The organism is Micromonospora sp. NPDC049801, from assembly GCF_040656575.1.
GTDB lineage: Bacteria > Actinomycetota > Actinomycetes > Mycobacteriales > Micromonosporaceae > Micromonospora.
Window position 1 is genome coordinate 57,044 of sequence record NZ_JBFAMS010000013.1, and the last position, 43,668, is coordinate 100,711.

General features: G+C 72.4%; 37 protein-coding genes and 1 tRNA gene (1 of these 38 running past the window's edge). 16 read left to right on the forward strand and 22 right to left on the reverse strand.

Annotation, left to right across the window (positions count from 1 at the left end; all coding sequences use genetic code 11):
- Both AB0I89_RS22605 and AB0I89_RS22610 read right to left on the reverse strand, forming a co-directional pair.
- Window positions 1–160, reverse strand: partial view of a hypothetical protein gene (locus tag AB0I89_RS22605; RefSeq protein ID WP_357130005.1) — the start only. Its footprint begins 290 nt before the window's first position; 160 of the gene's 450 nt are visible here — the first part of the coding sequence; it begins with the start codon at window positions 158–160; its stop codon lies beyond the left edge, outside the window.
- Between the two features lie 160 nt (window positions 161–320).
- On the reverse strand, window positions 321–449 hold the full coding sequence (locus AB0I89_RS22610; protein WP_357130008.1) for an acyl-CoA dehydrogenase family protein: 129 nt from the start codon (window positions 447–449) through the stop codon (window positions 321–323).
- A gap of 314 nt (window positions 450–763) precedes the next feature.
- Here AB0I89_RS22610 and AB0I89_RS22615 point away from each other — a divergent pair, with 314 nt between their 5' ends.
- Genes AB0I89_RS22615 through AB0I89_RS22625 form a run of 3 tightly spaced genes read left to right on the forward strand, consistent with a single transcriptional unit; the run spans window position 764 to window position 3,485 of the window.
- On the forward strand, window positions 764–1,003 hold the full coding sequence (locus AB0I89_RS22615) for a hypothetical protein (RefSeq protein ID WP_357130011.1): 240 nt from the start codon (window positions 764–766) through the stop codon (window positions 1,001–1,003).
- The gene (locus AB0I89_RS22620; RefSeq protein ID WP_357130014.1) at window positions 1,000–1,578 is read left to right on the forward strand and encodes an RNA polymerase sigma factor; all 579 of its coding nucleotides are present in this window, start codon (window positions 1,000–1,002) and stop codon (window positions 1,576–1,578) included. The genes AB0I89_RS22615 and AB0I89_RS22620 overlap by 4 nt, the downstream gene beginning before the upstream one ends.
- A complete protein-coding gene (locus AB0I89_RS22625) occupies window positions 1,575–3,485 on the forward strand; it encodes an EAL domain-containing protein (protein ID WP_357130016.1) in 1,911 nt (636 codons plus the stop codon). The genes AB0I89_RS22620 and AB0I89_RS22625 overlap by 4 nt, the downstream gene beginning before the upstream one ends.
- Window positions 3,486–3,656: 171 nt before the next feature.
- On the opposite strand, the gene AB0I89_RS22630 is transcribed toward AB0I89_RS22625, so the two are convergent.
- On the reverse strand, window positions 3,657–4,826 hold the full coding sequence (locus AB0I89_RS22630; protein WP_357130019.1) for an acyl-CoA dehydrogenase family protein: 1,170 nt from the start codon (window positions 4,824–4,826) through the stop codon (window positions 3,657–3,659).
- A gap of 250 nt (window positions 4,827–5,076) precedes the next feature.
- Here AB0I89_RS22630 and AB0I89_RS22635 point away from each other — a divergent pair, with 250 nt between their 5' ends.
- Window positions 5,077–6,504: a UDP-glucose/GDP-mannose dehydrogenase family protein gene (locus AB0I89_RS22635; RefSeq protein ID WP_357130022.1), complete on the forward strand. Its 1,428-nt coding sequence runs from the start codon at window positions 5,077–5,079 to the stop codon at window positions 6,502–6,504.
- A 149-nt stretch (window positions 6,505–6,653) separates the two neighbouring features.
- Entirely contained in the window at window positions 6,654–11,564 is a 4,911-nt protein-coding gene (locus AB0I89_RS22640; RefSeq protein WP_357130025.1) for a permease, read from the forward strand.
- 198 nt (window positions 11,565–11,762) lie between these two features.
- Here AB0I89_RS22640 and purE read toward each other — a convergent pair whose 3' ends face one another.
- The 3 genes from purE to AB0I89_RS22655 are packed head-to-tail and all read right to left on the reverse strand — an operon-like array spanning window position 11,763 to window position 15,525.
- On the reverse strand, window positions 11,763–12,254 hold the full coding sequence (gene purE, locus AB0I89_RS22645; RefSeq protein ID WP_357130028.1) for a 5-(carboxyamino)imidazole ribonucleotide mutase: 492 nt from the start codon (window positions 12,252–12,254) through the stop codon (window positions 11,763–11,765).
- Between the two features lie 31 nt (window positions 12,255–12,285).
- A complete protein-coding gene (locus tag AB0I89_RS22650; protein WP_357130032.1) occupies window positions 12,286–13,461 on the reverse strand; it encodes a 5-(carboxyamino)imidazole ribonucleotide synthase in 1,176 nt (391 codons plus the stop codon).
- A 27-nt stretch (window positions 13,462–13,488) separates the two neighbouring features.
- Window positions 13,489–15,525: a thioredoxin domain-containing protein gene (locus AB0I89_RS22655; RefSeq protein ID WP_357130035.1), complete on the reverse strand. Its 2,037-nt coding sequence runs from the start codon at window positions 15,523–15,525 to the stop codon at window positions 13,489–13,491.
- A gap of 62 nt (window positions 15,526–15,587) precedes the next feature.
- Here AB0I89_RS22655 and AB0I89_RS22660 point away from each other — a divergent pair, with 62 nt between their 5' ends.
- On the forward strand, window positions 15,588–17,180 hold the full coding sequence (locus AB0I89_RS22660; RefSeq protein ID WP_357130038.1) for a hypothetical protein: 1,593 nt from the start codon (window positions 15,588–15,590) through the stop codon (window positions 17,178–17,180).
- 16 nt (window positions 17,181–17,196) lie between these two features.
- Here the strand turns inward: AB0I89_RS22660 and AB0I89_RS22665 are convergent, their stop codons facing one another.
- The 3 genes from AB0I89_RS22665 to mca all read right to left on the reverse strand — a co-directional run bounded on the left by AB0I89_RS22665 (window position 17,197) and on the right by mca (window position 21,130).
- Window positions 17,197–19,677, reverse strand: coding sequence for a bifunctional diguanylate cyclase/phosphodiesterase (locus tag AB0I89_RS22665; RefSeq protein WP_357130404.1), 2,481 nt, complete (start codon window positions 19,675–19,677; stop codon window positions 17,197–17,199).
- A gap of 229 nt (window positions 19,678–19,906) precedes the next feature.
- Window positions 19,907–20,200 carry a hypothetical protein gene (locus AB0I89_RS22670; RefSeq protein WP_357130041.1) on the reverse strand — a complete coding sequence of 98 codons (294 nt, stop codon included), beginning with the start codon at window positions 20,198–20,200 and terminating at the stop codon, window positions 19,907–19,909.
- Window positions 20,201–20,248: 48 nt separating this feature from the next.
- Entirely contained in the window at window positions 20,249–21,130 is an 882-nt protein-coding gene (gene mca, locus AB0I89_RS22675) for a mycothiol conjugate amidase Mca (protein WP_357130044.1), read from the reverse strand.
- A 201-nt stretch (window positions 21,131–21,331) separates the two neighbouring features.
- On the opposite strand from mca, the gene AB0I89_RS22680 reads away from it, so the two are divergent.
- Together AB0I89_RS22680 and greA are read left to right on the forward strand one after the other, a co-directional pair.
- Window positions 21,332–21,772 (forward strand): DUF4307 domain-containing protein, encoded by a 441-nt coding sequence (locus AB0I89_RS22680; RefSeq protein WP_357130047.1) that lies wholly within the window; start codon window positions 21,332–21,334, stop codon window positions 21,770–21,772.
- A 157-nt stretch (window positions 21,773–21,929) separates the two neighbouring features.
- Window positions 21,930–22,427 carry a transcription elongation factor GreA gene (gene greA, locus AB0I89_RS22685; protein WP_355048818.1) on the forward strand — a complete coding sequence of 166 codons (498 nt, stop codon included), beginning with the start codon at window positions 21,930–21,932 and terminating at the stop codon, window positions 22,425–22,427.
- Between the two features lie 48 nt (window positions 22,428–22,475).
- On the opposite strand, the gene ilvA is transcribed toward greA, so the two are convergent.
- The 5 genes from ilvA to AB0I89_RS22710 form a co-directional block, all read right to left on the reverse strand.
- Window positions 22,476–23,696, reverse strand: coding sequence for a threonine ammonia-lyase (gene ilvA, locus AB0I89_RS22690; protein WP_357130050.1), 1,221 nt, complete (start codon window positions 23,694–23,696; stop codon window positions 22,476–22,478).
- Between the two features lie 194 nt (window positions 23,697–23,890).
- Window positions 23,891–24,823 carry a DUF4328 domain-containing protein gene (locus tag AB0I89_RS22695; protein WP_357130053.1) on the reverse strand — a complete coding sequence of 311 codons (933 nt, stop codon included), beginning with the start codon at window positions 24,821–24,823 and terminating at the stop codon, window positions 23,891–23,893.
- A 47-nt stretch (window positions 24,824–24,870) separates the two neighbouring features.
- Window positions 24,871–26,262, reverse strand: coding sequence for an amidase family protein (locus AB0I89_RS22700; RefSeq protein WP_357130407.1), 1,392 nt, complete (start codon window positions 26,260–26,262; stop codon window positions 24,871–24,873).
- A 30-nt stretch (window positions 26,263–26,292) separates the two neighbouring features.
- On the reverse strand, window positions 26,293–27,435 hold the full coding sequence (locus AB0I89_RS22705; protein WP_357130057.1) for a cystathionine gamma-synthase: 1,143 nt from the start codon (window positions 27,433–27,435) through the stop codon (window positions 26,293–26,295).
- Window positions 27,436–27,548: 113 nt separating this feature from the next.
- Window positions 27,549–28,598 carry a hypothetical protein gene (locus AB0I89_RS22710; RefSeq protein WP_357130060.1) on the reverse strand — a complete coding sequence of 350 codons (1,050 nt, stop codon included), beginning with the start codon at window positions 28,596–28,598 and terminating at the stop codon, window positions 27,549–27,551.
- 103 nt (window positions 28,599–28,701) lie between these two features.
- On the opposite strand from AB0I89_RS22710, the gene AB0I89_RS22715 reads away from it, so the two are divergent.
- The 4 genes from AB0I89_RS22715 to AB0I89_RS22730 all read left to right on the forward strand — a co-directional run bounded on the left by AB0I89_RS22715 (window position 28,702) and on the right by AB0I89_RS22730 (window position 31,660).
- Window positions 28,702–29,124, forward strand: coding sequence for an HIT family protein (locus AB0I89_RS22715; RefSeq protein ID WP_357130063.1), 423 nt, complete (start codon window positions 28,702–28,704; stop codon window positions 29,122–29,124).
- A 74-nt stretch (window positions 29,125–29,198) separates the two neighbouring features.
- The gene (msrA, locus tag AB0I89_RS22720) at window positions 29,199–29,861 is read left to right on the forward strand and encodes a peptide-methionine (S)-S-oxide reductase MsrA (RefSeq protein ID WP_357130066.1); all 663 of its coding nucleotides are present in this window, start codon (window positions 29,199–29,201) and stop codon (window positions 29,859–29,861) included.
- 363 nt (window positions 29,862–30,224) lie between these two features.
- Window positions 30,225–31,154, forward strand: coding sequence for a ribonuclease Z (locus tag AB0I89_RS22725; RefSeq protein WP_357130069.1), 930 nt, complete (start codon window positions 30,225–30,227; stop codon window positions 31,152–31,154).
- Window positions 31,151–31,660: a GNAT family N-acetyltransferase gene (locus AB0I89_RS22730; protein WP_357130072.1), complete on the forward strand. Its 510-nt coding sequence runs from the start codon at window positions 31,151–31,153 to the stop codon at window positions 31,658–31,660. Before AB0I89_RS22725 ends, AB0I89_RS22730 begins: the two co-directional genes overlap by 4 nt.
- A gap of 191 nt (window positions 31,661–31,851) precedes the next feature.
- On the opposite strand, the gene AB0I89_RS22735 is transcribed toward AB0I89_RS22730, so the two are convergent.
- Window positions 31,852–33,222: a cystathionine beta-synthase gene (locus AB0I89_RS22735; RefSeq protein ID WP_357130075.1), complete on the reverse strand. Its 1,371-nt coding sequence runs from the start codon at window positions 33,220–33,222 to the stop codon at window positions 31,852–31,854.
- 72 nt (window positions 33,223–33,294) lie between these two features.
- Window positions 33,295–33,651, reverse strand: coding sequence for a YkvA family protein (locus tag AB0I89_RS22740; protein WP_355048830.1), 357 nt, complete (start codon window positions 33,649–33,651; stop codon window positions 33,295–33,297).
- Window positions 33,652–33,801: 150 nt separating this feature from the next.
- Between AB0I89_RS22740 and AB0I89_RS22745 the strand changes: the two genes are divergently transcribed.
- The 3 genes from AB0I89_RS22745 to AB0I89_RS22755 all read left to right on the forward strand — a co-directional run bounded on the left by AB0I89_RS22745 (window position 33,802) and on the right by AB0I89_RS22755 (window position 37,001).
- Window positions 33,802–34,851, forward strand: coding sequence for an SGNH/GDSL hydrolase family protein (locus AB0I89_RS22745; RefSeq protein ID WP_357130078.1), 1,050 nt, complete (start codon window positions 33,802–33,804; stop codon window positions 34,849–34,851).
- Window positions 34,848–35,660, forward strand: coding sequence for an SGNH/GDSL hydrolase family protein (locus AB0I89_RS22750; RefSeq protein WP_357130081.1), 813 nt, complete (start codon window positions 34,848–34,850; stop codon window positions 35,658–35,660). Before AB0I89_RS22745 ends, AB0I89_RS22750 begins: the two co-directional genes overlap by 4 nt.
- 78 nt (window positions 35,661–35,738) lie before the next feature.
- Complete coding sequence (locus AB0I89_RS22755) at window positions 35,739–37,001, forward strand: acetyl-CoA C-acetyltransferase (RefSeq protein ID WP_357130084.1); 1,263 nt, start codon at window positions 35,739–35,741, stop codon at window positions 36,999–37,001.
- Window positions 37,002–37,098: 97 nt separating this feature from the next.
- Here the strand turns inward: AB0I89_RS22755 and AB0I89_RS22760 are convergent, their stop codons facing one another.
- From AB0I89_RS22760 to AB0I89_RS22775, 4 genes are all read right to left on the reverse strand, one after another.
- Window positions 37,099–37,419, reverse strand: a complete 321-nt coding sequence (locus tag AB0I89_RS22760; protein ID WP_357130087.1) for a hypothetical protein — start codon at window positions 37,417–37,419, stop codon at window positions 37,099–37,101.
- A gap of 140 nt (window positions 37,420–37,559) precedes the next feature.
- Complete coding sequence (locus AB0I89_RS22765; RefSeq protein ID WP_357130090.1) at window positions 37,560–38,318, reverse strand: Bax inhibitor-1/YccA family protein; 759 nt, start codon at window positions 38,316–38,318, stop codon at window positions 37,560–37,562.
- A gap of 136 nt (window positions 38,319–38,454) precedes the next feature.
- Window positions 38,455–39,270: a Bax inhibitor-1/YccA family protein gene (locus tag AB0I89_RS22770; protein WP_357130093.1), complete on the reverse strand. Its 816-nt coding sequence runs from the start codon at window positions 39,268–39,270 to the stop codon at window positions 38,455–38,457.
- Window positions 39,271–39,377: 107 nt separating this feature from the next.
- A tRNA-Leu gene (locus AB0I89_RS22775) sits at window positions 39,378–39,461 on the reverse strand.
- Window positions 39,462–39,562: 101 nt separating this feature from the next.
- On the opposite strand from AB0I89_RS22775, the gene AB0I89_RS22780 reads away from it, so the two are divergent.
- Window positions 39,563–41,404 (forward strand): hypothetical protein, encoded by a 1,842-nt coding sequence (locus AB0I89_RS22780; RefSeq protein WP_357130096.1) that lies wholly within the window; start codon window positions 39,563–39,565, stop codon window positions 41,402–41,404.
- Window positions 41,405–41,515: 111 nt separating this feature from the next.
- Here the strand turns inward: AB0I89_RS22780 and AB0I89_RS22785 are convergent, their stop codons facing one another.
- A complete protein-coding gene (locus AB0I89_RS22785) occupies window positions 41,516–42,847 on the reverse strand; it encodes an NAD(P)/FAD-dependent oxidoreductase (RefSeq protein ID WP_357130099.1) in 1,332 nt (443 codons plus the stop codon).
- Window positions 42,848–42,950: 103 nt separating this feature from the next.
- Complete coding sequence (locus AB0I89_RS22790) at window positions 42,951–43,511, reverse strand: hypothetical protein (RefSeq protein WP_357130410.1); 561 nt, start codon at window positions 43,509–43,511, stop codon at window positions 42,951–42,953.
- Window positions 43,512–43,668 lie beyond the last annotated feature (157 nt).

The following is a 43,668-nucleotide window of genomic DNA, read 5'->3' on the forward strand; positions in this document are numbered from 1 at the left end:
TGACCAGCTCGGCAACGGGCTTGCTCGGCGGGTACGCGTAGCTGTAGGTGACCGTGCCCGAGCAGGCCACCGCCGCCTGCGACGGGGCTGCCGTGACGACCAGCACCGTGCCGAAGGTCAGCAACGCCAGCAGCGCTCCGAACGCCTTGCGCAGCATCATGACTTCCACTCCTCCGGGACGGGGTTGGTTGAGAGCCGTCCCGCCGTCAACTTCTACGGAAGAGCGAAGTTGATCGCCTCTGACGACGGCACCGATCAATCAATCCCGCACAACGCCGAACAACCGCGTACCGCATCGCCGGGCCGGCTGATCGGCGCTGTCAGCCCTTCAGGAGGTGCCGCGCCATGACGACCCGCTGCACCTGGTTGGCGCTCTCGTAGCTCTGGGTGATCTTGGCGTCCCGCATCATCCGCTCGACCGGGTAGTCGCCCCGAGTCGGGGAAGGCATCGGGATTAACCGAGTCGCGATTTTCGCTTAATGCAATTCCCATTTCCGGTCGAGCACCATCAGCCGCAGCTCGACTACAGAGCGCTATATTCGCGTTTCCGCCGTCACGCGCCCGAACGGACCCTCTATTGTGGCCGAACGGTGGAATAGATACAGCTCAGAGCCATGAGTCGATCATGCGTACAGATTCCACGAGCATCCCCATCTACATTCCGCCCTTCCACAGAGAGTTATATGCGGAAAGGCCACTACGGATGCGTGAGGCGAGGATGATCGATCAATTGCGAGGGCTTGTTCCCGACAGCTCGACCGCAGTGGTTCTGGGACTGGTGGCCGGGGCGGTGATCGGGCTGGTCCGCGCCTACCTCCGGCACCGCACCCGGCTCCACGCGGAGCGGGAGCTGTCCGCACGGACAGCGGCCCGGGCGGCGGGCTTGATCACCCTGGTCAGCGGTCGCCACGAGAACATCACGGTCGACGAGCGCGACCGTGACGGGCACCGCGTCGTGGAGCTACGTGGACCTCGACAGACCAGCGACAAGGAGGCGGCGTGAACCGGAACAGTTCTGCCGCGGCCCGCGCCGCAACCCGCTCGCCCGAACCCACCCCGGCCGAGCTGGAGGCGTCCTTCACGGCCTTCTGCGACGACAACTTCCTGCGGGTCGAGCGCTTCCTGCGGGCCCGCTGCGCCAATCGGGACCTCGTCGACGAGGCGGTCCAGGAGACATTCATCACCACTCGGGCCAAGTGGGCGCAGATCCGCACCTTCGAGAAGCCCCTGGCCTGGGTGCTCAAGACGGCACGGCACAAGCTCCAGGGGCAGCAGAGCCGGCGAAGCCGGACCAGCACTACCACGACGAACCTGGACGAGGTGCCCCCCGAGTTCCTCACCCAGCCGACCGACCCTCGGGAGGCGGACGAGTTGCTCGTCGCGTGGCTGCAGCAACTGCCGCCCCGGCAGGCGGAGGTGTTCGTCCTCTTCTTCGACGGCTGGCGGGACCTCGACATCGCCAGGATGCTGGGTCTCGCCCACACCACCGTTCGCGCCTACAAGCAGCAGGCGCGTCAGCATCTGCAGCGCCTCGCGGAACAGGCCGGTTTCAACAAGCCCACGGGGAGGTCATCGTGAACCTCGACGACGTCCTGGCACTCGCGGCCGAACGTGCTCCCACTCCCCTCGAACGCGCGCGCGCCCGACGCGCCAGCCGGCAGATCCAGCAGGCCTACGCCCACGCCGTGACGGCCGGGCGGGATCTCGTCGTGGATGTCGACCCGCACGACCCGCTGAACGCCGACGCCGACGCCGACGAAGCCGCCCGGATCGCCCGCGCGGCACAGCTGGCGAAGTTGGGCACCATCACCTGGATCTCCGCCACCGGAGAGATCTCCTGGTCCGACGAGATGTCACTGATCCTCGGCTGTGCCCCCGGCACGATCCGACCCTCCGCCGATCTGCTGTTCGAGCTGGTCCATCCCGAGGACGCGCACGCCGTTCGTCGGACCATCCACCTGGCGTGGCGGGAGCAGACGGTCAAGGAGACGACGTATCGGGTGGTCCGACCGGACGGGGCGACCAGGTACGTGCACTGCTACATCGAGGTCCTGATCGACCGGTTCGACCGGCCGCACGGCATCATCGGCACCGGTCAGGACGTCACCGACCTGGAGCTGGCCCGCCAGGAGCGGGACCGGCTCGCCCGCCGGTGCGAGACCGCACGCACCGAACTGATCAGCCGCGACCCGGCCACCGGCCTGCTGACCCGCCCGCGCTTCGCCGACGAGGTTGACCGGACCCAACGCGGCGGGTCGGGGGCCCTGCTCGTGGTGGCCGCCGAGCCACTGAACCTACCGATCTCCGGGCACGACCACGCGACCCAGGATCGGCTCGCCGCCGCGATAGCCGGTGTGGTGAAGAACGTGGCCCGCCGGACCGCCGTGTGCGGGCTCGTCGGCCCGGGCGAGTTCGGCGTGCTGCTACAGAACACCACGATGCGGTCGGCCACGACCATCGCGGAGAGCATCATCGACAGCCTGCGCAGTCACGCGTTCGTCGTCGGCCAGGACCGGGAACGGGTACGCCTCGACGCCTGGGGCGGTCTCGTCCGGTACCAGGACGGCGACGACAGTAGCGGCTTCGACCTGCTGGTGGACGCGGAGAGCGCGTGGCGACAGGCCAAGCGAGAGCAGGTGCCACTGACCGTGCTGCGACAGCCGGCCCGTCCCGAGGACCGGCAGGAGACCTGCCGGAGCCGAATCCGGGCGGCGGTCGCCGGCAACAGTTTCACGCTCTACGCCCAGCCGATTCTCGACCTCAGCCTCAACCAGATCACCCGCCAGGAGATCCTGCTCCGCGTCCTCGACGGCACGGGCCAGCCGGTACCGCCGTCGGCGTTCCTGGACGTCGCCGAACGGGTCGACGAGATCTGGCCGATAGACCGCTGGGTCATCGACCACACCATGGAGCTGATCGCCCACGGACCACGAACCTCGCACTACCAGGTGAACGTCTCGGGCCGGTCGCTCGGCGATCCGCACCTGTTGGAGCATGTCCACGAGGTCATGAAGCGGCACGTCATCGACCCCTCCCAGGTCACCTTCGAGATCACCGAGACGGCGTTGATCGGTAACCTGACGCAGGCGATCGACTTCGCCTGCGGGATCCGGGACATCGGCTGTCGGCTGGCCCTGGACGACTTCGGCTCCGGATACGGCACATTCACGCACCTGAAGTACTTCCCGATCGACCTGGTAAAGATCGACGGCGACTTCATCAGCAAGATCGAGGAGTCCCGTCCCGACCAGGTGATCGTCCAGTCCTTCGTCGACATGTGCCGGGGGCTGGGGATCCGGACCGCCGCCGAGTTCGTCCAGAGCGAGGCCACCCTGCGCCTGCTGCGCGACTACGGGGTGGACTTCGCCCAGGGCTACGCCGTCGGCAAGCCGACCCCGGTCGGCAACCCGCACCGGGCCCTGCTGGACTCCGCCGAGATCGAGACGGCCGGGCTGGGCGCCGCGTTGCGAACGGCGATCGGATGACGGGCCGCACCGGCGACCGTCGCGGGACGGATCGGCAGCGCCACCGACCGCCGCGTCCGGGCACGGCGGTCGGGGCGCGGCGGTCGGGGCGCAGACAGGCCGGGGCGCGGACAGGCCGGCGCGCGGACAGGCCGGGGCGCGGACAGGCCGGCCAGGGACCCGAGGCAGGTCCTAGACGACGTTGGCGAGGAGTTGCCGCGCCATGACGATCCGCTGGACCTGGTTGGTGCCCTCGTAGATCTGGGTGATCTTGGCGTCCCGCATCATCCGCTCGACCGGGTAGTCCCGCGTGTAGCCGTAGCCGCCGAGCAACTGCACCGCGTCGGTGGTGATCTCCATGGCGGCATCGGAGGCGAAGCACTTCGCCGCCGCGCCGAAGTAGGTCAGGTCGGCGTCGCCCCGCTCGGACTTGCCGGCGGCGGCGTACGTGAGCTGCCGGGCCGCCTCCAGCTTCATGCCCATGTCGGCGAGCATGAACTGGATGCCCTGGAACTCGGCGACCGCCTTGCCGAACTGCCGGCGCTCGGCGACGTACCCCTTGGCGTAGTCGAGCGCGCCCTGCGCGATCCCGACGGCCTGCGCGGCGATGGTGACCCGGGTGTGGTCCAGGGTCTTCATGGCGGTGGCGAAGCCGGTGCCCTCCGCGCCGATCATCCGGTCGGCGGGGATCCGCACGTTGTCCAGGTAGACCTCGCGGGTCGGCGAGCCCTTGATGCCGAGCTTCTTCTCCGGCGCGCCGAAGCTCACCCCCAGATCGGACTTCTCGACCACAAACGCCGAAATGCCCCGGGAGCGGGCGGCGGGGTCGGTGACGGCGAAGACGGTGTAGAACTCGGAGACGCCGGCGTTGGTGATCCACCGCTTCACACCGTTGAGCACCCAGTGATCCCCGTCACGCACCGCGCGGGTGGTCATCGACGCGGCGTCGCTGCCGGCCTCCGGCTCGGAGAGGCAGTACGAGAACATGGCATCGCCCGCCGCGACCGGCGTCAGGTAGCGGCGCTTGATCTCGTCGGAGCCGGCCAGCAGCAGCGGCATCGTGCCGAGCTTGTTCACCGCCGGGATCAGTGAGGAGGACGCGCAGGCGCGCGCCACCTCCTCGATCACGATGGCGGTGGCCAGGGCGTCCGCGCCCGCGCCGCCGTACTCCTCGGGGATGTGCGGGGCGTGGAAGTCGGCGGCCCGCAGCGCGTCGTAGGACGCCTTCGGGAACTCCCCGGTCTCGTCGGCCTCGGCGGCGTGCGGCGCCACCTTGGCGGCGCAGACCTCCCGGACCGCCTCCCGGATCGCCTCGTGCTCCTCGGGCAACCGGTAGACGTCGAACGACTCCCCTGCGGCCATGTCGGCCCCTCCCCTTCACCGCTATCATGCGCAGTCTGTGGCCTCCCCTGACCGCCGACCGCGCAGACTGAAGGATAGCGACTGCAGTTCAGGTGATGTTACCGGCGCGTAGGTATGGGCATGACGGAGCACCCGCGCCGCTGGGCGATGATGGAAGGCAGACAGTGAGCCACCCCTCCGGTGCCCGCCCAGGCGCCGCAGCAGAATGCGACGCGACGACGCGCCGCCAGTGCGAGCGGAGAAGACAGGCGTGACGATCCCCTACCCCACCATCCAGCCGACCCCCGCCATCGCCGCGGTGACGCCGCCCTCGGGCGCGTCTCGGCCGCGGGTGACGTTCCTGGGGACCGGTTACCTCGGTGCGACGTACGCCATCTGCTACGCCGAGCTGGGCTACGAGGTGCTCGGCTTCGACGTCGACGCGGACAAGATCGCGATGCTGAACGCCGGCGAGGTGCCGATCCACGAGCCCGGCCTGGACGAGCTGCTCAAGCGCAACCTCGCCGCCGGCCGGCTGCGGTTCTCGACCGACATCGCGGAGACCGCCGACTTCGGTGACGTGCACTTCATCTGCGTCGGCACCCCGCAGCGGGCCGACGGGATGGGCGCCGACCTGTCGTACGTCGAGGCGTCGGTGACCGGTCTCGCCCAGCACCTGACCCGCAAGGCGCTGATCGTGGGCAAGTCGACCGTGCCGGTGGGCACCGCCGAGTGGGTCGAGCAGCTCGTCGGCAAGCACACCCCGGACGACCTGGGCGTCGAGGTGGCGTGGAGCCCCGAGTTCCTCCAGGAGGGCTTCGCCGTCGACGACGTGCTGCGACCCAACCGGATCGTGGTCGGCGTCAAGAGCGAGTGGGCCAACGGCATGCTCTACGCCGCGCACAAGGGCGTCTTCGACCTGGCCGCCACCGAGGACCGCGAGGTGCCCCTGGTGGTCACCGACTTCGCCACGGCCGAGCTGGTCAAGGTCGCGGCGAACGCCTTCCTGGCCACCAAGATCTCCTTCATCAACGCCATGGCCGAGGTCTGCGAGGCCAGCGGCGGCGATGTCACCCAGCTCGCTCGGGCCATCGGCTACGACCCCCGCATCGGCAACCGTTTCCTCCAGGCCGGCCTCGGCTTCGGCGGCGCCTGCCTGCCCAAGGACATCCGCGCCTTCCAGGCCCGCGCACAGGAGCTGGGCGCGGGCGAGGCACTGCGCTTCCTGCACGAGGTCGACCTGATCAACCTGCGTCGCCGGACCCGCGTGCTCCAGCTCGCGGCGGACCTGCTCGGCCGCCGCTCCGGGCCGGCCGGTCCGGACTTCTCCGGCACCCGGATCGCCGTGCTGGGCGCGACCTTCAAGCCCAACACCGACGACGTCCGCGACGCCCCGGCGCTCGCCGTCGCCGCACTGCTGCAGAAGGCCGGGGCCGACGTCCACGTGTACGACCCGCAGGGCACCGAGAACGCCCGCCGCGCGGTGCCCGAGCTGACCTACGAGCCCGGGATCAACGAGGCGGTCGCCGACGCCGACCTGGTCTGCGTCCTCACCGAGTGGGCGGACTTCCGCAACGCCGACCCGGTCGCCCTGGGCGAGCTGGTCCGCGGCCGCAAGGTCGTCGACGGGCGCAACTGCCTCGACTCGGCACTGTGGACCATGGCCGGCTGGGAGTACCGGGGCATGGGCCGTCCCTGACGATCCACCACTCACCGGCCGGCCGCGACGCACCCTTGGCGGCCGGCCGGTGATGTGTTTGCCCCGGACCCGCCGACAAGTGTCGAAATCCGCGCCAGCTTTGGGCATGCTGCGACAGTGGGAGTCCACAGTGCGGGTGGAGGGGTGTCGTGGCGACCTTTCAGTGCTCCTCGTGCGGCCGGGAGATCAAGCCGGCCGTGCACTGCCCCCATTGCGGGGCCGACCAGCCGCAGTGGGTCGAGCATCTGGCGGACATCGAGCGCTCGATCGCGGAGATGAAGAGGCGCGACGCCGCAATCGCCAGCGAGCAGCGGCAGATCGCCGCCAAGATGCAGGCCGCGCTCTTCCAGCGGGACATCCTCGCCCACGCCGGTGAGGAACGGATCAAGCAGGCGACCCGACCCCGCCGGGTGCTGCGCCGCCGCCCCGGTCGCCGTCCGCCGACGGCCAGCCCCGGCACCGGCACCGGCGCACCGCCGCCACGGGTTCCACGCCAGGGCACTCCGCCCGTTCCGGAGGACCCGCCGCCGCCCCCGCCCCGGCCGTCCTGGCTGGACGCCGACGATCCCGAACACCCGCCGGAGGCGTCCAGCCGGGAGGTGCAGAACATCCCGCTCGGGCTGGGCGCGCTGCTGCTCGCTGTGGCCGCGGTGGTCTTCGCCGCGGTGGCGACCAGCTCGATGGACGCGCTGGCCCGCCTCGGCGTCCTGCTGCTCGCCACCGCGCTGATGCTGCTCGCCCCGCCGGCGCTGGCGCGACGCGGGCTCACCTCCACCGCGGAGACGATCTCGGCGGTGGGTCTGCTGCTCGTGCCGCTGGCCGGCTATGCGCTCTGGGCGGTGGACCGGATCGGCAACGGCACCTCGGGCGCCGTCTTCGCCGGGTTGATCTTCGCGGCCACCGCCGCCGTGTCCGTCGGCTACGCCGCCTGGACGGGTCTGCGCGCACCCCGCTTCGCGACCGTGGTCGCCGCGCAGCCGGTCCTGCCGCTGCTCGCGTACGACCGGATCACCGGGCCGGGTGGCTGGGCGCTGGTGCTGACCCTGGTGGCCCTGCTCGACCTCTGGTTGGCCCGCTCGCCGATCGTGGTGGAGCGCGCCCCCGGGCAGGACCTGCCGCAGCCGGCTCGGCCGTCGACGACGCCGCACCAGCGCGACGCCGAGGCCCGACCGGAGGGCGACCCGGAGGAGGCCGGCGAGGTGGTCGACGTTGGCGCGGGCGCCGACGACACCCCCTCCGTCCGCCCGGTGCCCGGACTGCGCGAGCTGACCTGGTCGCTGCACGCGGTGGCCGTCGCGGTCGCCCTGGCGTACGCGGTCACCGCGCTGCTGCGGGCACAGGCCGTGCCGACAGCGACCGGCGCCGGGCTGGTGCTGCTGCTGGCCGCCGCCGTCGGGCTGGCCGGCGCGTTGGTGCTGCGCCGCCCACCGCTGCCCGACGTGGCGGCCGGCATCGTCACCCTGGCCGTGATCGGCGCGTTCGGCCGGGTCGCCTCCGTCGCCCTGCCCGGCCAGGCGTTGCTGCTGATCGCGGCGGTGATCACGGCGACCGGCCTCGCGGTACGCGCGATCCCCGAGGCCGCCCGCCGCGGCCCACAGATCGCCTCGGCGGTAGCGCTCACCGTCAGCGGGCTGATGGTCGCCGGAGGCGCCCTGCGGGCCGGCGTCGCCCCCGTCCGGGCAGCACTGCCCGCCTGGGACGCCGACCTGGACCGGCACGCCGCCGAGCTGGCCGCCGCCGTCGGCCCGACCACGTGGCAGCTCGCCGCCGCCGCGTTCCTGCTCACCATTGCCGCGATGCTGGCCCTGCCACCGGAGATCCGCCGCGAGTTCGCGGTCGCCGGAGCCGCGCTGACGGCGCTCGCCGTGCCGGCGTCGTTCGGCCTCGGTTGGGCGGCCGCCCCCTGGCCGATGGTGATCACCGCGATCGGCATCGGTGCCATCGGCCTCTCCGCGCGTACCCCCCGGGCCGCCCTGGCCCACGGAGTCGGCGCCGCCGTGGTGGGCCTGTTCGGCGCGGGCGCCGGCCTGTCCCGGCCCGCGCTCACGGCCGCGGTCCTGCTCGCCCTCTTCGCGGCCGGCGCGCTGGTCGCGTTGGCGCCCCGGGTCCGGATCGCCTCGGCCGCCGCCGAGACGGTCACCGCCTGGGCCGCCGGAGGCGCGGCCTTCGCGCTGCCCGGCGCGGTGGCCGCGTTCGTGGCCGCCACCGTCCCCGTCGACGACACTCCCACCCCGGCCAGCCTGCGCGAGGCGACCGTCCCGGTGCTCGCGGCGAGCTTCCTGGCCGTCTGCGTGACCCTCGGGTACGCCGCGATGGTGCAGGTCTCCCAGCGGCGCATCCCGGTGCCCCTGTCGGTCGGCACCGGGATGGGCGCGCTCGTCGTCACCGCCGCCGCCTTCGGCGCGCCCGGCGCCACCGTCGCCGACGCGTGGGTCGGGGCGCTCCTGCTGATCGCCGCGGTGCTGCTCTTCCTGGCCCCCTCGATCGACGCCGGCCGCCGCTCCGACCTCACCCTGGACGGCTCGGACCTGGCCGCCGCGGCGGTGACCACCGCACTGATCGCCACGATGGTGCGGATCGCGGCGGTCCTCGCCCCGGGTGGGCAGTTGGCGGTGGCCGCCGGCCTGGTCCTGGTCGTCGCCGTGGCCGCCCGCGCCATGCCCGAGGAGTGGCGACGCGGCCCGATCCTCGGCATCGCCGTCGGCGGCGTACTCATCGGGGTGCTCGCCGGTTGGACGGCGCTGCGCGGCGGCGTGGGCGTGCTGGCCACGCCCGGACCGATCTGGAACGGCGACCTGAGCAACTGGCCGGCGGCGCCGACCGGCGGCTCGACCTGGCAGGCGCCGATCGCGCTGCTGCTGCTGGCCGTCGCCGCCGGCGTCCTGCTGCCACCGCCCTGGCGCTGGGACGCGTCCGGCGTGGCCGTGGTGCTCGCCACCATCGGCGCGCCGGCCGCGTTCGATCTGCCCTGGTGGTCGCCGGTGCTGGTCGGGGCCATGGTCGCCACCGTCTTCGGGATGGCGGCGGTGGCCACCGAGGAGCCCCGGGCCGGGCTGTCCCGGGCCACCGTGGCCGGGGTGGTCGCGCTGCACGGGGCCGGCGCCGGTCTGGTCCGCCCGTGGACCACCGCGCTCGCGCTGGGCAGCATCGCGCTGATCGGTGTCGTCGTCGCCACGCTGGCCCGCGTCCTCGCCCGGCCCCAGGTGACCGACCTGGAGACCGAGGGCATGCCGCCGCACCTGGCGCAGATCGGCGGCGCGGCGGCCGGTGCCGCGCTGCTGGCGTTGCCGGGCGCGGTGGCGGCGCTGGCCGTCGAGTTCCAGCACTCGGCGCAGGTGGTGCTGACCGCCGCGCTGGCCGCGTCGAGCCTCGGTCTGGCCGGTGTGGCCGCCGTACGCCGGTACGTGCCGCAGTACCTGCCCTGGGTCAGTGTGGCCGTGGTCGGCGGGGCGAGCATCAGCGCCCTCGCCGCCATCCCGACCGGCCTGCCCGTCGGGGTCTACGCGGCCGCCGCCGCGCTGCTCGGTGTCCTCGCCGAGCTGATCCGTGCGGCGACCGTACCGCCCACCGCCGCCGCCCAGCCGGTCCGACGCTGGGCGGTGCTGCTCGACGGCGCGCTGCGCCGGCTGCCGGACGACCCGGATCGGCGGCGGTGGCGGGTCAGCCCCTCGGCCGGCGCGCTCGCGGCCGCCGCCCTGCCGACCGCCCTGGCCCTCGTCTCGATCGCGCCCGCGCTGGTCTTCGCCCTGGTCGAGCCGCAGCGCACGTTGAACCGGATCTGGCAGGGTCCGCCGCCGGAACTGCTCACCCCACCGCCGGACCTGGTCAATCCGACCCACGTGCTGACCGCGCTGCTGCTCACCGCGACGGCGGCCCTGGCCGCCACCGGTTTCAGCGGCGGACGGCGGTCCCGTGCCGTACCGGTGGTGCTCCCCGGCGCGGCCGTCACGCTGTTGATCGCGCCCATCGCGCTGGGCAGCAGGTGGCCGGCGAGCACGCTCGCCGCGCTGTCCGTGTTCACCATCTCCATGCTCGGTCTCGCCCTGACCCCGCCACCGCCGCTCGTCGAGCCGGCCCGTTCGTTGCGGCTGGCCCGGGTGCTCGTGTTCGTCATCGGTCTGGCCGCCGGTGGCGCCGGCCTGGCCGGCAGCCTGGCCGAGGAGCAACTGACCCTGTTCACCCTCGGCGGCGCGGTGGGCGTGGGCGTGGTGGCGGCCCTGTTCGGCACCACCCAGCGCGCCCGGATCCTCGGCTGGCTGTTCGCCTCGGTCATGGCTCAGCTCTTCGTGCTCACCGCCGGCCTGATCGCCGGGCTGGCCCCGGTCTGGTCCGCGTTCGGGGTGCTCGCCGTCGGCGCGGTCCTCCAGGTGCTCGCGGCGACCCTGCCCCAGCTGCGCCGCCCCGAGGCACAGCGCGAGGCGGCCACCGTGCAGTGGACCGGGTACGCCGCGGCCCTGATCGCGCTGGCGCTCGCCTTCGACTCGCCACGACACATCGCCGCCCTGCTGGCCGCCTGGGGCGCCGTCCTCGGAGTGGCGGCGACCCGGCCCGGCCGGCGGCCCGTGGAGCGCCGGATCCTCTTCTGGGCGGTGGTGTTCTGCGAGATAACCGCCTGGTGGATCCTCATGCGCGTCGCCGACGTGGCGCTGCCCGAGGCGTACACGCTGCCGTTCGCCGCGCTGGCCCTGCTGGTCGGCGTGCTGGAACTGCGCCACCGGCCGGACCTGAGCAGCTGGGTGGCGTACGGGCCGGCGCTGGTCGCCGCATTCCTGCCGACCCTGGCGATCGTGCTCGCCACCGAGTCCAGCACACTGCGGCAGATGCTGCTGCTGCTCGGTGCGGTGGCGGTGCTGATCTTCGGCTCGTCCAGCCGGCAGCAGGCACCGGTGATCGTCGGCGCGTCGGTCACCGCGATCGCCGCCATCCACGCGCTGTTCAGCCTCGGTCCGTGGCTGGTGCTGATCCCCGTGGGCATCCTGCTGCTCGTCCTCGGGGCCAGCAACGAACGCCGTCGTCGCGCCCAGGAACGCCTCCAGACCGCGCTACGCGGCATGAGGTGAAACCGGAGGGTCACGGCGGCGTGGGTGAGTGGGCACGGTGAGCGTGCCGAGCCCGCCGGGGCTTTCGGCGGGCTTCCGTCGGGGGCTTTCGGCGATCTTGCACTTTCTGTCGCCGTATAGTTGGACAAATGCCGCTTAGCGACCATCGAAGGTGCAAGATCGCGGGGGTGGGCGGGCCCGGGGTGCCCGGGGTGCGGGTTAGGGCAGGGTGGCTTGGAGGGCCGCGTCCTTGGTCTTGATGAGGTTCTCCAGGTCCTGCTGGTAGGTGGCCATCCGGGTGCGCAGCGTCTCGTCGGACGCGCCGAGGATCCGAACGGCCAGCAGGCCGGCGTTGCGGGCGTTGCCGATCGACACGGTGGCCACCGGAATCCCCGCCGGCATCTGCACGATGGACAGCAGCGAGTCCATGCCGTCGAGGTGCTTCAGCGGCACCGGCACGCCGATCACCGGCAACGGGGTCACCGAGGCGACCATGCCCGGCAGCGCGGCGGCGCCACCGGCACCGGCGATGATCACCTTCAGCCCTCGGTCGGCCGCCTCACGCCCGTAATCGATCATCGCGACCGGGGTCCGGTGTGCCGAGATGACCCGCACCTCGTACGACACCTCGAAGTCGTCGAGCACCTCGGCGGCGGCCCGCATGGTCGGCCAGTCCGAGTCGCTGCCCATGATCAGCCCAACCGTGGTCACCGGAGTCCTCCTTGGTTCGCGGCCACCCGGGTCACTCGTGCCCCACCTGGAGCCAACGCACGGCCCGCGCCGCCCGTGCCCGTACGTCGTCCAGGTCGTCACCGAGCACGGTGACGTGCCCGATCTTGCGACCGGGGCGTACCTGCTTGCCGTAGAGGTGCACCTTCGCCCCCGGCTCGGCGGCGAAGAGGTGGTGCAGCCGCTCGTCGACCGACATCCCGTCCGGTTCGCCGCCGAGGACGTTCGCCGACACGACGACCGGCGCGGTCAGCGCGGTGTCGCCCATCGGGTAGTCCAGCACCGCCCGCACGTGCTGCTCGAACTGCGAGGTCCGGGCACCCTCGATGGTCCAGTGCCCCGAGTTGTGCGGACGCATCGCCAGCTCGTTGACCACGATCGCGGGTCGACCGGCGTCGTCGCGCACCTCGAAGAGTTCCACGGCGAGCAGCCCGACCACACCGAGCGCGGTGGCCAGGTCGATGGCGAGCTGCTGGGCGGAGACTGCCAGCTCCTCGTCGAGACCGGGCGCCGGGGCCAGCACCTCGACGTTGATGCCGTCCCGCTGGACCGTCTCGACCACCGGGTACGCGGCCACCTGGCCGAACGGCGAGCGGGCCACCTGCACGGCGAGTTCGCGGCGCAGCGGCACCCGCTCCTCGACGATCAGCCGGGTGCCACCCGCGAGCAGTGTCGCGGCCAGCTCGGCGGCCTGGGTGGCGTCGTCCACCATCCAGACGCCCCGACCGTCGTAGCCGCCCCGAGCCGCCTTGAGCACCACCGGCCAGCCGACCTGCTCGCCGAACCCGACCAGGTCGGCGGGGTCGCCGACCGGCCGCCAGACCGGGTTGGGCGCACCCAGCTCGGTGAGGCGTTCCCGCATGACCTGCTTGTCCTGGGCGTGCAGCAGCGCGTCCGCCGGCGGGTACAGGGTCACCCCTTCGGCCGCCAGCGTGCGGATGTGCTCGTTGGGCACGTGCTCGTGGTCGAAGGTGACCACGTCGCAGCCCTTGGCGAAGGTGCGCAGGGCGGCCAGGTCGGTGTGGTCCCCGTACTGGACGTCGGCGGCGACCAGCGCCGCGCCGTCGTCGGGGGCGCTCGCGAGCACACGCAGTGACTGGCCGAGGGCGATCGCGGCCTGATGGGTCATCCGGGCCAACTGGCCGCCACCCACCATGCCGACAACAGGCAGACCGGTACGGGAATCCATAGCGCGGCCAGCCTACCGGTGCCCGACTCAGCCCAGCTCGGCGACCAGCTCGTCGACGGAGGTGACCGGCCGCTGGCAGACGAAACCCCGGCAGACGTAAGCGGCGGACCGCCCGTCGACCAACGGCCGGTCGGCGAGCAACGGCACTCCGGGCTGGTCCGGGAGGCCGGCGACCACCACCGCTCCGGGCGGGGCGTACCGGTGGGCGGCGGCCACCAGCGGATCGCCGGCCGGATCGTGGGTCACCACCGCGATCTCGTACGGACCGGACAGCAGCGCCTCGCCGACCGTGGCCGCGTACCCGGCGAAGCGGGCGTGCCGCCCGACGATCGGCGCAACGGTGGCGAGCGCGGCCTCGGCGGCCTCGCGGTAGCGGGTCTGTCCGGTCAGCGCGGCGTACGCGACCAGCCCGGCGACCAGCGCCGACCGCCCCGACGGGGTGGCGTTGTCGGTCGGATCGGCCGGCCGGGCGACCAACCGCTCCGCGTCGTCGGCCGTGTCGTAGTAGGCGCCGCCGGGAGCGGCGAAGCGTTCCAGGGCGGTGTCCAGCAGCTGGCCGGCCAGGGTCAGCCAGCGCCCCTCGCCGGTGAGCTGGTGCAGGGCGCAGAACGCCTCGGCCACGCAGCCGTAGTCCTCCAGCACCCCGGCCGGATCGCCGACCCTGCCGTCGCGGGAGACCCGGCGCAGCCGGCCGTCGACGACGTGCACGCTGGCCAGGTGCTCGGCGGCGTCCCGCATCGCGCCGTCGGCGACGATGGTGACGCCCTCCAACAGGTTGGCGCCCTCGTCCCGCTTCTCCAGGGCCAGCGCGGCTACCTGGAGGAACTCGACGATCGCGGTGATCGCCAGGCCGTTCCACGCGGCCACCACCTTGTCGTCGCGGGCCGGCTGGGGCCGGATGTCGCGGGCCGCGAGCAGTTGCCCGACCACCCCCTGCCAGCGGGTACGGACCTCGGGCGCGGCGTCGTCCACGTCCCGAGCGAGCTTGAGCACGCTCGTGCCGTGTTCAAAGGTGCCGTCCTCGGTGACCGCGAACAGGTCGGCGGCGAAGCGGCCATCGTCCTCGCCCAGCGCCTCGACGAGCTGCGCGGGCGTCCAGGCGTAGGTGAGCCCCTCGACGCCGTCGGTGTCGGCGTCCAGCGCGGACGCGAACCCCTCCCCCGGACGGTGCAGCTCGTCGGCGAGGAACCGGGCGGTGTCCCGGGCGACCCGACGCGCCAACGGATCGCCGGTCAGCCGCCAGAGCTGCGTGTAGACGCGCAGCAGCAGCGCATTGTCGTAGAGCATCTTCTCGAAGTGCGGCACCGTCCAGTGCGCGTCCACCGAGTACCGGGCGAAACCGCCGGCGAGCTGGTCGTAGATGCCGCCCCGGGCCATCGCCTCGGCGGTGTGCCGCACGATCTCCAGGCTGCGCGGGTCGCCGGTGCGCTGGTGGTGGCGCAGCAGGAAGAGCAGGTTCATGTGCGGTGGAAACTTCGGGGCGCCCCCGAACCCGCCGTTCGTCTCGTCGTACTCACCCGCCAGGTTGCCGGCCGCGGCGTCGAGCAGTGGGCCGTCCAGCGGCGCGGTGGGGCCGCCCACGGCCTGCGCGCCACCGATCGCCTCGACCACGGCGGCGCCCTGGCGCAGCACCTCGTCTCGCTGGTCCCGCCAGGCGGTGGTGACCGACTGGAGCAGGCGGGTGAAGTTGGCGCGCGGGAAGTAGGTGCCGCAGAAGAACGGGGTGCCGTCCGGGGTGGCGAAGACCGTCATCGGCCAGCCGCCCTGACCGGTCATCGCCTGGGTGGCGGTCATGTAGACGGCGTCGACGTCGGGGCGCTCCTCGCGGTCCACCTTGATCGACACGAAGTTGTCGTTCAAGAGCGCACCGACCTGCTCGTTCTCGAACGACTCGTGCGCCATGACGTGGCACCAGTGGCAGGCCGCGTAGCCCACCGAGATGAGCACCGGCACGTCGCGTCGTTTCGCCTCGGCGAACGCCTCGTCGCACCAGGGCCACCAGTCGACCGGGTTGTCGGCGTGCTGGAGCAGGTACGGGGAGGTCGCGTCGGCGAGTCGATTCACCGTTCCAGCCTCGCACAGAGAGAGGGAGCGCGGTTCGGCTGCGGTGTCGCTATGGTGCTCGGATGTCCGAGACGGGGAATTGGGCGGAGCCCACGGTCATCCGGACGGGCTGCTGCGAGGGGGCGCGCTGGCGGCTCGAACTGCCCGGCCCGGACAACACCCGCGACCAGAACCGGCTCGCCGGACTCGCGATGAACCCGGCCGCCCCGACCGACGTCCTGCTCGCCCTGGTTCGGGACGGCGGTCGGCTGCCACGACTCGTCCTCGCCGAGCGCCTGCAAGGGAACTCGCCGCTGGCGCAGGAGATTCCTGACGTCGTCGCGGCGCTGGTGGCGGTGACGGTCGAGACCGGCGACCCGCATCTGTTGCAACGCCTCCTTTTCGAGGGCGACTTCCCGCCCGACGCGATCGCGGCCTTCCGCGCCTCGTCCGACCACCGGCTGCGGTCCGAGGTCCCCTGGCTGAAGGCGTGCCCACCGGAGACCGTGGCCGCGCTCGCCGACGATCCCCACCCCCAGGTGCGACGAAGTATCGCCTTCCTCACCAATGTCAGCCCGGAAATCCAGGCCAAGCTGGCCCGCGACCCCGACCCGGCCGTACGCGATGGGATCGGCCAACGCGAGTTCTCAGCCGAGATCGCCGAGATCCTGGCGCACGACGAGGTCCCCGCCATCCGGGCGGAAGCCATCGAACAGGCCGGAGACTGGCTGGGCGAGGAGCTGGCCGTCAGCGCCGACCCGGAGGCCCGCGCGAGGGCCGCCCAGTGGGGACGCCTGTCCGTAGCGGCGATGGTGGCGCTGTCCGAGGACCCGGTCGTCGCCGTCCGTCGCGCGCTGACCTGGTCGGAGCACGTCTCCAGCCCCCTGCTGGCGGTTCTCGCCCGGGACAGCGATCCCGAGGTCCGCCGAGCGGTCGCGCTGCACTCCGCCACGTCGACGGAGACCCTGACGACGCTGACCCGCGATGTCGACGAGACGGTGGCCCGTACGGCTGTCGAACGATTCACGAAGGACAGCTTCCGGCCGCTGCCCAACCTGGAGCGGTTGGAGGCAGTTGCCGACCGGCTCTCCGTCGAGCAACTCCAGGACCTGCTCGGTAGGTGGAAGTCGGGTTGCGAGCCCGGTCCGAGGCCGTGGCCGGTTGAAGACGCGAAGGAAGCGCTCCAGACCCTCCTGACGCAGTGCGCGGGGTCCCGATCAGCACGCGTACGCGCTGCCGCCGCCGCCAACTGGTCGCTGTCGGAGGAGACCGCCGCTCTCCTGGCCCAGGACCGCAACCCCATGGTCCGCCGCTGGCTCGCCCGGCACTGTGGGCATCCCGAGATCCTGCGCCGACTCGCCGAGACGCCCGTCCGGGGCATCGGTGCGGCGCTCGCGAGCAACTCGCGGACCCCGCCCGACGTGCTGAGCCGGCTGCCCGTCAAGCCCCATCTTCTGGCAGAGAACTGGAGCGCGTCGGGCGAGCTGCTGGCCCGGCTGCTCGACGGTGCCGACCACGTCACCCGGCTCGTCATCGCCGAGCACCGGAACACCCGACCGGAGGCATTGGCGGAGCTGGCCCGAGGCGACGTCGAACGGGACGTGCTCCGGGCGGCCTGCGCCCATCCGGCGCTGCCGGTGCCGGTCATGTGGGAGTTGCTGCGGCGACCCGCTTGACGGGAGCGCCGAGCGGTCAGGAGGCGCCGTCGGCGCGCAGCCGGAAGACGTTCGACTCGGCCGAGTCGCGCAGCGTGCCCAGCACCGCACCGATCTTGTCGGCCGGCATCGGCTTGAAGAAGTGGTAGCCCTGCGCGGACGTGCAGCCCAGCTCGGCCAGGGCCAGCCGCTGTTCGGCCGTCTCCACGCCCTCCGCGACCACCCGCAGCCCCAACTCGTGGGCGAGCCCGACGGTGGTCCGGACGATCGCCGCGGCCTCCGGCGAGTCGGCCATCCGGATCACGAAGGAGCGGTCCACCTTCAACTCGTCCACGGCGATCCGGGTCAGGAACGTCAACGAGGAGAAGCCGGTGCCGAAGTCGTCCACCGCGAGCTGTACGCCCATCGACCGGAGGTTGGCGAGCACCTCGTCGATGATCTCCAGCTCGCTCATCACCACCGTCTCGGTGATCTCCAGGACCAGTCGGCGGGGTGGCACCTGGTGGCGGCGCAGCGCGTCGCCGATCTCCGCCGGGAGGCGGGGGTCGAGCAGGCTACGCGCGGACAGGTTGACCGAGATCGGGACGTCCAGCCCCTCGCGGGCCCACCCGGCGGCCACCCCGAGCGCCTTGTCGAGCACGTACCGGGTGAACGTGCCGAGCTGTTCGCTGTTCTCCACCGGGCGGATGAAGTCGGCCGGGCCCAGCCAGCCGCGCCGGGGGTGCTGCCAGCGGATCAGCGCCTCCACCCCGGTGGGCGCGCCGGTCGCCAGGTCGACCGCCGGCTGCAACGCCAACACCAACTGATCGTCGACCTTCAGCGCCTCGCGCAGTTCGGCGAGCAGGGCGAGCTGGTCGGTGCTGGCCGCGTCCCGGGTGCTGTCGTAGGCGGCGACGCTGCCGCCACCCTCCTTGGCCTGGTACATGGCGATGTCCGCGCGGCGCAGCAGCTCGGTCAGATCGGCGGTGCCGGCGTCGGCCACGACCACGCCCACCGAGACCTCGATGGACATCCGCACCCCGGCCACCTCGGTCGGCGCAGCCAGCCGCTCGGCGATCTCACGAGCCTGACGCAGCGCGTGTGCCATCGGCGCGGCCCGGTCACCCAGCACGGGAACCGAGGTGAGCAGCAGCGCGAACTCGTCGCCGCCGAGCCGGCCGAGTAGGTCACCCGGGCGGGCCAACGCGCTGAGTCGATTGGCCGTCAGCCGCAGCAACTGGTCGCCGGCCGCGTGCCCGAGGGTGTCGTTGACCTCTTTGAACTGGTTGATGTCCAACAGCAGCAGGGCCACCGGGTGGTCGTGTGCGAGCTGCCGCAACGACTGGTCGCCCTTGCCGAGCATGGCCGTACGGTTCGCCAGCCCGGTGAGCGCGTCGTGCACCGCCTCGTACGACGATCGGGCGGTGACCAGGCGCAGCTCGCGGTGGGTCGCGGCGTCGTGCAGCGCGGCGGCGAGCGCGTCACCGAACGCGGCCACCGCGTCCCGTTCGCGGGTCGTGGGCGGGGCGGAGCGGGGGAACCGGACCCGAAGCCGACCGACCGGCACGGCGCCCACCGACAGGGGGCGGACCAACTCGTACTCGTCGGGCTCCGACTTGTCGGGCGGGCCGACCTCCCGGTCGAGCAACTGGCCCCCGGCGTCCCCCCGGTAGCGACGCCACCTGCCGTCGGGCCGGGCCACCTCGACATCGACCAACTCGGCGTTGAACAGCGCCAGCGCGCCCGTCACCGCCGCGCTGGCGACGCCCCGCTCGTCGAGCTGGTTGAGAGCGGCGGTGGCCTCGGCGAAGGCGCGCCACGTCCGACGTTCCTGGTCCGCCCGCAGGCGGTAACGGTAGGTCTGTTGCAGCAGCCAGAGCAGCGGCGGGAGCAGCAGCAACCAGCGCGGGTCCAGCTCCAGCAGCGCGATCACGACCAGGCCGACCGCCACGTTGCCGACGAACATCAGCAACTTGCCGCGCAGCGCGGCCAGCAGCGGCGGCCCGATCGGCAGCCCGTGCCGCAGGCTCAGGCTCACCGCGCCGAGCCAACCCGTCACCATCAGGTACGTCACCGACCCGGCGATCACGGCAAGCGCCAGCACCGGAGTGGGCGGGGTGAGCAGGGGGTGCCCCAACGCGGTGGTGACGGACACGGCCAGCGCCGACGCGGCGGCCAGCGACGCGGCGATCCGGACGATCTCCAGCGGCGGGCGACGGTCGCTGTGCAGGGACAACCCCGTCCAGGCCAGCCCGGCGCCGATCAGCGTGGCCGACGGCAGCCAGCCGGCCGGAGCGAGATAGAGGCAGACGATCAGGGCCGCTTCACCCCAGGTGATGCTGACCATGCCGGCGGTCCCGCGGAACCGGAGCCGGGCGAGTTGGGCCAGGGCCAGGACACCGACCGCGATGCCGAAGCGGGCCGGACCACCCAGCGGGTCGTCGGCCGGCAGCCCGGACGGAAGCGTCAACCCGACCACGGCGGCGACCAGCGCGGTCAGCGTCACCGCGACCGTCAGCACGCGCAGCCGGACCGGCATGCCGTGCACCCCGAGCCGGTCGAACGGGTCGCCGGCCGGAGCGGAGGTCATCGACCTTCCCCGTCAGCCGACCGACCAACGGTACGGCGGGCAGCCGGTGCTGTGCTGGCCATCGGCGCCCCCTCCCGCGCACGTCTCGGGGACTTTTGGTCCCCCGGCGGAAGGCTAAGCCAAACCGGGTGGTCGCAACAGGGGTCCGCCACCCGGTTCGGCGTGAATCACGCGCGGACTACCCGTTCCGCTGCTGCTGGTGCCCATTGGGAGCGTGCGTGGATGAATCATGCGCGCCGGTCCCGTCTGTCGGATCGACGACTGAAGCGTCGGCCCTGGTCGGATCGACCGCCGGCCCCGGCTGCGGGAACCGGTCGGGCAGACGCCGCAGTCGGGCGTTCATGTTGCGGATCAGCAGGATGGTGGCGGTAGCCAGCAGCAGGATGAGGAGGAGGCCCATCGGGCCGGCCAGACCACCCGTGCGGGTGTCCCCGAAGTTGTTCTCCGCGAGCACCTGGGCAGCGGTCAGCATGGTCGTCCTCCGATGTGCGATTGCCTACCAGGGTAGCCCTGGCCGGGATCAGCGCGCGTGCGCCGTCTCCCGCACTCCGGCGAAGAGGTCGGACTCGGGCAGCGGGCTCTCCACCATGGTGCGTACCAGCTCGAAATCCTCCGTCGGCCAGGCCTGCTGCTGCATCTCCATGGGCACGTGGAACCAGAAGCCGTCCGGGTCGACCTGGGTGGCGTGGGCGCGCAACGCGTCGTCCCGCACGGGGAAGTATTCGGCGCAGTCGACCCGGGTGGTGATCCGTGGGCCCTTGTCCGGACGCTCGTCCCAGCGCTTGAGCCAGTCCTCGTACGGCGACTCGGCGCCCGTGGCCAGCACCGCCTCGTGCAGCGCCATGATCTTGGCCTTGGAGAAGCCGATGTCGTAGTAGAGCTTCAGCGGCTGCCAGGGGGCGCCCAGCTCGGGGTAGCGCTCCGCATCACCGGCGGCCTCGAAGGCGGCCACGCTCACCTTGTGGCACATGATGTGGTCGGGGTGGGGGTAGCCACCCTCCTCGTCGTACGTGGTCACCACGTGCGGACGGAACTCCCGCATCAGCCGGACCAGCGGGCCGGCGGCCACCTCGACCTCCTGGAGGGCGAAGCAGCCCTCGGGGAGCGGCGGCAGCGGGTCGCCCTCGGGCAGGCCGCTGTCGACGAACCCGAGCCAGGCCTGGTCGACGCCGAGGATCGCCCGCGCGGCGTCCATCTCGGCCCGCCGGATGTCCGCGATGTTGGCCCAGACGTCGGGCCGGTCGAGCTTGGGATTGAGCACGCTGCCGCGCTCACCGCCGGTGCACGTCACCACCAGCACGTCGACCCCCTGGGCGACGTACTTCGCCATCGTCGCCGCACCCTTGCTCGACTCGTCGTCCGGGTGCGCGTGGACGGCCATGAGACGCAGCTGCTCTGCCAACTTACGGCGCTCCTCGTCTGTGTCGGCCGGTGGACCCGACCGGGCTCGACCGGCTGACCTGCCAGGAACCTCCCCCGCCCCGCCGCCGGTCGGCACCTGCGGGACCCGACCTGCCGTTCCTGGCATTCGGCCGGGCTGGGAGGATGGACTCCTGCCATTCTTGCCGATGCCGCCGACAACAACGCCAGGAGATACCCGCCGGTGACCGAGACGCACGCCACAATTTCACCGGGCGCGCCGGTCTTCCCGGCCGGGCGCTACGGCCGACGCCGGGCACCCGGCGGAGGCCGGCGTCGTACGCTGCTGGCCGCCCTGGTGCTCCTGGTGCTGGTGGTGGGGCTGAGCCTGATCTCACTGCGGCTCTACCGGCAGTACGGCGATCCGGTCTACGACGCCCAGGTGATCACGTACACCGACATCACGGACAACCAGGTGGTGGTCGACTTCCGGGTACGTGTGCCGGAGGGCGGCTCGGCCGTCTGCGTCCTGCGCGCCCGGGACCGCGCCGGCGTCGAGGTGGGCCGCGACGAGGTCACGGTGACCGCCGGCCCGGGTGAGCGGCACGTCGGCGCCCGGCACCGGCTGAACACCAGCGCCCGACCGTTCATCGGCGAGGTGCTGCGCTGCCGAGCGCCGTCCTGAACTGCGGAGACATCACCCGGTAACGGCCGTCGCCCGGCATCGAGCGCGGGTGCCGGATCCGGACACCGGCGGTGATCGCCGACACGCTGTGTCGTACCGCACTGGTAACTTGGTAGTTCACCTGTCAGCCAGCCACGCACAACCGAGGAGAACGCCTGTGTCCACTGGCAACGAGGCGCCCGCCACCTGGCTGTCCCAGGACGCGTACGACCGCCTCCAGGCCGAGCTCGACGAGCACATCGCCAACCGGCCGGCGATCGCGGCCGAGATCAACGCCCGCCGCGAAGAGGGCGACCTGCGGGAGAACGGCGGCTACCACGCCGCCCGTGAGGAGCAGGGCAAGGCTGAGGGTCGCATCCGCTACCTGCAGGAGCTGCTGCGCACCGCCAAGGTCGGCGCCGCGCCGACGGCCGACGCGGTGTCACCCGGCATGGTGGTGACGATCTACTTCGACGACGACACCGACGACACCGAGACCTTCCTGCTCGGCTCGCGGGAGATCGCCGCCACTACCGACCTGACGGTCTACAGCCCCGAGTCGGCCCTGGGCAAGGCGATCCTGGGTGGTCGCGCCGGTCAGACCTGCACCTACACGGCACCGAGTGGCGCCGACATCAAGGTGACCGTGGTCAGCTTCGAGCCGTTCTCCGGCTGAGCGGCAACCCCCCTACGGTGTAACGCCGCCGGGGCGTGGCACCGCCTGTCACGCCTCGGCGGCGAACACCACCTGATAGCCACTGGCCCGCAGCGCGCTGATCAACGTGTCGGAGTGCTCCACACCACGGGTCTCCACCGACAGCGCCACCTCCACCTCGCCGAGGCCGAGGTGCGGGTTGGCCCGCTGGTGTTCCACGTCCACCACGTTGGCCCGGTGCTCGGCGATCTGACTGAGCAGTGACGCGAGCTGCCCGGGCCGATCCGAACAGCGCACGGTCACCCGCAGGTAGCGGCCGGCCGCGGCGAGACCGTGCTCGATCACCCGCATCATCAGCAGGGGGTCGATGTTGCCGCCGGAGAGGACCGCCACCACCGGCGTCTCCACCTCCACCACGCCGGCCAGGAGCGCGGCCACGCCGACCGCCCCGGCCGGTTCGACGACCTGCTTGCCCCGCTCCAGCAGCATCAGCAGGGCCCGCGAGATGTCCTCCTCGGAGACCGTGACGATCTCGTCGACGAGCTTGCGGACATGGTTGAAGGTGATCTCCCCCGGCCGTCCGACCGCGATGCCGTCCGCGATGGTGGCGAACGCCGGCAGCCGGACCGGCTCTCCGGCCACCAGGGAGGGCGGGAAGGCCGCCGCGCCCGCCGCCTGCACCCCGATGATGCGTACGTCCGGGCGGAGCGCCTTGGCGGCCACCGCCATGCCCGAGATCAGGCCGCCGCCGCCCACGCCCGTGATGATCGTCCGCACGTCGGGACACTGTTCGAGGATCTCCAACGCCACCGTGCCCTGCCCGGCGATCACGTCCCGGTGGTCGAACGGGTGAATGAGCACCGCACCGGTCCGCTCCGCGTACGTCTGCGCGGCCACCAGCGACTCGTCGACGGTGTTGCCGGCCAGCTCGACCTGCGCGCCGTACCCCTTGGTGGCGGCGACCTTCGGCAGCGGCGCGTTGACCGGCATGAAGACCGTCGCGTGCGTGCCGACCAACCCGGCGGCGAGCGCGACGCCCTGGGCGTGGTTACCGGCGCTCGCCGCGACCACGCCACGCGCACGCTCGCCCGCCGACAGCCGGGAGATCCGCACGTACGCGCCGCGCACCTTGTACGAGCCGGCGCGCTGCACGTTCTCGCACTTGAGCCACGTCGGCCCGCCCAGTGCCGCGCTCAGCGGCCGGGAGGGCTCCAGCGGGGTGGTCCGGACGACGTCGGCGAGCAGTTTCCGCGCAGCCCGTACGTCGTCGAGGCCGACCAGTTCCGTCATGCCCCGATCGTGCCATCCGGGCCCGGCGGCCTCGGCGGCGACACCGGGGTACGCGACGCGACCACCCGCGTCGGCGGTCCTCGGACGCCCCGATCGCCCGACTTGCGGGCCGCCCCCGCGTTGATCCACTCCAGATCGCCGACGTGGGGCTGTCGGGTCGCCCGGACAGCGCCACATCGGCGATCTGGAGTGGATCACGACGTGGGCGCGGCCCCCGGCGTCTCCGAGGGCGCCACGGCCGCCGAGGGCGCCACGGCCGCCGAGGGCGCCACGGCCGCCGGGGCCGCCGGGGCGGGCTGGCCTGCCGACGTGACCGGGGCCGGCGGCCAGGCTTGTGCTGGCCAGACCGGGGCGGTCGGCCACGCCGGGGCGGCGCGGGCGATCCGGGCCTCCTGGGCGGCGGAGATCCGGTGGATCAGCAGGATCAGCGTCACCGCCGCGACCGCGCAGCCCAGCGCCGGCAGGGCGTTGCGAAGCAACGAGTCCCGGTAGTGGTCGACGTACGCCTGGTAGCCGGCGTCGTTGAACGGGGTCTCCGGCAGCTTCGCGTACGCCCTGTCGTCGAGGCGGCTGCTCAGCCGCTCGCCGATGCTGAACACCAGCCAGGAGCACCACCAGACGCTCACGAGGGTGGGCGTGAACCGCCGCCAGAGGCTGTCCCGAGCGATGTTCGCCACGACCCGGGCCGGCACCACGAAGTTCGCGAACGGCACCAGCCAGCCGGCGATCGCCCAGCCCGCTCCGAGGGTGGGCAGTGCGCCGGGGAAGGCGTCGGTGTTCTTGCGCGCCCGCCAGGTCCAGATGATCACCAGGACGGCGGCGGTGAGGTAGACCACGGCCATGGTCAGCGCCACCAGGACGTTGATGATCACCACACCGAGGAGCAGGTCCGGGTCGTCGTCGGCCATGGCCCGCCGGGCCAGCGCCATCCCGATCAGCGGGGACAGCGCCACCACCAGGTAGAGCACGGCGGTCGCGCCGACCGCGACGCTGGCCGCCAGCCCGATCCCCCGTACGCGGTAGGTCGGCAGCCCCGGCGTGACCGCCGGCTGGCCGAGCGGCGTGTAGCAACGCGGGCATTCGTTGTGCTCGGAGGACGTGGCGTCTCCGCAGGTCTGGCAGCGCATTGGTGTCCCCCGTGGGTCGCGCGATGGTGCGCGCACACGCTAGACGATCATGCGCTGGCCGGCGACCCCGTTCCGACGAGGGGATAGCCGGGCGCGTGGCGCACCCACGGGGCGGTCATCTCGAACTGACCGGCCACGCCGAGCAGCAGCAGCTCCGAGCCGGGCGGACCGACGATCTGCACGGCGACCGGCAGGCCGTCCGGGCGGCGTCCCACCGGTACGACGATCGCCGGCAGGCCGGCGACGTTCCACGGCGCGGCGTACGGGGCGTACCTGATGTTGGCCGACAGGTTCGCCCGCCAGGACCGCTCCGACCAGCGGCCGGCCTCCGGCGGCGCGCTCGCCAGGGCGGGCGTGAGCAGCAGGTCGACGGAGTGGTCGGTGAAGAAGTCGACGGACCGCTGCCGCCAGGCGACCCGGTCGGCCTCCCGGACGTAGCCGCGCCGCTGTGCCCACTCGCCCAGCGCGACGTGCCGCCGGGTACGGCGTTGCAGACCGCGCCGGTCCAGCCCGGCGGCCCGGACGTCGGCGGCTGCCGCGGCGAACCAGGTGGCGAGGCCCTGCAGGCCCAGGGCCGTGGGGTAGACCGGATCGGCCGGCACGGTGTCGTGGCCGGCGGCGGCGAGCAGCCGGCCGGCCGCGGCCACCGCGTCCCGGTTGGGCGCGTCCGGCGAGACTCCGCGTACCGGAGAGCGCAGCGAGACACCGACGCGCAGCCGTTGCGGCGGGACCAGCTTCTCCGGGCGTCGGCCGGCGAGCACCGAGAAGCCGACGGCGGCGTCGGCGACCGTGCTGGCAAGCATCCCGTGCTCGGTGAGACCGAACCAGTCGTCCGCGCCGAGCTGGCAGGGCACCACACCGCGGCCGGGTTTGAGGCCGACCAGGCCGCAGCAGGCCGCCGGGATGCGGATCGAGCCGAGGCCGTCGTTGCCGTGCGCGATCGGCACCAGGCCGGCGGCGACCGCGGCGGCCGCGCCGCCCGAGGAACCGCCGGGGGTACGCGTGCTGTCCCACGGGTTGCGCGTCACCGCGCTGTCGTCGTCGGTGAGCGCCCAGAGTCCCAGCTCCGGCATCCGGGTGACCCCGAGGATCACCGCGCCGGCGCCCCGCAGCCGCCGGACGACCTCGTGGTCGGCCTCCGCGACCTCGGTCCGCGCGGCGGCCGACCCGTTCCAGGTGGGCAGGCCCGCGACCGGAGTGTTCTCCTTGACGGCCACCGGCACCCCGGCCAGGGGGAGGTTGGCCAGGTCCTCCTGCTCGTCGACCTTCTCCGCCTCGGTGATCGCCTCGCCGCCGCGAACGGCGCGGAACGCGGCCAGTTCGCGGTCGGCCGAGGCGATGTACTCGAGGTGGTCGGCAACGACCTGGGTGGCCGAGACGTCACCCCGCCGTACGCCCCGGGCGATCTGCTTGGCGGTCGCCCCGACCCAGGTCGCCATGATGTCCTGCACGGCCGTCCTCCCCAGCGGTCAGCCCAGCGCCTGCTCCAGATCGGCGAGCAGGTCGTCGACCGTCTCGATGCCGACAGACAGTCGCACGAGATCGCCGGGAACTTCAAGCGGCGAGCCGGCAGCACTTGCATGTGTCATCCGACCCGGGTGTTCGATCAGCGATTCGACGCCGCCCAGCGACTCGGCGAGCACGAAGAGCTTGGCCCGGTTGCAGATCTCGACGGCGTGGTCCTCGCCGCCGGCGGCCCGGAACGAGATCATGCCGCCGAACCGGCGCATCTGCTTGGCCGCCACCTCGTGACCAGGGTGCGAAGGCAGCCCGGGGTAGATCACCTCGGACACCTTGGCGTGCCCGTCGAGGTAGGCGGCGAGGCGCTCGGCGTTGTCGCAGTGCCGGTCCATGCGTACCCCGAGGGTCTTGATGCCGCGCAGGGTGAGCCACGCGTCGAACGGGCCGTTGATCGCGCCCATCGCGTTCTGGTGGTAGCGCAGCTCCTCGCCGAGCGCGGCGTCGGCGACGACGAGCGCGCCACCGACCACGTCGGAGTGCCCGCCGATGTACTTGGTGGTGGAGTGCACCACCACGTCCGCGCCGAAGGCGATCGGCTGCTGAAGGTACGGCGAGGCGAAGGTGTTGTCGACCACCAGCAGCGCGCCGGCGTCGTGCGCCACACCGGCCAGGACGGCGATGTCGGCGATGCCGAGCAGCGGGTTCGTCGGCGTCTCCACCCAGATGATCTTCGTCCGTCCGGGCTGCACGGCGGCCCGGACCGCGGCCGGGTCGGAGACCTTGGCCGGCGTGAACTCCAGCCCCCAGCGCTGGGCCACCCGGGCGAAGAGCCGGTAGGTGCCGCCGTACGCGTCGTCCGGAATGATCACGTGGTCGCCCGGCTGGCACACCGCCCGCAGCAGGGTGTCCTCGGCGGCCAGGCCACTGGCGAAGGCGAGACCCACCGGCCCGCTCTCCAACGCGGCCAGGCACTCCTGGAGGGCGTCGCGGGTCGGGTTGCCGGAGCGGCTGTACTCGTAGCCGAGCCGAGGCGCGCCGACGGCGTCCTGGGCGTACGTGCTGGTCTGGTAGATCGGCGGGATCACCGCGCCGGTCCGGGCCTCGGGGTCCTGACCGGCGTGAATGGCGAGCGTCTCGAAGCCGTGACTCATTCTGGTGAGGCTAGTGCCCCGTCCCGGCGACCCGGCACGGAACCCGCGCCCCGGGCGGGGGCCGGACCCATCCGGTCCGACCCCACGCTCCGGTTCAGCGTCGGGAACGGCCCTCAGGCGGCCGGGACGGGCAGGACGTGCAGGGTGACCGGGCGGGTTCCGGTCCAGTCGTAGGAGACCGCGTAGAGCCGGGCGCCGTTCGGGGCCCAGGCCAGCGCGCCGGGGCTGAGCTCGTCGCCCAGCTCGAAGTGGGCCAGCTCGGTGCCGCCCGTGGAGAAGACGAACACGTCCGGGTCGTAGGAGGCGTCCGCGCCGCCGGCGATCCGGGTGCCGTCGCGCGAGACCTCGACCGCATTGGGGTACGCGCCGGTGCGGAAGGTCGCCGACGGGGTGGTGATGTCGGCGAACGGGAACGCCTGCACCTCGTACGGGGCGCCGGACGCGGTGAACACGGTCGCGCCGGTCGGGTCGAGGGCGATGTCGCGCAGGTTGCTGCCAATCGCCATGAACTCGTTGGTGCCCGGCGCGCTCAGCGCACCACCGGTGCCGATCGTGTACGTGTATACCGACGCGGGGCTCAGGCCGGGCTGCCCGGCCAACAGCACCGAACGGTTCTGGCTGGCGGCGGTCAGCAGCGGAGCGCCGTAGAAGCCGCTACCGGTGTCCAGACCCGTGGTCACCCGCGCCGGCTGGCGGCCCAGGTCGATCCGGCCGATGTTGCCGTCCCAGCCTCCGCAGCCGTACCCGAACCACAGGTACCGCCCGGTCAGCGCCAGCGACGACGGGCACTCGCCCGCGCCGGTGTCGTACCGGGCCGACTCGACGAGCGTGCCGGTGTCGAAGGCGGCGATGGCATTAGCGGTCGGCAGCGCCACGTAGAGGGTCTGCCGGTCGGCGCTGAGCAACAGGTCGGTCGGACCGGGCAGGCCGGACAGGGTGCCCACGACCGCACCCGTCGCGCTGGCCACCACGACGTCGGTCGAGGACGGCCCGCCGCTGACGAAGACCCGGTCACCGGCCGAGACCACGTCGGCCACCGCCGGCAACGACAGCGGGGTGGCCGTCGGCGCGGGTGCGGCCTGGGCGGGGCCCGGGAGACCGGCGGTGAGCAACCCGGCGGCCAGTACGGCCAGTGCCAGGGTCGTGCCTCTCTTGCTGTGCACGTGCGTTCCCCCCATGTTCTTGATCCAGACCCGTAAATGAGTACCACAGTCGATGCGTACGTGGGGGGCACGTCAGCGCAGATCGGCGCTATAGCCTGGCGCGATGGACGGGTGCGTGTTCTGCGGGATCGTGTCGGGTGACGTTCCGGCGTTCCGGGTCGCCGACGAGCCGGACGGGGTGGCGTTCCTGGACACCCGCCCGGTCTTCGCGGGGCACGTGCTGGTGGTGCCCCGGACGCACCTGGTGACCCTGGCCGAATTGCCGGCCGACCTGCTACCCGGCTACTTCGCGCTGGTCCAGCGGCTGGCCGTGGCGGTGGAGGCCGGCCTGGGGGCCGGTGGGACGTTCGTGGCGATGAACAACCGGGTGTCCCAGTCCGTCCCCCATCTGCACACCCACGTGGTCCCCCGCACCAAGGGTGACGGGCTGCGTGGCTTCTTCTGGCCGCGCACCCGGTACAGCGACGACGCCGAGGCACAGACCTACGCCGACCGGATCGCCACCGCCCTCGACGGCGGGGCCTGAGTCACAGTGGCGCGGGTAAGGAAGCAGAACCCACCGGTGTTACACGCTGGGAGACGCATGAGAGGAGTCCCACCGTGTTCCTGCGCCGTATGAACGCCGAGATGATCACGCCCGAGCAGGCCCTGCCGGGCCGCCCGATCTCGATGCCGGTCGCCGACCGCCACGAGGTTCTGGGCACCCCGCTGAAGGGTCCGTTCCCGGAGGGCCTCCAGGTGGCCGTCTTCGGCATGGGCTGCTTCTGGGGCGCCGAGCGGCTGTTCTGGACGCTGCCCGGCGTGTACACGACCTCCGCCGGCTACGCGGGCGGCTTCACCACCAACCCGACGTACGAGGAGACGTGTTCCGGCCGCACCGGGCACGCCGAGGTCGTCCAGGTGGTGTACGACCCCAGCAAGATCACGTACGAGGACCTGCTGAAGGTCTTCTGGGAGAACCACGACCCGACCCAGGGCATGCGCCAGGGCAACGACGTGGGCACCCAGTACCGGTCGGCGATCTACACGACCACCGACGAGCAGCGGGCCATCGCGGAGTCGTCGCGGGACGCCTTCCAGCCGATCGTGACCCGGGCCGGCAAGGGTGAGATCACCACCGAGATCGCCCCGCTCGGCAGCTACTTCTTCGCCGAGGACTACCACCAGCAGTACCTGGCGCCGACCAAGAACCCGAACGGGTACTGCAACCACGGCCCGAACGGCCTGAGCTGCCCGGTCGGCGTGGCCCGTACCGCCGGCTGACCCACCTGCGTGAACGCGATGCCCGGCTGCCGACGAGGCGGCCGGGCATTCCCGTTTGGCCCTGTGATCGAAATCCGTTGCCGAGCCCGGCGGGAACTCGATAACGTGGCCGTACACGTGAAAGGAGGTGGTCCAGACTTGTATAGCAATCGGACTCGTGAGGTGGCTGTCCGCTAGCCGCTGTCCTCGACAGTGATCGTCCGCCGCGAGGCGGGCAACCAGTACGACCGTCGAGACCGTGTGGCAGCGGTGCGGCGAAAACCACGACAGCCACCCGACCCCCGGGGTGCCGGCTTAGTCCAGCCGGCCCACGCGACAGCGTGGAGCGCCCCGGGGGTCGCTTCATCTCGGTGGGAGATCAGCGTGTCGATGCGCGAGCTGGTGATTCTCGGGACGGCCAGCCAGACCCCCACCCGGCAGCGCAACCACAACGGTTACGTGCTGCGCTGGGACGACGAGGTGATCCTCTTCGACCCGGGCGAGGGCAGTCAGCGCCAACTCCTGCACACCACCGTCACCGCCAGCGACCTGACCCGGATCTGCGTCACGCACTTCCACGGCGACCACTGCCTCGGTCTGCCCGGCACGATCCAGCGACTCTCACTGGACCGGGTCCCGCACCCGGTCGCCGTGCACTTCCCGGCCGGCGGCGCCGAGTACTTCGCCCGGCTGCGGCACGCCACCTCCTTCTACGAGAGCGCCGAGCTGGCGGTAACGCCGATCGAGACCGACGGGCAGCGGATCGCCCTGCGCTGCGGGACGCTGGAGGCCCGCCGGCTGCGACACCCCATCGAGACGTACGGCTATCGGCTCGTCGAGCCGGACGGCTGCCGGATGCTGCCGGAGAAGCTGGCCGCGTACGGCATCGCCGGCCCGGCCGTCGGCGAGCTGATCCGCGTCGGCCACCTGGACCTCGACGGGCGTCGCGTCACCCGGGACGAGGTGAGCGAGCCCCGACCGGGGCAGCGATTCGCCTTCGTGATGGACACCGGCCTCTGCGACGGCGTGTACGCCCTGGCCGAGCACGCCGACCTGCTGGTCATCGAGTCGACGTTCCTGGAGTCGGAGGCCGCGCTGGCCGCCGAGGTCGGCCACCTGACCGCGGCCCAGGCCGCGCGGGTGGCGACCGAGTCGGGGGTACGCACGCTGGTGCTGACGCACTTCTCCCAGCGCTATCCCGACCCGCGCCGGTTCCATGACGAGGCTCGCGCGCACTTCGACGGCGATCTGATTGTCGCCGAGGATCTGACCACCGTGCAGGTCCCGCCGCGCCGGGTAGCCTCGGCCGGGTGACTGTCACGCTCCGCCCCGCCACCGATCACGACCTGATGGGGGTCGGTGCCCTGCACCAACGGTCCCGGGTCGCCGCGTACTCCTCGTTCCTGCCGGCCGAGGCGCTGGCCAAACCGACCGGGGAGGCGATGGGACGGTACTGGGTCGAGCGGTGGAGCTGGGAGCGTGACACCCACCGGCTGATCGTGGCGGAACGCGTCGGCGGGCTCGTCGGGTTCAGCTACCTGGGGCCGGACGACGAGGACGATCCGACGACCGGGCTGCTCAACGCGATCCACCTGGACCCGGCCGAGCAGGGGCGGGGCACCGGCCGCGCGTTGATGGTGGACGCGCTCGACGCCATGCGTGACCGCGGTTGGCGTCGCGCGGTGCTCTGGGTGCTGCGGGAGAACGCCCACGCCCGCGCGTTCTATGAGCGCGGCGGCTGGACCCCGACGGGGGCCGAACGCGAAGAGAAGATGGGCACGGCCCCCACAACCCAACTCCGCTACACCCGCACCCTCTAACCCCTCCCCCTCCCCTCCCCGGCCCCACCTCCCCCGGCCCCCGCCTCCCCCGGCCCCCGCCTCCCCCGGCCTCCACCTCCCCCGTCGATCATGGACTTGTGGTGGGCAATTTAGGCATTTCTGCCCCCTTTGCTCACCACCACAAGTCCATGATCGACGCGGTGGGGTGGGTGGGTGGGTGGGGTGGGCGGTTAGTGGGCGCCCAGGTGGGACAGGAGGTCCTGGCGGGTCAGGACGCCCTTGGGCTTGCCGTCGACCAGGACCAGGGCGGCGTCGGACTTCTCCAGCAGGCCCACGGCCTCGCTGACCGGCTGGCCGCCACCGATCATCGGCAGCGGGTCACCCATGTGCCGCTCGATGGTGTCGTGCAGGTGAGCCTGGCCGGTGAACAGCGCGTCGAGCAGGTCCCGCTCGGCGATCGAGCCGGCGACCTCGCCGGTCACGACGGGCGGCTCGGCCTTGAGCACCGGCAACTGCGAGACACCGTACTCACGCATGTAGTCGATCGCGTCGCGGACCGTCTCGGTCGGGTGCACGTGCACCAACTCGGGCAGCCCGCCCGGCTTGCTGGCCAGCGCGTCGGCCACGGTGGGCTCGGCGCCGGAGTTGTCGAGGAAGCCGTACCGGGCCATCCACGAGTCGTTGAAGATCTTCGAAAGGTAGCCCCGGCCGCCATCGGGCAGCAGCACCACCACGACGTCGTCCGGGGCAGCCCTACGCGCCACCTCCAGCGCGGCCACCACTGCCATCCCGCAGGAGCCGCCGACCAGCAGCCCCTCCTCGCGGGCCAGCCGCCGGGTCATCTCGAACGACGCCTTGTCGGACACCTCGATGATCTCATCGGCGACGCCCCGGTCGTACGTCTCGGGCCAGAAGTCCTCGCCGACGCCCTCCACCAGGTACGGCCGGCCGGTGCCGCCGGAGTAGACCGAACCCTCCGGGTCGGCGCCCACGATCTTCACCCGGCCGTCGGAGGCCTCCTTGAGGTACCGGCCGATGCCGGAGATCGTGCCGCCGGTGCCGACGCCCGCCACGAAGTGGGTGAGCCCGCCCTCGGTCTGCTTCCACAGCTCCGGGCCGGTGGTCTCGTAGTGCGAGCGCGGGTTCGCCGGGTTGCTGTACTGGTCGGGCTTCCACGCGCCGGGAATCTCGCGGGTCAGTCGGTCCGAGACGTTGTAGTACGAGCGCGGGTCCTCCGGGGCGACCGCCGTCGGGCAGACCACCACCTCGGCGCCGTACGCCCGCAGCACGTCCTGCTTGTCCTGGCTGACCTTGTCGGGGCAGACGAAGACGCACCGGTAGCCCTTGAGCTGCGCCACCAGGGCCAACCCGACGCCGGTGTTGCCGCTGGTCGGCTCGACGATGGTGCCGCCGGGCTTGAGCAGACCGGCCGCCTCGGCGTCCTCGACCATGCGCAGCGCGATGCGGTCCTTCACCGAGCCGCCCGGGTTGACGTACTCCACCTTGGCGAGCACGGTGGCCTGGATGCCCTCGGTGACGCTCCGCAGGCGGACCAGCGGAGTGTTGCCGATCATGTCGACGACGTTGTCGTAGTACTGCACGGTGTGCCCTTCGTTGCGGCGCCGGCGACGGCGGCCGGGCAGACGTATCCTCGCCGCCCAGCGTACGTGCCGTCAGTGCACCAGACCCCCGGGGATGACCGAGCTGCGCCGGGCCTCCCACTCCAGGAAGCGGTCGGTCTCGGAGAGCACGCTGCCCGCCAGCCAGGTGACCATGACGGCGTCGTCGGCCAGCCCGAAGATCGCCAGCGGGATCTCGGGCAGGAAGTCGATGGGCGAGACGATGTACGCCGTGGCCGCCGTCATGAGGGCCAGCCGGAGGCCACCGTCGTACTCGCCTCTGGTGGTGGCCCGGATCATCCGGGGCAGCGCCGCCAGCCGGGCGCCCAGCGACGGTCCGCCCCGCGCCCCCGCCATCAGTGCCCGCGCCAGGGCCGCGAACGCCGCGCTGCGCTTCAGTGTCTTCCCCATCGTCGCGCTCCTCTCCGCCGGATCAGCGTGGCGGGTCGGCGCAAGTCGGCCGGCCTCCACCGGACAGGTACCCCGTCGCGTCGGTTTCCAGGCATCCGCGAGCCGTGACGACGACAGCGGTGTGTCGGGCCGGCGCGATAATGTCGCCATATGGGGGTGGCTGGTTCTGTCGTACCCGTTGGTCCGCGCCGGCGGCAGGCCTGGCGGATCGCCCGACTGGCGGCGATCGGCACGGGCGCCACCGCGGCGGCCGCGATGGCGACCGGCGGCGTGCTGCTCGGCCAGGCCCGCCAGGCCCGGCGCACCATTCCGATGGCCGAGGCGCCCCCGCCGCGCTGCGACGGGATGTACGGCGCGAAGTTCCCCGGCCCCGCGCTCACCATGGTCGTGCTCGGTGACTCGTCGGCGGCCGGCTACGGGGTCCACCGCCGCCGGGAGACACCCGGAGCGCTGCTCGCCACCGGCCTCTCCCGGCGGCTGCACCGGCCGGTGCTGCTGCGCCGGTTCGCGGTGGTCGGGGCCATCTCCGCGGCCCTACGTCACCAGGTGGAGGCGGCGCTCGACTGCTCCCCGGACATCGCGGTGATCCTCATCGGCGGCAATGACATCACCAACCGCACCCCGCGCGGCCTGGCCGTGCGTTACCTGGTCGAGGCGGTCCGCTCGCTGCGCGCCGCCGGCTGCGAGGTGGTCGTCGGCACCTGCCCCGACCTCGGCGCGATCCGGCCGATCCAGCCACCGCTGCGCTGGCTGGCGCACCGGTGGAGTCGCCAGCTCGCCGCCGCGCAGACGGTGGCCGTGGTTGAGGCGGGCGGTTGGACGGTGTCCCTGGGCGACCTGCTCGGCCCGCGGTTCGCGGCCGAGCCGCTGCGGATGTTCGCCTGGGACCGGTTCCACCCCTCCGCCGAGGGGTACGCCATGGCCGCCGCCGCCCTGCTGCCGACGATGTTGTCCGCGCTCGGTGCGGGGCACGAACGACGGGTTACACCGGCGCGGGGCGAGGGCGTACGGTCGCTGCCAGAGGCCGCGCAGGAGGCGGCCCGGCACGCCGGCACCGAAGTCAGCGGCGCCCAGGTCCGGGGCCGCGACCGAGGGCCGGCCGGCCGGTGGGCGCAGCTGCGTCGCCGGGCGTTCTTCGGTGTGCACGCGGTGCCGCAGGCAGGCTCCGCGGACACCTCGACAGTGGAGGGACTGGCATGAACGAGCGCAGCGAGCGGGACGTGACCGCCGGCTTCCCCGGCCGGCTGGGTCGGGCGGCGGCGCTCTCGCTGCTGGCCGGCACGGTGGGCGGCGCCGCCGTCCTGGCCGGCGAAGCGTTCGTCGCGCGCCACCGGCGCTACGCCCAGCCGGAGCTGGGGCTGGCGCTGCGCGCCACGATCGGCCGGGCCGAAGCCGCACCGCTGCGCCTGGTGCTGCTCGGTGACTCGTCGGCACTGGGTGTCGGCGTCGACCGCCTCGAGGACACCATCGGCGGGCAGTTGGCCAACCTCCTCGCCGAGGGGCCGTCCGGCCGTCGGGTGCACCTGTCCAGCGTCGGCGTCTCGGGGTCCCGCTCCACCGACCTGACCACCCAGGTCGCCCGGGCCCTGCTCGGCGAGCGACCCGACGTGGCGCTGATCCTGATCGGCGCGAACGACGCCACCGGGCTGCGCCGGCCCGGCGACGCGTCCGCGTACCTGGGGGCGGCGGTGCACCGGCTGCGGGAGGCACGCGTCGAGGTGGTGGTGGGCACCTGCCCCGACCTCGGGGCCGTACACGCCATCGCGCCGCCGCTGCGTCAGCTCGTCGGCTGGTCCGGTCGGCGGATGGCCCGCGCGCAGACCACGGCGGTGCTGGAGGCGGGCGGGACGGTAGTCGACCTGGCCACCGAGACCGGTCCGGTGTTCCGAGCCGACGCGGGCACGCTGTGCCACGACGGTTTCCACCCGTCGGCCGACGGCTACCGGGTGTGGGCGCACGCCCTGCTACCGGCCATCGTGGCCGCCGCGGCGGTCGCCTCCCGGCGGTGACGCACGCCCGGCGAGGGTGACATTTCCCGCCGCCCCCGCTTCTTCCGCGCCATGTTACCGGCGGGTTAACGTTGGCCCATGCCGATTGAGTCGCCCCGCGATGCCGTCATCGTCGCTACCGCCCGCTCCCCCATCGGCCGGGCCCACAAGGGGTCCCTGCGCGATGTCCGCTCCGACGACCTCGCCGCGACCATCGTCCGGACCGCCCTGGACAAGATCCCCCAGCTCGACGCGAGCACCATCGACGACATCTACCTCGGGTGCGGCCTGCCCGGCGGCGAGCAGGGCTTCAACATGGCCCGGGTGGTGGCCACCCTGCTCGGCCTGGACACCGTGCCCGGCGCGACGCTGACCCGCTACTGCGCCTCGTCGTTGCAGACCACCCGGATGGCCCTGCACGCGATCCGCGCCGGCGAGGGCGACGTGTTCGTCTCCGCCGGGGTCGAGATGGTCTCCCGGTACGCCCGCGGCAGCTCCGACGGTCTGCCGCCGGAGGCGCAGGCGCTGGTCGGCGGCGGCTGGGAGAACCCGCGCTTCGCGTCCGCGGCCGAGCGCTCGAAGCGCCGCGCCCAGGGCGGCGCCGAGGTGTGGACCGACCCGCGCGACAGCGGCGACCTGCCGGACATCTACCTGACCATGGGGCAGACCGCGGAGAACCTGGCCCAGGTGTACGACGTGACCCGCGCCGACATGGACGAGTTCGGGGTACGCAGCCAGAACCTCGCCGAGAAGGCCATCGCGGACGGCTTCTGGGCCCGGGAGATCACACCGGTCACCACGCCGGACGGCACTGTGGTGAGCACCGACGACGGTCCCCGACCCGGCGTCACCCTCGACGCGGTCGCCGGGCTGAAGCCGGTGTTCCGCCCCGACGGCCGGATCACCGCGGGCAACTGCTGTCCCCTCAACGACGGGGCCGCCGCCGTCGTGGTGATGAGCGCCCAGCGGGCCGAGGAGCTGGGCGTGACCCCGCTGGCCCGGATCGTCTCCACCGGCGTCACCGCGCTGTCGCCGGAGATCATGGGCCTCGGGCCGGTTGAGGCGTCTCGGCAGGCGCTGCGCCGGGCGGGCATGACCATCGACGACGTCGACCTGGTCGAGATCAACGAGGCGTTCGCCGCTCAGGTCATCCCCTCCTACCGCCAGTTGGGCATCCCGGAGGAGAAGCTGAACGTGATGGGCGGCGCGATCGCCGTCGGGCACCCGTTCGGCATGACCGGCGCCCGAATCACCGGCACCCTGCTCAACGCCCTCGAATGGCACGACAAGACGATCGGTCTGGAGACCATGTGCGTCGGTGGCGGTCAGGGCATGGCCATGGTGCTCGAGCGGCTCAGCTGACGGTTTGAGCGCGCCGGGCGCCCGGCTGCGGGCTGCCCGGGGGCAGCCGGCGAGCCGCATTGGGTCGCCGGGCGCGCGGCACCGGGCGCGCCGCTACTCACAGCGCGTTGCGGGTCGCCGTCACCTCGGCGGCGGCCCGCGTCAGCACCTCGGCGTCGGCCCCGGCGGCGAGCAGGTCGGCCGTCACCACCCGCAGTTGGTCGGGCAGGGCCAGGTCGTTGTCGAGCCGGGGCACGGTTCGCCGTGGTTGCCCCTCGGCGTCGGCCGCGAGGTTGGCGACCTCCTGCACCAGACGGTGCACCAGGTCGGCGCGGGGCACGTTGCCGGTGGTCGCGGTCGCGGCCCAGCGCGGCTGTTCCCAGTGCCCGACCTGGCCGACCAGCAACCGCACGGCCTGCTCCAACTCCGCTACGCTCACCGCGCCGAGTCTACGGTCGACCCACGCCGCACAACCGGCCGGAGCAGCCGTGATCAACTCGACTTTCTGGAAACCGGGGCATCCCCGCGCCCCGGACACCCCGGACATTCGGTAAAGCGAGTCGGACGGCGGACGGCCGGTCAGCGACGCAGGTAGCTGAGCAACCGCAGCAACTGCCAGTAGAGGAACACCAGGCCGGTCAGCAGACCGAACGCGCTCAGCCACGCGTACCGGCGCGGTCGGCCGTCGCGCACCGAACGCTCGACCAGGTCGAAGTCGAGGATGAAGCTGAACGCGCCCGCGATGATCGCCACCACCGAGAAGGCGTACGGCAGCCAGCCGACCTCCCCGCTGACGCTGTAGACCGCCAGCCCTGGCCGCCCGGAGATCAGGTACGACACGAGGTTGACCACGCTCAGCACGGCGATGCCGAGCAGCGTGCCGATCACCAGCCGGGCCAGTCGGGGGGTCGCGCGGATCACCCGGGCCCGGTACAGCGCGGCCATGCCGAGGAACACACCGAAGGTGCCGGCCACCGCCTGCACGACGATCCCCGGGTAGACCTGTTCGAAGGCCCGGCTGGCCACCCCGAGCAGCAGCCCCTGGAGCAGCGCGTAGCCGATGATCGGCACCGGATTGGTGATCCCCCGCAGCGAGATGACCAGGACCAGCACGATCGAGGCCAGGGCGGTGCCGGCCAGGGCCGCGCCCAACCACACCGCGTCGGGCACCACCGCCCAGGACACCGCGGCGGTCGCGCCGGTGAGCAGGAGCAATCCGACGGTACGCACCACGACGTCGTCGACCGTCATCGGCTCGACGTCGCGGGAGCTGACCACCCGGGACTCCAACCGGCCGGTCTCGTCCAGCCGGTTGAGCACCGGGTTGTCGCTGCGCACCGTCGCCTCCTTCGCCCGTACCCCAGGAGATTCACTCTCCCCCGGACGGCCCGGCGGTGGCGGCGAAACGGCGCGGACGACGGCGCCCGCCCCCACGGGAAGCGGGAGCGGGCGCCGGTCAGCGGTGCGGACGAGGTCAGTCGTCGCCCTGAAAGTAGCTCAGCAGGCGCAGGATCTCGATGTAGAGCCAGACCAGGCTGACCAGGATGCCGAACGCGGCCACCCAGGAGTAGCGCTGGGGCAGGCCCATCCGGACGCCGTCCTCGATCTCCTTGAAGCTGAGCACGAAGCTCAGCGACGCGACCACGATGCAGACGAGGCTGAAGCCGATCGCGAGCGGGCTGCCGTCCCGCAGCCCGGTGTTGACGCCGAACAGCGCCAGCACCAGGTTGATCAGCATCACCGCGGCGAGGCCGATGATGGCCGTCGACACGATCTTCACGAACATCGGGGTGGCCCGGATGATCTTCGCCTTGTAGACCATCGTCATCACGAAGAAGATGCCGAAGCTCGCCACGGCGGCCTGAAGCACGATGCCGTCGTAGAAGGTCTCGAACGCCTTGCTGACCATGCCGACGAAGACGCCCTCGACCACCGCGTACGCGATGACCAGCGCCGGGTTGGCCATCCGGGAGAACGAGATGATCAAGCCCAGCACCAGGCCGACCACCGCCGCGCCGATCCAGGCGGCGCCGAGGAGCGAGTCGGGCACGAGCACCCAGGCGGCCGCAGCGGTGACGCCGAGGATGCCGAGCAGGGCGACCGTCTTGACGACCACGTCGTCGACGGTCATGGGCGCCACGGTGGGCGGTGCGGCCGGGTAGCCGGTCTGGGACGGGTACTGCTGCGGAATGCCGGGCTGTCCGTACGGCCCGGTCGGTGCGTACCCGGCGGAGCGCTCCCGCTCGGCCGCCTGGCCGAGCCGGGCGAGCACCGGGTTCGAGGTCTTCACTGTCTGGCCTCCCTCAGGGGGTCGTTTGCACGTGAACGTGCCCACCAAGAGTAAACTGCCCGACCCACTCCTGGTGATCACGAATGGGAACGCGAGGCCGTGCCGGATGGTGCCCGGGGCGGGGGTCGAACCCGCACGCCTTTCGGCAGCCGCTTTTAAGGCGGCCGTGTCTGCCGTTCCACCACCCGGGCGGGTGGCACCCGCGCGTCGACACGCACGGTGCAGTGTCACCGTAGCCGGTCGGCGGCGACCCGGCGTACCCCGCCGGCTTGGCCACATTAGGGTCGATGCCGTGAGCAGCGCAGCCCCCACGGCCCCCGACGCCGCCCCTGACCAGGCGGTCCGCCTCGCCGATCCGGCAGAGCGCGCGAGCCGGGCCGGACGGCTGCGCACGGCCGCCCGCCGCCACCGGACGGATCTACTGGTCGCCCTCGTGTGGGTGGCGCTGGCCGGCTGGCTGACCCACGGGCTGTGGCCCGACCCGGGCGGGCGCACGTTGGCGCTCAACCCCGAGGACCAGACGCTCTACGAATGGTTCCTGGCCGTCGACGCACGAGCGCTGCTCGGTGACTTCCACCTGCTCACCGACCGGCTCAACGCCCCGGACGGCGTCAACCTGATGGCCAACACCACGATCATCGCGCTCGGTGTGCTCTGCGCCCCGGTCACCCTGCTGTTCGGTGCGCCCACCTCCTTCGCGCTGCTCGCCGCCGCCAACCTGGCCGGCACCGCCCTCGCCTGGTACCTGCTGTTCCACCGGACGATGCGCGTCCGCCGGCTCGCCGCCGCGCTCGGCGGCGGTCTGTGCGGCTTCGGCCCCGGCATGGTCTCGCAGACCAACAGCCACCTGCACATGACGGCGCAGTGGCTGGTGCCGGTGATCGTCTGGCTGGTGGTACGGCTGCTGCGGGCGTCTGACCCCGGCGAGGGTCGTGGTCGGCCCACCGGCCCGGACCGACGGCAGATGATCAGCTCCGCAGCCGGGCTGGCGGTCGCCGTGACCGCACAGGTCTTCATCGGCGAGGAGGTGCTCTTCCTCAGCGCCGTCACGCTGCTGGTGATGGCGATCGCCTACGCCCTCGCGGACCGGAACCTCGCCCGGAGAGCGCTGCCCGGGTTCGCTGGCGGACTGGCGATCGCCGCCGGTCTGGCGATGCTGGTGCTCGGCTACCCGCTGTGGTTCCAGTTCGCCGGGCCGCAGGGTGTCGCCGACGGGATGTTCAGCCCGGCCTACTTCTCGGCCGACCTGAGCAGCTGGTGGGCGGTCTCACCGCTGTCGGTGGCCGGCAGCGACGAGGCGTCGCGACTCACCACCGGGCCGGCCGAGTACAACACCTTCCTCGGCTGGCCGCTGCTGCTCGTCACCGCCGTCTGCGCGATCTGGGCCGGGCGACGCCGGCTGATCCTGGCGTGTGTGGCGGCGGCCCTCGTGATGGGCGCCCTCTCGCTCGGCCCGGAGGTGGTGCTCGGCGGCACCCGCACCGCGCTGCCCGGCCCGTACGCCCTGCTTTCCGGCCTGCCGGTGGTGGACGGCGCGTTGCCGATGCGGTTCGGGCTGGCACTGCTGCCGATCGTCGCGACGGTGCTGGCCCTCGCCGTCGACCGGGCACTGGCCAGCACCGGGCGGGCGCGTCGGCTGGTGCCGCTCGCCGTCGTCGCGGCTCTCCTGCCGATCTTCCCGACCCCGCTGCCGACCGCCGGGCGGCCCGCCCTGCCGGAGTTCGTCACCGGCGGACACTGGCGGCAGTGCGTCGAGCCCGGTGGTGTGCTGGTCCCGGTGCCGCTGCCCACCCCCAAGGAGCCGTGGCCGATGCGCTGGGCGGCCGCCGCCAACGCCGGCTTCGGCCTGCCCGAGGGGTTCTTCATCGGCCCCTACGGGCGCGGTGGCACCGCCGCCATGGGCACCTTCAAGCAGCCCACCTCGGCCCTGCTGGCCGACGTCGCCCGCCGCGGCGACCAACCGGCCATCGGTGACGAGCAGCGCCGGCAGGCCGCGAAGGACGCGGACTTCTGGGGCGCGTCCTGCGTGGCACTGACCGATGACGCCCCGCACGCCGACAGCCTGCGGGCAACCCTGGAACAGTTGTACGGCCCCGCCACCCGCATCGCCGACGCCTGGATCTGGCGAGTCTGACGCTACCGCAGCGCGCCGACGCCGCCGAGGTGAGCCGATGCCGGCCGGGTGAAAGAAAGGGCCCCCTTCTATACCGGAAACGATAAGAAGGTGCCCTTCCTTACAGCTAAGTCAGACGCGCGGAGCGCCGACCGGCTGGGACGCCTCGACGAACTCCTCGCGCGGGTCGTGCAACTGGCCCAGCGCGACCACCTCACGCTTGAGGAAGAACGCCAGCGACCAGTCCACCACGACCCGGACCTTACGGTTGAACGAGGGGATCCGGCTCATGTGGTACGTCCGGTGCATGAACCAGGCCGGCCAACCCGTCATCTTGATGCCGTACACCTGGGCGACGCCCTTGTGCAGGCCGAGGCTGGCCACGCTGCCGGCGTGCTTGTGCTTGTAGTCGACCGGCTCGCGACCCCGGATCACCGCGACGATGTTGTCGGCCATCCGCGCCGCCTGACGCACCGCGTGCTGCGCGCTCGGCGAGCAGAAGTTGCCCGGCTCCTTGGTCAGGTCCGGCACGGCGGCGCAGTCACCCGCGCTCCACGCGCCCTCGATCACCCGGTCACCGTCGACCACCTGCAGGGTGGGGATGCAGGTGACCCGCCGACGATCGTCGCGCGGGAAGTCCGTCGCGTCCAGCATCGGCGACGGCTTCACGCCCGCCGTCCACACGATCGTGTCGGACCGGAAGCTGTCCCCGTCGGAGAGCTTCACGACCCCGTCGACACAGGACTCCAGGCGGGTGTCCAGCCGGATGTCCATGTTGCGCTTCGTGAGCTGCTGCACCGTGTAGGCGCCCATGTCCCGGTCGACCTCGGGGAGCACCCGCTGGGTCGCCTCGACGAGCACCCAGCGCATGTCCTCCGGCTTCAGCTCCGGGTAGTAGCGCAGGGCGTCCCGGGCCATGTCCTCCATCTCGGCGAGCGCCTCGATGCCGGCGTACCCACCGCCGACGAACGTGAAGGTCAACGCCGAACGGCGGACCTCCGCGTCCGGGGTCGCGGCCGCGATGTCCAGCCGGTCCAGCACGTGGTTGCGGAGGTAGATCGCCTCGCCGATGGTCTTGAACCCGATGCCCTGCTCGTGCAGGCCCGGAATCGGCAGCGTCCGGGACACCGACCCCGGGGCCACGATCACGTGGTCGTACGCGATCTCCCGGGCCGGGCCGGCGATCGGCTGCACGGTCGCCACCTTGCGGTCGTGCTCGACACGCGTCACGGTCCCCGCCACCACCGTGCACCGGCGCAGCTCGCGGCGCAGCGGCACCACGGCGTGCCGGGGGGAGATGTTCCCCGCCGCGGCCTCGGGGAGGAACGGCTGATAGGTCATGTGGGGCTGGGGGTCCACGACGATGACCTCAGCCTCACGGGAGCTGAGCTTCTTCGACAGGCGCAGGGCGGCGTAGAGACCGACGTGCCCGGCACCCACCACAAGGATCCGCTTCGGATTCACGTCATCTATCTTTCCCCGCCCTGCTCAGGTAATCCCGCTCGCGCCCCCCATCTGTGACGGAACACAACCCCTGTGACCTGCGTAACCCTGTTGCAACACCGGTTCACCTACGCCGCAGCAGCCAACCCAGCAACGCGGCGACACCCACCGCCACCAGCAGCCCGAGCACGGTGACCCACTGGTGACCGGTCTCGCCACCAAGACCCGCCACCCGCAACAGCAGCACCCCCAGCACGGCCGTACCCAGGAGCACCGCGGCCACCCGCGACAACCACCGGCTGATCAGTCCGGAGTCCACCACCCCGTCGTACGGCAGCAGTGCCGCCAGCGCGCACAGGGAGTGCCCCAGGTACAGCAGCGCGGCGACGGCGAGCAACCGCCACAACGCCACCGGCCGGCCGTACCCGTCGGTCGCGAGCAGCCAGCCACCCGCCATCACCAGCGCCGCGAACGTCGGCCACAACCGGCGCGGACCCACGGCCGGCAGTAGCGCGGCGACCGCCAGGAACAGCAGCGGCCGACCGGTCAACACCTCGCCGGGAAACGCCACCGCGAAACCGGCCAGCGTCGTGACGAAGATGGCGACCCGTACCAGCAGCGGTATGGCGCTGATCCGGGTCACGGCGTCCTGAGCGGCCCGAACCCGCTCCCCGATCGCGTTCACCATGCTCCTGTCGTTCGCGACTGCGGGGCTCGCAAACCCGGCTCACTCCTCGCGCTCACCGTGCTCCTGTCGTTCGCGACTGCGGGGCTCGCAAACCCGGCTCACTCCTCGCGCTCACCGTGCTCCTGTCGTTCGCGACTGCGGGGCTCGCAAACCC

Excerpts from the sequence above, each read along its gene's own strand:
- AB0I89_RS22610 (WP_357130008.1), bottom strand. The coding sequence starts at position 449 with ATGCCTTCCCCGACTCGGGGCGACTACCCGGTCGAGCGGATGATGCGG.
- AB0I89_RS22630 (WP_357130019.1), bottom strand. The coding sequence starts at position 4,826 with ATGGCCGCAGGGGAGTCGTTCGACGTCTACCGGTTGCCCGAGGAGCAC.
- AB0I89_RS22650 (WP_357130032.1), bottom strand. The coding sequence starts at position 13,461 with ATGGATTCCCGTACCGGTCTGCCTGTTGTCGGCATGGTGGGTGGCGGC.
- AB0I89_RS22660 (WP_357130038.1), top strand. The coding sequence starts at position 15,588 with ATGTCCGAGACGGGGAATTGGGCGGAGCCCACGGTCATCCGGACGGGC.
- AB0I89_RS22665 (WP_357130404.1), bottom strand. The coding sequence starts at position 19,677 with ATGCCGGTCCGGCTGCGCGTGCTGACGGTCGCGGTGACGCTGACCGCG.
- AB0I89_RS22670 (WP_357130041.1), bottom strand. The coding sequence starts at position 20,200 with ATGCTGACCGCTGCCCAGGTGCTCGCGGAGAACAACTTCGGGGACACC.
- ilvA (WP_357130050.1), bottom strand. The coding sequence starts at position 23,696 with ATGACGGAACTGGTCGGCCTCGACGACGTACGGGCTGCGCGGAAACTG.
- AB0I89_RS22695 (WP_357130053.1), bottom strand. The coding sequence starts at position 24,823 with ATGCGCTGCCAGACCTGCGGAGACGCCACGTCCTCCGAGCACAACGAA.
- AB0I89_RS22700 (WP_357130407.1), bottom strand. The coding sequence starts at position 26,262 with ATGGCGACCTGGGTCGGGGCGACCGCCAAGCAGATCGCCCGGGGCGTA.
- AB0I89_RS22705 (WP_357130057.1), bottom strand. The coding sequence starts at position 27,435 with ATGAGTCACGGCTTCGAGACGCTCGCCATTCACGCCGGTCAGGACCCC.
- AB0I89_RS22715 (WP_357130063.1), top strand. The coding sequence starts at position 28,702 with ATGGACGGGTGCGTGTTCTGCGGGATCGTGTCGGGTGACGTTCCGGCG.
- AB0I89_RS22740 (WP_355048830.1), bottom strand. The coding sequence starts at position 33,651 with ATGGGGAAGACACTGAAGCGCAGCGCGGCGTTCGCGGCCCTGGCGCGG.
- AB0I89_RS22745 (WP_357130078.1), top strand. The coding sequence starts at position 33,802 with ATGGGGGTGGCTGGTTCTGTCGTACCCGTTGGTCCGCGCCGGCGGCAG.
- AB0I89_RS22750 (WP_357130081.1), top strand. The coding sequence starts at position 34,848 with ATGAACGAGCGCAGCGAGCGGGACGTGACCGCCGGCTTCCCCGGCCGG.
- AB0I89_RS22755 (WP_357130084.1), top strand. The coding sequence starts at position 35,739 with ATGCCGATTGAGTCGCCCCGCGATGCCGTCATCGTCGCTACCGCCCGC.